At 71.1% G+C, this 57,186-nt stretch carries 50 protein-coding genes and 5 tRNA genes; 35 read left to right on the top strand and 20 right to left on the bottom strand.

All coding sequences use genetic code 11. The features are described from left to right. The first annotated feature begins 158 nt into the window (after positions 1–158). Together cimA and ACZ6TU_RS22980 are read left to right on the top strand one after the other, a co-directional pair. Positions 159–1,763 (top strand): citramalate synthase, encoded by a 1,605-nt coding sequence (gene cimA / locus ACZ6TU_RS22985; RefSeq protein ID WP_467676887.1) that lies wholly within the window; start codon positions 159–161, stop codon positions 1,761–1,763. Between the two features lie 144 nt (positions 1,764–1,907). Next, a complete protein-coding gene (locus ACZ6TU_RS22980) occupies positions 1,908–3,248 on the top strand; it encodes a hypothetical protein (RefSeq protein ID WP_467676889.1) in 1,341 nt (446 codons plus the stop codon). Between the two features lie 297 nt (positions 3,249–3,545). Here the strand turns inward: ACZ6TU_RS22980 and ACZ6TU_RS22975 are convergent, their stop codons facing one another. Beyond that, a complete protein-coding gene (locus ACZ6TU_RS22975; RefSeq protein WP_467676891.1) occupies positions 3,546–4,718 on the bottom strand; it encodes a Cmx/CmrA family chloramphenicol efflux MFS transporter in 1,173 nt (390 codons plus the stop codon). Positions 4,719–4,874: 156 nt separating this feature from the next. Further along, a complete protein-coding gene (locus tag ACZ6TU_RS22970; protein WP_467677197.1) occupies positions 4,875–5,813 on the bottom strand; it encodes a DMT family transporter in 939 nt (312 codons plus the stop codon). 73 nt (positions 5,814–5,886) lie between these two features. On the opposite strand from ACZ6TU_RS22970, the gene ACZ6TU_RS22965 reads away from it, so the two are divergent. Next, entirely contained in the window at positions 5,887–6,471 is a 585-nt protein-coding gene (locus tag ACZ6TU_RS22965) for a TetR/AcrR family transcriptional regulator (RefSeq protein ID WP_469550649.1), read from the top strand. A gap of 39 nt (positions 6,472–6,510) precedes the next feature. Further along, positions 6,511–7,083, top strand: a complete 573-nt coding sequence (locus ACZ6TU_RS22960; RefSeq protein ID WP_469550646.1) for a YdeI/OmpD-associated family protein — start codon at positions 6,511–6,513, stop codon at positions 7,081–7,083. A gap of 55 nt (positions 7,084–7,138) precedes the next feature. Here ACZ6TU_RS22960 and ACZ6TU_RS22955 read toward each other — a convergent pair whose 3' ends face one another. Continuing rightward, positions 7,139–7,924 (bottom strand): S1 family peptidase, encoded by a 786-nt coding sequence (locus tag ACZ6TU_RS22955; protein ID WP_467676897.1) that lies wholly within the window; start codon positions 7,922–7,924, stop codon positions 7,139–7,141. 236 nt (positions 7,925–8,160) lie between these two features. Next, positions 8,161–8,760, bottom strand: coding sequence for a YceI family protein (locus tag ACZ6TU_RS22950; RefSeq protein WP_467676899.1), 600 nt, complete (start codon positions 8,758–8,760; stop codon positions 8,161–8,163). Between the two features lie 512 nt (positions 8,761–9,272). On the opposite strand from ACZ6TU_RS22950, the gene ACZ6TU_RS22945 reads away from it, so the two are divergent. The 4 genes from ACZ6TU_RS22945 (at position 9,273) to ACZ6TU_RS22930 (ending at position 14,621) form a co-directional block, all read left to right on the top strand. Further along, complete coding sequence (locus ACZ6TU_RS22945; RefSeq protein ID WP_467676901.1) at positions 9,273–10,124, top strand: SDR family NAD(P)-dependent oxidoreductase; 852 nt, start codon at positions 9,273–9,275, stop codon at positions 10,122–10,124. 135 nt (positions 10,125–10,259) lie between these two features. Further along, the gene (locus tag ACZ6TU_RS22940; protein ID WP_469550642.1) at positions 10,260–12,653 is read left to right on the top strand and encodes a polysaccharide lyase 8 family protein; all 2,394 of its coding nucleotides are present in this window, start codon (positions 10,260–10,262) and stop codon (positions 12,651–12,653) included. A gap of 154 nt (positions 12,654–12,807) precedes the next feature. Next, positions 12,808–14,391, top strand: coding sequence for an acyl-CoA carboxylase subunit beta (locus ACZ6TU_RS22935; protein ID WP_467676905.1), 1,584 nt, complete (start codon positions 12,808–12,810; stop codon positions 14,389–14,391). A 35-nt stretch (positions 14,392–14,426) separates the two neighbouring features. After that, complete coding sequence (locus ACZ6TU_RS22930; RefSeq protein ID WP_020271460.1) at positions 14,427–14,621, top strand: acyl-CoA carboxylase subunit epsilon; 195 nt, start codon at positions 14,427–14,429, stop codon at positions 14,619–14,621. 185 nt (positions 14,622–14,806) lie between these two features. Here ACZ6TU_RS22930 and ACZ6TU_RS22925 read toward each other — a convergent pair whose 3' ends face one another. From ACZ6TU_RS22925 to ACZ6TU_RS22890, 8 genes are all read right to left on the bottom strand, one after another. After that, positions 14,807–15,388 carry a GTP-binding protein gene (locus ACZ6TU_RS22925; protein WP_014675207.1) on the bottom strand — a complete coding sequence of 194 codons (582 nt, stop codon included), beginning with the start codon at positions 15,386–15,388 and terminating at the stop codon, positions 14,807–14,809. Then, positions 15,369–15,953 carry a DUF742 domain-containing protein gene (locus ACZ6TU_RS22920; protein WP_467676907.1) on the bottom strand — a complete coding sequence of 195 codons (585 nt, stop codon included), beginning with the start codon at positions 15,951–15,953 and terminating at the stop codon, positions 15,369–15,371. The genes ACZ6TU_RS22925 and ACZ6TU_RS22920 overlap by 20 nt, the downstream gene beginning before the upstream one ends. 94 nt (positions 15,954–16,047) lie before the next feature. Next, positions 16,048–16,461: a roadblock/LC7 domain-containing protein gene (locus tag ACZ6TU_RS22915; RefSeq protein ID WP_055421938.1), complete on the bottom strand. Its 414-nt coding sequence runs from the start codon at positions 16,459–16,461 to the stop codon at positions 16,048–16,050. Between the two features lie 10 nt (positions 16,462–16,471). Next, on the bottom strand, positions 16,472–19,795 hold the full coding sequence (locus tag ACZ6TU_RS22910; RefSeq protein WP_469550637.1) for a nitrate- and nitrite sensing domain-containing protein: 3,324 nt from the start codon (positions 19,793–19,795) through the stop codon (positions 16,472–16,474). A 377-nt stretch (positions 19,796–20,172) separates the two neighbouring features. Then, positions 20,173–20,748, bottom strand: a complete 576-nt coding sequence (locus ACZ6TU_RS22905; RefSeq protein ID WP_020271455.1) for a GTP-binding protein — start codon at positions 20,746–20,748, stop codon at positions 20,173–20,175. Next, positions 20,729–21,124, bottom strand: coding sequence for a DUF742 domain-containing protein (locus tag ACZ6TU_RS22900; protein WP_053668780.1), 396 nt, complete (start codon positions 21,122–21,124; stop codon positions 20,729–20,731). Before ACZ6TU_RS22900 ends, ACZ6TU_RS22905 begins: the two co-directional genes overlap by 20 nt. A 111-nt stretch (positions 21,125–21,235) precedes the next feature. Further along, a complete protein-coding gene (locus ACZ6TU_RS22895; protein ID WP_020271453.1) occupies positions 21,236–21,649 on the bottom strand; it encodes a roadblock/LC7 domain-containing protein in 414 nt (137 codons plus the stop codon). Between the two features lie 9 nt (positions 21,650–21,658). Then, on the bottom strand, positions 21,659–25,483 hold the full coding sequence (locus ACZ6TU_RS22890; protein ID WP_469550632.1) for a sensor histidine kinase: 3,825 nt from the start codon (positions 25,481–25,483) through the stop codon (positions 21,659–21,661). A gap of 602 nt (positions 25,484–26,085) precedes the next feature. Between ACZ6TU_RS22890 and ACZ6TU_RS22885 the strand changes: the two genes are divergently transcribed. The 9 genes from ACZ6TU_RS22885 (at position 26,086) to ACZ6TU_RS22845 (ending at position 30,223) form a co-directional block, all read left to right on the top strand. Continuing rightward, a complete protein-coding gene (locus tag ACZ6TU_RS22885) occupies positions 26,086–26,277 on the top strand; it encodes a hypothetical protein (protein WP_020270047.1) in 192 nt (63 codons plus the stop codon). Positions 26,278–26,449: 172 nt separating this feature from the next. Continuing rightward, positions 26,450–27,226 carry a fumarylacetoacetate hydrolase family protein gene (locus ACZ6TU_RS22880; protein ID WP_467676913.1) on the top strand — a complete coding sequence of 259 codons (777 nt, stop codon included), beginning with the start codon at positions 26,450–26,452 and terminating at the stop codon, positions 27,224–27,226. Then, on the top strand, positions 27,219–28,703 hold the full coding sequence (gltX, locus tag ACZ6TU_RS22875) for a glutamate--tRNA ligase (protein WP_469550628.1): 1,485 nt from the start codon (positions 27,219–27,221) through the stop codon (positions 28,701–28,703). Before ACZ6TU_RS22880 ends, gltX begins: the two co-directional genes overlap by 8 nt. 207 nt (positions 28,704–28,910) lie before the next feature. Then, positions 28,911–29,642 (top strand): HAD family hydrolase, encoded by a 732-nt coding sequence (locus ACZ6TU_RS22870; RefSeq protein WP_467676917.1) that lies wholly within the window; start codon positions 28,911–28,913, stop codon positions 29,640–29,642. A gap of 90 nt (positions 29,643–29,732) precedes the next feature. After that, positions 29,733–29,804, top strand: a tRNA-Gln gene (locus tag ACZ6TU_RS22865). Between the two features lie 40 nt (positions 29,805–29,844). After that, positions 29,845–29,917, top strand: a tRNA-Glu gene (locus tag ACZ6TU_RS22860). A 40-nt stretch (positions 29,918–29,957) separates the two neighbouring features. Then, positions 29,958–30,030, top strand: a tRNA-Glu gene (locus tag ACZ6TU_RS22855). Between the two features lie 20 nt (positions 30,031–30,050). Continuing rightward, positions 30,051–30,122 (top strand) — tRNA-Gln (locus ACZ6TU_RS22850). Between the two features lie 28 nt (positions 30,123–30,150). Beyond that, positions 30,151–30,223: transfer RNA gene (locus ACZ6TU_RS22845), tRNA-Glu, on the top strand. 175 nt (positions 30,224–30,398) lie between these two features. Here the strand turns inward: ACZ6TU_RS22845 and ndgR are convergent. After that, positions 30,399–31,115 carry an IclR family transcriptional regulator NdgR gene (gene ndgR, locus ACZ6TU_RS22840; RefSeq protein WP_020270051.1) on the bottom strand — a complete coding sequence of 239 codons (717 nt, stop codon included), beginning with the start codon at positions 31,113–31,115 and terminating at the stop codon, positions 30,399–30,401. A 197-nt stretch (positions 31,116–31,312) separates the two neighbouring features. Here ndgR and leuC point away from each other — a divergent pair, with 197 nt between their 5' ends. The 4 genes from leuC to ACZ6TU_RS22820 all read left to right on the top strand — a co-directional run bounded on the left by leuC (position 31,313) and on the right by ACZ6TU_RS22820 (position 34,625). Then, positions 31,313–32,743 (top strand): 3-isopropylmalate dehydratase large subunit, encoded by a 1,431-nt coding sequence (gene leuC, locus ACZ6TU_RS22835; protein ID WP_467676919.1) that lies wholly within the window; start codon positions 31,313–31,315, stop codon positions 32,741–32,743. A 6-nt stretch (positions 32,744–32,749) separates the two neighbouring features. Continuing rightward, on the top strand, positions 32,750–33,343 hold the full coding sequence (gene leuD, locus ACZ6TU_RS22830) for a 3-isopropylmalate dehydratase small subunit (RefSeq protein ID WP_086560324.1): 594 nt from the start codon (positions 32,750–32,752) through the stop codon (positions 33,341–33,343). A gap of 276 nt (positions 33,344–33,619) precedes the next feature. Next, complete coding sequence (locus tag ACZ6TU_RS22825) at positions 33,620–33,850, top strand: SCO5555 family protein (protein ID WP_467676921.1); 231 nt, start codon at positions 33,620–33,622, stop codon at positions 33,848–33,850. 136 nt (positions 33,851–33,986) lie between these two features. Further along, complete coding sequence (locus ACZ6TU_RS22820; protein ID WP_020270055.1) at positions 33,987–34,625, top strand: HU family DNA-binding protein; 639 nt, start codon at positions 33,987–33,989, stop codon at positions 34,623–34,625. 71 nt (positions 34,626–34,696) lie between these two features. On the opposite strand, the gene ACZ6TU_RS22815 is transcribed toward ACZ6TU_RS22820, so the two are convergent. After that, a complete protein-coding gene (locus ACZ6TU_RS22815) occupies positions 34,697–34,900 on the bottom strand; it encodes a hypothetical protein (protein WP_467676923.1) in 204 nt (67 codons plus the stop codon). A 9-nt stretch (positions 34,901–34,909) separates the two neighbouring features. Beyond that, positions 34,910–35,548: a 2-phospho-L-lactate guanylyltransferase gene (cofC, locus tag ACZ6TU_RS22810; RefSeq protein WP_467676925.1), complete on the bottom strand. Its 639-nt coding sequence runs from the start codon at positions 35,546–35,548 to the stop codon at positions 34,910–34,912. Positions 35,549–35,708: 160 nt separating this feature from the next. Between cofC and ACZ6TU_RS22805 the strand changes: the two genes are divergently transcribed. From ACZ6TU_RS22805 to ACZ6TU_RS22795, 3 genes are read left to right on the top strand one after another with little or no spacing between them, the layout of a single operon-like run. Continuing rightward, positions 35,709–36,512 carry a lysophospholipid acyltransferase family protein gene (locus tag ACZ6TU_RS22805; protein WP_467676927.1) on the top strand — a complete coding sequence of 268 codons (804 nt, stop codon included), beginning with the start codon at positions 35,709–35,711 and terminating at the stop codon, positions 36,510–36,512. After that, on the top strand, positions 36,509–37,519 hold the full coding sequence (locus ACZ6TU_RS22800) for an NAD(P)H-dependent glycerol-3-phosphate dehydrogenase (protein ID WP_467676929.1): 1,011 nt from the start codon (positions 36,509–36,511) through the stop codon (positions 37,517–37,519). Before ACZ6TU_RS22805 ends, ACZ6TU_RS22800 begins: the two co-directional genes overlap by 4 nt. A 59-nt stretch (positions 37,520–37,578) precedes the next feature. Beyond that, positions 37,579–38,754 carry a D-alanine--D-alanine ligase family protein gene (locus ACZ6TU_RS22795; protein ID WP_467676931.1) on the top strand — a complete coding sequence of 392 codons (1,176 nt, stop codon included), beginning with the start codon at positions 37,579–37,581 and terminating at the stop codon, positions 38,752–38,754. A 27-nt stretch (positions 38,755–38,781) separates the two neighbouring features. On the opposite strand, the gene ACZ6TU_RS22790 is transcribed toward ACZ6TU_RS22795, so the two are convergent. Both ACZ6TU_RS22790 and ACZ6TU_RS22785 read right to left on the bottom strand, forming a co-directional pair. Then, on the bottom strand, positions 38,782–39,303 hold the full coding sequence (locus ACZ6TU_RS22790; protein WP_469550619.1) for a DUF3515 domain-containing protein: 522 nt from the start codon (positions 39,301–39,303) through the stop codon (positions 38,782–38,784). A 20-nt stretch (positions 39,304–39,323) separates the two neighbouring features. Further along, positions 39,324–39,557 (bottom strand): Lrp/AsnC family transcriptional regulator, encoded by a 234-nt coding sequence (locus ACZ6TU_RS22785; RefSeq protein WP_003997603.1) that lies wholly within the window; start codon positions 39,555–39,557, stop codon positions 39,324–39,326. Positions 39,558–39,763: 206 nt separating this feature from the next. Here ACZ6TU_RS22785 and ACZ6TU_RS22780 point away from each other — a divergent pair, with 206 nt between their 5' ends. Together ACZ6TU_RS22780 and thiD are read left to right on the top strand one after the other, a co-directional pair. Then, complete coding sequence (locus ACZ6TU_RS22780) at positions 39,764–40,729, top strand: thiamine-phosphate kinase (RefSeq protein WP_467676935.1); 966 nt, start codon at positions 39,764–39,766, stop codon at positions 40,727–40,729. Next, positions 40,726–41,517, top strand: coding sequence for a bifunctional hydroxymethylpyrimidine kinase/phosphomethylpyrimidine kinase (gene thiD, locus ACZ6TU_RS22775; RefSeq protein ID WP_469550616.1), 792 nt, complete (start codon positions 40,726–40,728; stop codon positions 41,515–41,517). Before ACZ6TU_RS22780 ends, thiD begins: the two co-directional genes overlap by 4 nt. 107 nt (positions 41,518–41,624) lie before the next feature. Here thiD and rpmB read toward each other — a convergent pair whose 3' ends face one another. Next, complete coding sequence (gene rpmB, locus ACZ6TU_RS22770) at positions 41,625–41,810, bottom strand: 50S ribosomal protein L28 (protein ID WP_003993230.1); 186 nt, start codon at positions 41,808–41,810, stop codon at positions 41,625–41,627. Positions 41,811–42,058: 248 nt separating this feature from the next. Between rpmB and ACZ6TU_RS22765 the strand changes: the two genes are divergently transcribed. Further along, positions 42,059–43,906, top strand: coding sequence for a DAK2 domain-containing protein (locus tag ACZ6TU_RS22765; protein WP_469550614.1), 1,848 nt, complete (start codon positions 42,059–42,061; stop codon positions 43,904–43,906). Here the strand turns inward: ACZ6TU_RS22765 and ACZ6TU_RS22760 are convergent. Both ACZ6TU_RS22760 and ACZ6TU_RS22755 read right to left on the bottom strand, forming a co-directional pair. Continuing rightward, the gene (locus ACZ6TU_RS22760; protein ID WP_469550610.1) at positions 43,890–46,931 is read right to left on the bottom strand and encodes a tetratricopeptide repeat protein; all 3,042 of its coding nucleotides are present in this window, start codon (positions 46,929–46,931) and stop codon (positions 43,890–43,892) included. The two genes, ACZ6TU_RS22765 and ACZ6TU_RS22760, sit on opposite strands and share 17 nt — an antisense overlap. After that, on the bottom strand, positions 46,928–48,769 hold the full coding sequence (locus ACZ6TU_RS22755) for an HSP90 family protein (RefSeq protein WP_469550608.1): 1,842 nt from the start codon (positions 48,767–48,769) through the stop codon (positions 46,928–46,930). Before ACZ6TU_RS22755 ends, ACZ6TU_RS22760 begins: the two co-directional genes overlap by 4 nt. A gap of 189 nt (positions 48,770–48,958) precedes the next feature. Between ACZ6TU_RS22755 and ACZ6TU_RS22750 the strand changes: the two genes are divergently transcribed. From ACZ6TU_RS22750 to ACZ6TU_RS22715, 8 genes are all read left to right on the top strand, one after another. Continuing rightward, positions 48,959–52,201 carry a helicase-related protein gene (locus ACZ6TU_RS22750; protein WP_467676945.1) on the top strand — a complete coding sequence of 1,081 codons (3,243 nt, stop codon included), beginning with the start codon at positions 48,959–48,961 and terminating at the stop codon, positions 52,199–52,201. Between the two features lie 106 nt (positions 52,202–52,307). Next, positions 52,308–52,895 (top strand): 16S rRNA (guanine(966)-N(2))-methyltransferase RsmD, encoded by a 588-nt coding sequence (gene rsmD, locus ACZ6TU_RS22745; RefSeq protein ID WP_467676947.1) that lies wholly within the window; start codon positions 52,308–52,310, stop codon positions 52,893–52,895. Between the two features lie 26 nt (positions 52,896–52,921). Next, complete coding sequence (gene coaD / locus ACZ6TU_RS22740; RefSeq protein ID WP_037666994.1) at positions 52,922–53,401, top strand: pantetheine-phosphate adenylyltransferase; 480 nt, start codon at positions 52,922–52,924, stop codon at positions 53,399–53,401. Between the two features lie 121 nt (positions 53,402–53,522). Continuing rightward, positions 53,523–54,638: an ATP synthase F0 subunit B gene (locus ACZ6TU_RS22735; protein WP_467676949.1), complete on the top strand. Its 1,116-nt coding sequence runs from the start codon at positions 53,523–53,525 to the stop codon at positions 54,636–54,638. Between the two features lie 129 nt (positions 54,639–54,767). After that, positions 54,768–55,412, top strand: a complete 645-nt coding sequence (locus tag ACZ6TU_RS22730) for a YceD family protein (RefSeq protein WP_467676951.1) — start codon at positions 54,768–54,770, stop codon at positions 55,410–55,412. Positions 55,413–55,414: 2 nt separating this feature from the next. Beyond that, on the top strand, positions 55,415–55,588 hold the full coding sequence (gene rpmF / locus ACZ6TU_RS22725) for a 50S ribosomal protein L32 (RefSeq protein ID WP_003951102.1): 174 nt from the start codon (positions 55,415–55,417) through the stop codon (positions 55,586–55,588). A 7-nt stretch (positions 55,589–55,595) separates the two neighbouring features. Continuing rightward, a complete protein-coding gene (rnc, locus tag ACZ6TU_RS22720; RefSeq protein WP_467676953.1) occupies positions 55,596–56,444 on the top strand; it encodes a ribonuclease III in 849 nt (282 codons plus the stop codon). A 111-nt stretch (positions 56,445–56,555) separates the two neighbouring features. Next, positions 56,556–56,993, top strand: coding sequence for a hypothetical protein (locus ACZ6TU_RS22715; RefSeq protein ID WP_467676955.1), 438 nt, complete (start codon positions 56,556–56,558; stop codon positions 56,991–56,993). Positions 56,994–57,186 lie beyond the last annotated feature (193 nt).

The raw sequence follows: 57,186 nt of genomic DNA, 5'->3' as shown, positions 1-57,186 counted from the left end.
CGTCCTCGACCCGCGCGCAGACCTCTCGCACCCGCGAGGGGTTTTTCGCATTTCTGGCCCACCCGCAGTCAGGAGCGAGAGCGCGAGGGACTATGTGGGGACGGTGGCGCCGGTCATTCCGGTACGACCGAGATCCAATCCTCAGGAGCCTTGACACCATGACCGCTACCAGCGAGCTCGACGATTCCTTCCACGTCTTCGACACCACCCTGCGCGACGGCGCCCAGCGGGAGGGCATCAACCTCACCGTCGCGGACAAGCTGGCCATCGCGCGGCATCTGGACGACTTCGGCGTCGGCTTCATCGAGGGCGGCTGGCCGGGCGCGAACCCCCGGGACACCGAGTTCTTCGCCCGCGCCCAGCAGGAGATCGACTTCCGGCACGCGCAGCTGGTCGCGTTCGGCTCCACTCGCCGTGCCGGCACCACCGCCGCCGAGGACCCGCAGGTCAGGGCACTCCTGGAGTCCGGTGCGCAGGTGATCACGCTGGTCGCCAAGTCGCACGACCGCCATGTCGAACTCGCCCTGCGCACGACCCTGGACGAGAACCTGGCGATGGTCCGCGACACGGTGTCGTTCCTGAAGGAGCAGGGCCGCCGGGTCTTCGTCGACTGCGAGCACTTCTTCGACGGCTACCGCGCGAACCCCGAGTACGCCAAGGCGGTCGTCCGTACGGCCTCGGAGGCCGGCGCGGACGTGGTGGTCCTCTGCGACACCAACGGCGGCATGCTCCCGGCGCAGATCCAGGCGGTCGTCGCCACGGTCCTGGCCGACACCGGCGCCCGGCTCGGCATCCACGCCCAGGACGACACGGGCTGTGCGGTGGCGAACACGCTGGCCGCCGTCGACGCGGGCGCGACGCACGTCCAGTGCACGGCCAACGGCTACGGCGAACGCGTCGGCAACGCCAACCTCTTCCCGGTCGTGGCGGCCCTGGAGCTGAAGTACGGCAAGCAGGTCCTGCCCGAGGGCCACCTGCGTGAGATGACGCGCATCTCGCACGCCATCGCCGAGGTCGTCAACCTCACGCCCTCCACACACCAGCCCTATGTCGGCCTCTCGGCCTTCGCGCACAAGGCCGGCCTGCACGCCTCGGCCATCAAGGTCGACCCTGACCTGTACCAGCACATCGACCCCGAGCGGGTCGGCAACACCATGCGGATGCTGGTCTCCGACATGGCCGGCCGCGCCTCGATCGAGCTCAAGGGCAAGGAACTCGGCATCGACCTCGGCGGCGACCGCGAGCTGGTCGGCCGGGTGGTCGAGCGGGTGAAGGAACGCGAACTCAGGGGCTACACGTACGAGGCGGCGGACGCGAGCTTCGAGATCCTGCTGCGCACCGAGGTCCAGGGCAGGCCGCTGCGCTACTTCGAGGTCGAGTCCTGGCGTGCCATCGTCGAGGACCGGCCCGACGGCTCGCACGCCAACGAGGCCACGGTCAAGCTCTGGGCCAAGGGCGAGCGGATCGTCGCCACGGCCGAGGGCAACGGCCCGGTCAACGCGCTGGACCGGGCCCTGCGGGTGGGCCTGGAGAAGATCTACCCGCAGCTCGCCAAGCTGGAACTGGTCGACTACAAGGTCCGCATCCTGGAGGGCAAGCACGGCACCAACTCGACGACCCGCGTGCTGATCTCCACGTCCGACGGCACCGGCGAGTGGTCGACGGTGGGCGTGGCCGACAACGTCATCGCCGCGAGCTGGCAGGCTCTGGAGGACGCGTACACCTACGGGCTGCTGCGGGCGGGAGTGGCCCCGGTCGAGTAGGTGGCGGTGGCGACGGCGCCTCCCGCGCCGTCGCCTCAGCCGATCCGTTCCGTCCGCGCCGTCCCGCCGTCCGCGCACCAGCGTCCCGAAATCCGTACCCCGGCCGATGTCCCTTTCTGTGCCGATTCGGGTAGCTTCGAACATATGAAGGCCGCACTGTCGCGTACCCTCGTACGCCTGCTGATCGTGCCGGTCGTCGCCGTACTGGCGGCGCTCATGGTCGGTGCGCCCGGTGCGCACGCGGCCACCGACCTCTCGAAGGTCGCCGAGGAACTGCGTGAGAACCCGGTCTACGTCGATCCGGCCGCCTCCGGCCAGCTGGCCGAGTCGGACGCCGAGGCGCTCGCCGACAAGATCAAGGACGCGGACAAGCCCGTCTTCGTGGCGGTGCTCCCGGCCGACTTCCCCGCGCAGGACCTCTTCCGGAACCTCCGCACCGAGACCGGCGTCACCGGCCTGTACGGCATCCGCCTCGGCGACGAGTTCGACGCCCGTGCCGACAGCTCGGTGATGAGCCGCCAGGCGGTGTCCAACCTGGTCACGGCCGTCGGGGAGGCGGGCGACGCCAAGGCCCAGCTGAACGACTTCGTCGACGACGCCCTGCGCAACGTGGGCGGCTCGGCGCCCAGCAGCTGGAGCGACGGCTCGGGCAGTGACGTGCCGGTCGGCGGCCTGGTCACGGTCGGCGCACTGGTCGCGGCCGGCGGCGCGGGCGCCTACGCGCTGGTCCGCCGCAACCGCCGCCGCCACGAGGAGGAGCAGCGGGCCGCGCTGGACAAGCTGCGCGTGGTGGTCGACGAGGACATCACCGCCTTCGGCGAGGAACTCGACCGCCTCGACTTCCACCCGGGCGAACCCGGCGCCGACGACGCGATGCGCGCCGACTACGAGCACGCCCTGGACGCCTACGAGCAGGCGAAGTCCCTGATGGCGGCCGCGACGAAACCGGAGGACGTGCGGGCCGTCACCCAGGCCGTGGAAGACGGCCGGTTCTCCCTGGCGCGACTCGTGGCCCGCCGCGAGGGCAGCCCGCTGCCGGAGCGCCGCCCGCCCTGCTTCTTCGACCCCCGCCACGGCCCCTCGGTCGCCGACGCGAGCTGGACTCCGCCGGGCGGCGCCACGCGCGACGTCCCCGTCTGCGCGGCCGACCGGACGCGGCTCGCCGAGGGCCGCGACCCGGTGATCCGCGAGGTCGACACCGAATACGGCCGCCGCCCGTACTGGGAGGCCGGCCCGGCGTACGGCCCCTGGGCCGGCGGTTACTTCGGCGGCGGCATCCTGCCCGGCCTCCTCATCGGCACCATGCTCGGCGGCATGATGGCCGGCCCGGCCTACGCGGCCGACTACGGCTCCGGCTACGGCGACTTCGGCGGCTACGAGGGCGGCGACGTCTCCGGAGCGGACTTCGACACCGGCGACTTCGGGGGCGGGGGCTTCGGCGGCGGCGACTTCGGTGGGGGAGGGGACTTCGGGGGCGGGTTCTGACGGAGGCGGCGATCGGACCCGCTGGGAGGCTGAGGCCCAGTGGGGCACAGTCCGCCCTCCGTGCGAGCGGGCCGAGCGCGGTCCCGGAGGCACAGCCCCGGGCGCTGCCCTCGGCCCCTGGCACCCGTGCCGGAGGTCAGGGCTTGGCCACGTGCCGGCCCGGGGCTCATGGACCTGTGCCGGAGGTCAGGGCTTGGCCGCGTCCCGGCTCAGGGCCCGCCCACCCGTACCGGAGGTCAGCGCCCGGCGACTTCCCGGCCCAAGCCCCGGCCACCGGCCCAAGCCCCCGACCAGAGGTCAGCGCCCGGCGACTCCCCGGCCCAGGACCCGTTCCCGCTGCCGCCACACGACCCCGGCCACCACGCCCGCCAGCGCGACCAGCCCGGCGCTGACCCACACCGGCGACCGGTACCCGAATCCCGCGCCGATCACCATGCCACCGGCCCAAGGGCCCAGCGCGGCACCCACGTTGAACGCTGCCGTGGCGAAACCACCGGCCAGCGTGGGCGCGCCCGGTGCCGCGTACAGCACCTGGGAAATCAGCGTGGAGCCGACGCCGAAGGACAGCGCCCCCTGGGCGAGGACGAGCCCGAGTGCCAGGACCGGGTGCCCGGCCCCGAGCGCCAGAAGGCACCAGCCCAGGCACACGGCGAAGCCCCCGCCGGCCAGGACCGGCACGGGGCGCCGGTCGGCGAACCGCCCCGCGGCGGTCACCCCCGCGAACGACCCGGCTCCGAACAGCGCGAGCACCCCGGGAACCCAGGCGCTGCCCAGCCCCGTCACCTCGGTGACCAGCGGCGCGAGATAGGTGAAGGTGCAGAAGGTCGCACCGTTCACGAGGGCGCCCAGCAGCAGCGTGACGACCAGCCGAGGGCTGCGCAGCGACCGCAGCTCACCGCCCAGCGCGGGCGGCGCACCCCCGGCCGCACCGCCCGGCACCGACCTCGCCACCGCCACCAGCGCGGGCAGCGACACCAGCGCCACGGCCCAGAACGCCGCACGCCAGCCCCACAGCCCGCCCAGCACGGCCCCGGCCGGCACCCCGGCCACGCACGCCAGCGTCACGCCGCCCAGCAGCATGGACGTGGCCCGTCCCTTCGCGTCCGACGGGACCATGCCCACGGCGGCCACCAGGGCGACGGCCAGGAACCCGGCGTTGGCGAGCGCCCCCACGAACCGGGTGGCGAGCAGTACCTCGAAACTGCCGGTGAGCGCACCGACGACATGGACGGCGAGGAACACGACGAGGAACGCCAGCAGCGCACGCCGCCGCGGCCAGCGCCGCGCGAGGCCCGCCACCAACGGCGCCCCCACCACCATCCCCACCGCGAAGGCGGAGGTCAGCGCCCCCGCCGCGGGAACGGACACCCCCAGATCCCGCGCGATGTCCGGCACAAGACCGGACAGCATGAACTCGGACGTTCCCTGCGCGAACACGGCAAGGCCCAGCAGAAGTAGAGCGAACGGCATGAAAAAGCTCCGCACCCCGAAGTCGACGTCGGACACGACAGGTCGGACGGCTTCCGGCAGCGGAGGGAGCGGGCTCAGCGGCCCGGCATCACGAGCAGCCACCGGAGAGCCGGTGGCCGCACTCTGGACGCCTCGGGGCTGGACATGGGGCAGACGTTAGGCGGGCCCTGGGGACCGGGTCCACCGGTTTTCCTCCGGCTCACCTCGGGCGGCGGTCACAGCCCTGTCCTTCCGGCCGTCACCGCGGTGGACGACGACCACGGCCGCGAGGCAGACGGCCAGGCCGAGAGCGGTCTGCACGCCGAAGGGCTCACCGAACGCGAGGGCGCCCCAGACGGCCGTGACCGGGGCCATGAGGAACATCAGCGTGTTCACCTTCGTCACCCCCGAGCGCTTCAGGATGAGCCAGTACAGCCCGTACCCGCCGAACGTGGACAGGCCCACGAGCCACGCGACGGCCACCCAGAACCCGCCCTCGGCGGGCGGCGCGGCGGCTCCGGCGCTCAGGGCCAGCGCGGAGAAGAGGACGGCGCTGGTGGCGCAGTGGACGGTCAGCGACACCGAGGGGGCGACCCGCGAGCGGGACCGGCTCTCCAGGAACGTGGCCGCGACCAGGGACATCATGCCGAGCAGCGGAATGGCGTACGCCCACCAGGCCACGTCGGTCCCGGCCGCGGCGTCGGCCAGGGTGACCACGGCGACGCCACTCAGCCCCAGACCCAGCCCGATCCACTGGCGGCCCGAGACGTACTGCCCCAGCAGCGGTCCCGCGAGGGCCCCGGCGACGAGGGGCTGGACGCCGTCGATCAGGGCCGTCGTGCCGCTGGAGACACCGAGCTGGATGGCGTAGTAGACGCTGAGCAGATAGCCGCTCTGCGACAGCACGCCGATGACGGCCTGCCGGGCCACGTCCCGGGCGGTGAGCCCTCGCCAGGCCGTGCGCGTGATGGCGGCGACGGCGAGGAGGACTACGGCCAGCGGCAGGAACCGCCACATCAGGACCGTGATCGCGGACGCGTCGCCCGCTCCGAGCTTGGCCCCGATGAACCCGGAGCTCCAGCAGAGGACGAAGGCGACGGAGAGAAGGATGTTCACGGACATCACAACCAGTAGACAGATCGGTTTACCCGTTCCCCGCCCACTATACAGATCGGTATACTCGGGTGTCATGGGTACCACCGCCGACAACCCGCGCCGGATCACGATGACGCCCGCCGCCCGTCGCGTCCTGGCGGCGGCCGCCGGGCTGTTCTACGAGCGCGGCATCCACGCCGTCGGAGTCGACCTCATCGCCGCCGAGGCCGGGGTGACGAAGAAGACCCTCTACGACCGGTTCGGCTCCAAGGAGCAGATCGTCGTGGAGTACCTCGCGGACCGCGACGAGCGCTGGCGGGCCTTCCTCGCCGAACGCCTCGACGCGGCCGGACCCGAGCCGGGGGAGCGCGTCCTGGCGGTCTTCGACGCCTCGCGCGCGTGGGCGGCGGAGCTCAGCCCCAAGGGGTGCAGCATGGTCAACGCCCACGCCGAGATCAGCGACCCCGCCCACCCGGCCCACCCGATCATCACCGGGCAGAAACAGTGGATGCTCGCCCTCTTCACCCGACTCGCCTCGGACATCGCCCCCGAGGGAGCCGACACGCTGGCCCGGGCGCTGATGCTGCTGCACGAGGGAGCGCTCGTCGCGCACGGCCTGGGCATCTTCCCGGACGCCGTCGCCCAAGCCCGCGAACAGGCGCGCGCGCTGCTCGCATAGCGGACGGAATCCGTCCTACTGGGTCCCTACGGTGGTGCCATGACCACCTCCGGAGACCCTCTCCCCTTCGCGACCGTCGCCGAACTGGACTCCTGGCTGACCGCACACCCCGCCCCGCATCCCGGCCTCTGGGTCAAGGTCGCCAAGAAGGGTTCGGGCATCCCCTCCGTCAGTGCCGCCGACGTCAACGACGTGGCGCTGTGCCACGGGTGGATCACCGGGCAGCGCAAGGGACTCGACGAGTCGTACTACCTCCAGCGGATCACCCCGCGGCGTCCCGGCAGCCTCTGGTCCATGGTCAACGTCCGGCGGGTCGAGGAGCTGACCGCCGCCGGGCGGATGCGACCCGGCGGGCTCGCGGAGGTGGCGGCCGCGCGGGCGGACGGCCGGTGGGAGGTGGCGTACGCGTCCCAGCAGGAGGCCGAGGTCCCGGAGGACCTCGCCGCGGCACTGGAACAGAACCCGCGGGCCGCCGCGGCCTTCGAGGCGCTCGGGCGTACGGACCGGTACCTGGTGATGCTCGGCGTGCTCCGCGCCCGGACCCCGCGGAGCCGGGCGGCGCAGGTGGCGGCGGCGGTCGCGAAGCTGGAGGCCGGCCGGACGGCCCGATAGGGCAGGGGAAGGGCCCGGCACCGTACGGCACCGGGCCCACGAGCTGTGCGGCGGGTCAGAGTGTCGACGCCGCCGAGGCGATGGCGGAGGCGAACGTCGAGACCTCCGTGTAGACGCCGGGTGCCTCGGGCCGGGCGCAGCCGTCACCCCAGCTGACGATGCCGACCTGGATCCAGGCACCGGCGTTGTCCTTGCGGAACATGGGGCCGCCGGAGTCGCCCTGGCAGGTGTCGACACCGCCCGCGTCGAAGCCGGCGCAGATCTCCTCGTTCGCGACGAGGCCGCTGTAGAGACCGCCGTAGGCCTTGCAGGCGGCGTCGCTGACGAACGGCACGGTCGCCTTCAGCAGGTAGCGCTGCTGGGAACCGCCCTCACGGTTCGCGCCCCAGCCGGCGACGGTGAAGTCACCGGTGTTGTACTGCGCGGTGGTGGCGATCTTCAGGGTCGGCAGGTTGATGGGCTGGGCGAGCTTGATGAGCGCCCAGTCCTTGCCGGTGCCGTTGTAGCCGGGGGCGCGGAGCACCTTGGTGGAGCGGACCTGGACCCGGCCGCTCGTGGACTGGAGGTCGGCGACCCCCGCGGTGGCGGTGATGCCGGTGTTGTTGCCGGAGCTGCCCACGCAGTGCGCGGCCGTGAGCACGATCTGCTGCGTGTAGAGCGCGCCGCCGCAGCCCATGGAGAGCCGGACCATGAACGGGAACTCGCCCTGCGCGGCCCGCGTCCCGCCGACGACGGGCGACGGGGCGGCCTGCGCGGCGGAGACGGGCTGAAGACTGGCGATCGCGAGCGCGGCGGCCCCGAGGGCCGCGCATCTCTTGAGGGCCGTGAGGAGTCTCTTCAACGTGATGCCTTCCGTGGGGGGTTGACCTGGGGAGATGTGCAACCGAAGCATCAGATTGACGAGTGCATGTCAGCAGCAAGGACAAAAAGAACGGTCCTGTGCTGGCATGGACCGGTCAAAATTGTGCTGCTGGATTATGGGAACGCGGGCCGTTCTCGCACAAGGGGCCCGATTCGGCCATGCCGTAAGGGCCGGGGCTCCTACGGCATGGCCGCCGGTGTCGGGCGTGGCCCGGGTCAGGCGTTCCTGATGGCCGAGATGTCGAAGTTGAGCTTGATCTTGTCGGAGACCAGGACACCGCCGGTCTCGAGGGCGGCGTTCCAGGTCAGGCCCCACTCTGAGCGCAGGATCTCCGCCTTGCCCTCGAAGCCGACGCGCTCGTTGCCGAAGGGGTCCTTCGCGGCGCCGTTGAACTCGAGGTCGATGGTGAGGGGGCGGGTCGTGCCGAGGATCGTCAGGTCGCCGGTGATGCGGTAGTCGTCGCCGCCGAGGGCCTCCGCCCTGGTGGAGCGGAACGTCATGGTCGGGAACTCGTCCGCCTGGAAGAAGTCCGAGCTCTTGAGGTGGCCGTCGCGGTCGGCGTTGCCCGTCTCGATGCTGTCCATCACGACGTCCAGGGAGGCCGTGGACCGCGAGGGGTCGGCGCCGTCGAGGTGGAGCGTGCCCGTGAAGTCCTGGAAGCTGCCCTTGACGTTGGTGACCATGGCGTGTCGCGCGACGAAGCCAAGCGTCGAGTGCGCGGGGTCGATCGTGTAGTCGCCGGTCAGGGCGGCCAGGTCCGGGCGCACGGCGTCGGTCGTGGCGGTCTCGGTGTCCTTGCGGCTGAAGATGCTCATGGGGTACGCCTCCTGCGGTGAATGTTGAACGTTGAACTATGTAACGCGACCCACCGTAGACCTATTCCGGTTCAACGTTCAACATTATTGACGGATGTGTCGGCCGTCCGTCCGCCGGTGCTGTTCGCGGGACGGCCGGACGCGACCGAGGGCGTGCGCGGCCGGGCCGTGCACCTCGCCGGGTGCCCCCGCGTGACCCGGCGCGGCCGGTCCGTGTACCGCCCATACCGCCGCCTGGCGGCACCGGGCGGCACGCAGGGGTGGTCCTGTCGCATCTCATGCGCAAGGGCCCGGCCGGCAGGCCGCCCACGGCCCGGCGCGCGCCGGACCGGGTGAGCCCGGCCCGCCGGAACGGCCTCAGCACTGGCGAGGGGCCCCGTGGTGGCGGTGTCCTGGAAGACGAGGTTCCGTTTCAAGGGACCGGTATGAAGACAGAAGAGGTTCCGTTCCCAGGAACCCGCACGAAGACAGCCGAGACCACGGCGGACGTAACAGCGCAGGGAGACCGACCGATGACACTCACCGGCTCCGGCTCGGCCTACGACCCACCGGCGGGCGCCGCCCCGCGCCGTCCCGCGGCCCCCTCCCCGGTGGGCGAGCACGGGCCGCCGCGGCGACTGGACCGGCGCGTGGCCCTCGTCACCGGGGCCTCCTCGGGCATCGGGGCGGCCACGGCACTGCGATTCGCCATGGACGGCTGGCAGCTGCTCCTCACCGGGCGCGACCGGCACCGCCTGCAGCAGACGGCGTCCGGCACCTCGGCCGTCGTGCTGCCCGCCGACCTCGCCGCCCCGGGCGGTCCGCGCCTGCTGGCCCAGTCCGCGCTGCATACGACCGGCCGGGTCGACGTCCTGGTGGCCGGGGCGGGCATCGGCTGGGCGGGCCCGTTCGCCGCCATGCCGCACACCGACATCGACCGGGTGCTGACCCTGGACCTCAATGCCACGCTCCACCTCGTGCGCGAGGTGCTGCCCTCCATGATCGCGGCCGGGCGGGGCCGGGTGGTGCTGATCAGCTCGATCGCGGGCTGCGTGGGCGTACCGGAGGAAGCGGTGTACTCCGCCGCCATGGCGGCTCTGGCCGCCTTCTCCGAGGCGCTGCGCCAGGAACTGCGCGGCACGGGCGTGGGCGTGACCCTCGTGATGGCCGGCCCCGTCGACACGGCCTTCTTCGCCCGCCGCGGCAGGCCCTACGACCGCTCCCACCCCCGGCTGGTCTCGCCCGGCTGCGTCGCCGGTGCCGTCTGGGAGGCCGTACGCGAGGACCGCGACCAGGTCTACATCCCTGCCTGGCTGGCCCTCCCGGACCGCCTCCGCGCCCTGGCCCCGAGGGCGTTCAGGCGCCTGCTGAACCGCTTCGGCTGACCCGGCCGCACATTCGATGCCCTGCTCCACCGTTTCGACTGACCCGGACTCATCCCCGGGGCGCGTTCCGCCGTTCCGGTCACTTCGGCCGGATCCTCCGTTCAGGTGACCGCCTCCCCGTGGTAGGGCATGGGCATGACTCCCCAGCGTCGCGTCTTCTCCCGCCGTACGGTCAAGGCCGCAGCCCTGCCCGGCCCCGGCCGCCGCGCCCTGCTGCTCGCGGCCGCGGCCCTGGCGGCGACGGGCGGCGCGGCGCCCACCCCCCGTGGCGCCGACGCTCCCGACGCCGACGCTCAGGGCCCAGGCGCCGACCCGTACGACACCCTCCGCCGGCGCTGGCTCGGCATCGCCCTCGGCACCGGCTACGACCCGTCCGCGGAACCGTACGCCTCCCGCCTCGCGGAGACCGGCGCACTCGCCCGCGGCCTGCACTCCACCATGACCCCGGCCGCGTACTCCCTCTGGCCCGGCCACCCCTTCGACGCGCCGGCCGGCATCACCATGAGCTACAGCCGCCTGTGGACCATGACCCAGGCCTACGTCCAGGAGGGCACCGGCTCGACCGCCGACCCGGACCTCCTCGCCGGCATCCTGCGCGGCCTCGACCACCTCTCCGCCACCGTCTACAACCCCGCCACCACCCGCTACGGCAACTGGTGGGAATGGCAGATCGGCAGCCCGCGCCTGCTCACCGACATCACGGCCGCCCTCTACGACCAGCTGGGCGACACCCGGGTTCAGGCCACCTGCGCCGCCGTCGACCACTTCGTCCCCGACTCGGCCCTCGGCGACTACTCCGGCACGTCCACCGGCGCCAACCGCGTCGACCTGTGCCGCTCCGTCGCCCTGCGCGGCATCCTCGGCCGGGCGCCGGGCAAGATCGCCCTCGCCCGCGACGCGCTCTCCCCGGTCTTCCCGTACGTCACCCGGGGCGACGGCCTCTACGCCGACGGCTCCTTCGTCCAGCACACCTGGGTCGCCTACTCGGGCACATACGGCCAGGTCATGCTCGACGGCCTCGGCCGTCTCTTCGCCCTGCTCGCCGGATCCGACTGGGCGGTCACCGACCCCAACCGGCAGATCATCCTCGACAGCGTCGAGCACGCCTACGCACCGCTCATCCACGACGGGCTGGTCATGGACAGCGTCAACGGCCGGGCCATCAGCCGCGGTCACCTCACCGCCGACGACCGCAAGGTCATGCGCAGCGACCACTTCCACGGCCAGCAGCTCATCGCGGCCATCGCGCTCCTCGCGGCCGGCGCGAGCCCAGCGGAACGCGACCGCTGGCACGCCCTTGTCAAGGGCTGGATCGAACGGGACACGGTCACCCCGATCCTGACGGCACGCCAGTTCGGCGTGGCCGGCCTGGCCCGGCTGCACGCGATCGCAGCCTCGCCCCTCCCGGCCGCACCCGAGCCGACCGGCCACCGCCTCTTCGCCGCCATGGACCGCGCCGTCCACCGCCGCCCCGGCTTCACCGTGAACATCGCCATGGCCAGCGACCGCATCGCGCACTACGAGTGCGGCAACGGCGAGAACCCACGCGGCTGGCACACCGGCGCCGGCATGGTGAGCTGGTGGGCAGGGGCGAGCGACCAGTACACGGACTGGTTCTGGCCGACCGTGGACTGGTACCGCCTGCCCGGCACCACCGTCTCCACCAAGCGCCTCGCCGACCGGGAAGGCGGCGAGTGGGGAACGGCCCGCCCGGACGCGCGCTGGGTCGGCGGCACCACCGACGGCGAGTACGCCGTGCTCGGCCAGCACCTCAAGGGCCTCGGCTCCACCCTCCAGGCCCGCAAGTCCTGGTTCTGCGTCGCGGACGCGGTGATCTGCCTTGGCGCCGGGATCAACTGCGCCGACGGCGTCCCGGTGGAGACGATCGTCGACAACCGCAACCTCGGCGCGTCCGGCACCCAGGCCTTCGTACGGGGCCCGGACTGGGCCCACCTGGAGGACCACGGCGGCTGGGTGCTGCTCGACGGCGAGCCGAAGGCGCTGCGCGAGGACCGCACCGGCGCCTGGTCCGACATCAACACCGGCAGCACACCGGAGCGGCGCACCCGCCGCTGGCAGACCCTATGGCTCGACCACGGCACCGACCCGAAGCACGCCACCTACGCCTACGTCCTCATGCCCGGCGCGTCCCGCCGCGCGGTCGCGCGCCGCGCCGCCGACCGGCGCTGGATGTCGGTCCTCGCCAACGACGCCGGCCGACAGGCGGTCACCGTTCCCTCTCTCGGCCTCACGGCCGCGAACTTCTGGCAGGCCGGCACGGCGGGCCCGCTCGCCGCCTCCGCCGGCGCGAGCGTGCTGACCGTCCGCCGGGGTCGTACCGCGACCCTCTGCCTGAGCGAACCGCCCCGCACGGGTGAACCACTGGAAATCACTTGGAACCGCCCGGTCCGCCGGGTCGGCCACGCGGACGCGACGGTCGAAGTACTCTCCACAGGCCGCCGACTGCGCGTGCGTGTCACCCCGGGGGAGGCATGTTCCACCCACATCTGTGAGGTGACTCTCGGCTGACGGCTTTGTCCGACCCCTACAAGCCACACGCCCCCTGAGCAGTCAGAAAGGCTGCACCCCGCCATGGTTCTGTTCAGGGGTGCCAGGAAAACACGCCGGAGACTGTGAGGAGTCGACGGCTCGCAATCCTTGGTTGGCTTCGTAAGGTCACTACATGACCGTTTTGGATGAGGCGCCGGGTGAGCCGACCGACGCGCGCGGACGCGTAGCCGAACTGCACGAGATTCGTGCGCAGGCGGTGGCCGGACCGAGCGAGAAGGCGACCAAGGCGCAGCACGCCAAGGGCAAGCTGACCGCGAGGGAGCGCATCGAGCTCCTGCTCGACCCGGATTCCTTCCGCGAGGTCGAGCAGCTGCGCCGGCACCGGGCCACCGGCTTCGGCCTGGAGGCCAAGAAGCCGTACACCGACGGTGTGATCACCGGCTGGGGCACGGTGGAGGGCCGGACGGTCTTCGTCTACGCCCATGACTTCCGCGTCTTCGGCGGCGCGCTGGGCGAGGCCCACGCCACGAAGATCCACAAGATCATGGACATGGCCATCGCGGCCGGTGCCCCGCTGGTGTCGCTGAACGACGGCGCGGGCGCCCGCATCCAGGAAGGCGTCTCGGCGCTCGCGGGCTACGGCGGCATCTTCCAGCGCAACACCAAGGCGAGCGGGGTCATCCCGCAGATCTCGGTGATGCTGGGCCCGTGCGCGGGCGGCGCGGCCTACAGCCCGGCCCTGACGGACTTCGTGTTCATGGTCCGCGACACCTCGCAGATGTTCATCACCGGCCCGGACGTCGTCAAGGCGGTCACCGGCGAGGAGATCACACAGAACGGCCTGGGCGGCGCGGACGTGCACGCCGAGACGTCCGGCGTCTGCCACTTCGCCTACGACGACGAAGAGACCTGCATCGCCGAGGTCCGCTACCTCCTGTCCCTCCTGCCGCAGAACAACCGCGAGAACCCGCCGCGCGCGGAGTCCGCGGACGCGGTGGACCGCCGTTCGGACGTCCTCCTGGATTTGGTCCCGGCGGACGGCAACCGGCCGTACGACATGACCAAGGTCATCGAGGAGATCGTCGACGACGGCGACTACCTCGAGGTCCACGAGCGCTGGGCGCGGAACATCATCTGCGCGCTGGGCCGGATGGACGGACAGGTCGTCGGCATCGTCGCCAACCAGCCCCAGGTGCTCGCAGGTGTCCTGGACATCGAGGCCTCCGAGAAGGCGGCCCGCTTCGTCCAGATGTGCGACGCCTTCAACATCCCGATCGTCACCCTTCTGGACGTCCCCGGCTTCCTCCCGGGCGTCGATCAGGAGCACGGTGGCATCATCCGCCACGGCGCGAAGCTCCTCTACGCCTACTGCAACGCGACCGTGCCGAGGATCTCGCTGATCCTGCGCAAGGCCTACGGAGGTGCGTACATCGTCATGGACAGCCAGTCCATCGGTGCCGACCTCACCTACGCCTGGCCGACCAACGAGATCGCTGTCATGGGCGCTGAGGGTGCGGCCAACGTCATCTTCCGCCGCCAGATCGCCGAGGCCGAGGACCCCGAGGCCATGCGGGCCCGCATGGTCAAGGAGTACAAGTCCGAGCTGATGCACCCCTACTACGCGGCCGAGCGCGGCCTGGTCGACGACGTCATCGACCCCGCGGAAACCCGCGAGGTGCTGATCAAGTCCCTCGCGATGCTCCAGACCAAGCACGCCGATCTGCCCTCCCGCAAACACGGCAACCCTCCGCAGTAACACGGCGGACATCTCTCTCACGGAGACTGACACCCATGGACACCCCTGACATCCGCGTCGAGAAGGGCCACGCCGAGCCCGAGGAAGTCGCCGCCATCACGGCGATCCTCCTGGCCCGCGCCGCTGCCCGCCCCACGGACCCGACCCCGACGCACCGCGGCCGCGTGAAGGCCGGCTGGCGTCGCCTGGAGCGCGAGCCCGGCTTCAGGGCGCCGCACAGCTGGCGCTGAGTTCTGCAACGCGCTCACGGCCCCGTTCTCCTTCGGGAGGGCGGGGCCGTGGTGTGTGCCCTGTGCCCGGCGGATGGTGACGTTCACGCCGGGGATGCGCTCGTCGCGCCCCGCCCTCCCGGAAAACACCTGCGGCCCCCACTCCTCCCACAAGAGGAACAAGGGCCGCGAGGCGAACGTGCCGATTACCGCAGGCGTGCCATCAGCGCGTGCTCTACCAGCGTGATCAGCGCCGACTTCGCGTCCGCGCGGTGGCGGGCGTCGGTCGTGATGATCGGGGTGTCCGGCCCGATCTGGAGAGCTTCCCGCACCTCGTCCGGCGTGTAGGGCTGCTGGCCGTCGAAGCCGTTCAGGGCGATGACGAACGGCAGGCCGCTGTTCTCGAAGTAGTCGACGGCCGGGAAGCAGTCGGCGAGCCTCCGGGTGTCGACCAGCACGATCGCGCCGATGGCGCCGCGCACCAGGTCGTCCCACATGAACCAGAAGCGGTCCTGGCCCGGCGTACCGAAGAGGTACAGGATCAGGTCCTGGTCCAGGGTGATACGGCCGAAGTCCATGGCGACCGTCGTGGTCGTCTTGTCCCCGGTGTGGGTGAGGTCGTCGATGCCCGCCGAAGCGGACGTCATGACGGCCTCCGTGCGCAGCGGATTGATCTCCGAGACGGCGCCGACGAACGTGGTCTTGCCCACGCCGAAGCCGCCCGCCACCACGATCTTCGCGGACGTGGTGGAGCGGGAAGGCCCTCCGCTAGAGCTTGCGAAGTCCACTGAGCACCCTTTCGAGCAGTGTCACGTCTGGCTGGCCGCCGGCGTTCTCGTCGCCGCCGGGCTGATGAATGGCGACCAGTCCCGCCTCCGCCAAGTCGGCGACGAGGATCCTGGCCACGCCGAGAGGGATCGTGAGGAGCGCCGAGATCTCGGCGACCGACTTGATTTCCCGGCAGAGGTTGCAGATCCGCTGATGCTCGGGCAACTGGCCCTGCATCTGGTGCGGCTGCGCGGTGGTGTGTACCAGCGCCTCGATGGCGAGCTGGTAACGCGGGCGGGTCCGGCCACCGGTCATGGCGTACGGACGCACCAGCGGGTTGTGGTTGTTCGACGCCCCGCCGGGCGCCGGCTCTGGGGTGCGGCGCTGCGGCTGCACGGGCTGGATGCGCGGGGCCGGCGGCTGGTCGTACGGCGACGGGCCGGGGCCCTGCGGCGCGTACGGCTGCCGGTGGGTCGGTGCGGAGGGGAAGTTGTAACGGTTCGGGTTCTGCCCACCGTCGCCCTGGCCCTGGGCAGGGCCGTACGACCAGTTGCCCGAAGACGAACCGCCTGGGGGTGTTGCCACTTTCTCCTCCTCCGACTGTGCCTGGCACCCATCGCTGTGGAGCCGCGTCCCGAAACCTTACGGCCACGGGACGCCAAAACGCACCGTCCGTCTGTTAGTTGAGCAGGCTCCCCTGGAGCTCCGCACGAAGGTCCGGTGTCAGGACCGTACCGGCTCGGTCAACCAGCAGCGCCATCTCGTATCCGATGAGGCCGATGTCCGCCTCCGGATGTGCGAGAACCGCGAGCGACGAGCCGTCGGAGATGGACATGATGAAGAGGAATCCCCGCTCCATCTCCACAACCGTCTGATTGACGCTTCCACCCTCGAAGATCCGGGAGGCGCCTGCCGTCAGAGACGTCAGACCGGAGGCGACGGCCGCGAGCTGGTCGGCGCGGTCGCGGGGGAAGCCTTCGGACATCGCCAGAAGGAGTCCGTCGGCGGAGACCACCACCGTGTGGGACACCCCCGGGGTGTTCTCCACGAAGTTGGTGATCAACCAGTTCAGGTTCTGTGCCGCCTGGCTCATCGGGCTCACACTAACGCTCCTGGTTGTAGGTGCTGTCAGGACCGAAGCCCTGGCCGTTCGTTTCACTGCCTGCGCTGCGGCCTCGCTGGACGCCGCGGCGCAGGTTGCTCAGCCTGCCCCGGACGTCCTCCGGGGCGCGGGAGACCTGTGGGCCTCCCTGGGGAGTGCTCTCGGCGGCTCCCTCGATCAGGTTGGCCTTGGGTACCCGCCGTGGCAGGCCCGAGGAGGTGACCCCGCCCGCCTTGGGCTTCCGGAGCTGCGAGGCCTGCTGCCACCGCTCGTCGTTGGCCGAGCGCCAGTCGCTGTCGCCGTTGCTCTCCGGGGTGGAGGCCGGAGGCTCCTGGCTCGCGTGCCGGGCGCCGCCCGTGCCGTTCGCACCGTTCGCGGCGGACCCGCGGCGGGGAAGCCCGGCGTCGGTCACCGAGGGTGCGGCGGAGTGGGCCGGTCCCGGACGGTCGAAGCCTACGCGGTCCTGCTCACTCGCGTCAGCGGCCTGCGCAGATTCCGTTTCCTGGGCCTGAGAAGGGTACTGGTTCGGGTAGCCGTTCCGGTAACCGTCCTGCTGGGGCCAGTCGTCCTGGTGGCGCCGCTGCTCGAACGCGGGGAAGCCGCCGGGCGCACCCGGGCCCGAGGGCTCCTCCTGGGCCGGCTCCGCATAGGAGGAGGGCTCCGGGTAGCCGCCGTTCGGCGAGAAGGTGTCGTTCTGCGGCAGACCGCCGTTCGGCGCGTAGTACTGATCGTCGTACGCCGTCGGCCGCTGCTCCTGGTACGAAGCCTGCTGCTCCTCGTACGACGCCCGCTGCTCCTCGTACGGCGCCTGACGGTCGTACGCGGACGGCTGCTGCTCCGGGTAGCCGGTCTGGCCCGTGTCGTAGGCCTGGCCCGTGTCGTAGGCCTGGCCGGTGTCGTAGCCCTGCTGCCCGTGGAACTCCTCGCCGTATCCGGGCGTCTCGCCCTGCTCCTGGTTGTTCTGCCCGGGCAGGGCGGGCTGCTGGTGCGACTGGGCCTCCAGGGCCGCCCGGCGCTCCTCGCGCATCAGGGAGCGGCCGACGGGGTCCAGCTCGCGTATGTCGTCGGGGACGTCGGAGTAGCGGCTGTCGTCGAAGCCGAGCTCTGCCGCTGTGCGCATGGGCTGCTGGTTGAAGTTCTCGCCGCCGAAGTTCTGCTCCGGGATGATCTGCGAGACGGTGAACTCGTCGCGGTCCACGTGCTGCTCGCCGCCACCACCGTGGGTGATCGCGTCGGGCAGCATGACGAGCGAGGTCGTGCCGGCCTGCTCGCCCGAGGGACGCAGCTGGACGCGGATGCCGTGCCGGTCGGACAGCCGGCCGACCACGAAGAGGCCCATGCGCTGCGAGATCGCGGCGTCCACCGTCGGTGGGTTGGCCAGCTTGTGGTTGATGTCCGCGAAGTCCTCGGCGGTCAGGCCGATGCCCTTGTCGTGGATCTCGATCATGACGCGGCCGTCGGGGAGACGGGTCGCGGTGACGCGGACCTTGGTCTGCGGGGAGGAGAACGTCGTCGCGTTCTCCAGCAGCTCGGCGAGCAGGTGCACGAGGTCGGTCACGGCCCGGCCGTGGATCTCGGCCTCGGGGACGCCGGACAGCTCGATGCGCTCGTACTGCTCCACCTCGGAGGAGGCGGCGCGCAGCACGTCGACCAGCGGGACCGGCTGGTCCCAGCGGCGGCCGGGCTCCTCGCCGGCGAGGACGAGGAGGTTCTCGCCGTTGCGGCGCATACGGGTCGCGAGGTGGTCCAGGCGGAAGAGGTTCTCCAGCTGGTCCGGGTCGGCCTCGTTGTTCTCCAGGTCGGTGATCAGGGTCAGCTGGCCCTCGATCAGTGACTGGTTGCGGCGCGAGAGGTTGGTGAAGATCGCGTTGATGTTGCCGCGCAGCAGGGCCTGCTCGGCGGCGAGCCGGACGGCCTCGCGGTGGACCTGGTCGAAGGCGCGGGCGACCTCGCCGATCTCGTCCGTGGTGGTGATCGGGATGGCCTGTACGCGGGTGTCGACGCGTCCGGGGTCGGTGCGGGAGAGCTGGTCGACCAGCATCGGCAGGCGCTGCTCGGCGATACCGAAGGCGGCGTTGCGCAGCTGGCGCATCGAGCGGCTCATCTGACGGGCCACCGCGCCGGCCAGGATGAAGGCGAGAAGCAGGGCGACCACGACGGCGGCACCGGTGATGTAGGCGTCGCGCTGGGCGCCGTCGGCGATGTCGGAGGCTTCGCTCACGGCCTTGTCGGCCATGTCCGCCTCGATCTTCTCGTAGGCGTTGAACCTGAGCGTGTTGACCGCCCACCAGTTCTCGGCGGTGATGCCCCTGTCGGCGAGGGCGGCGCGGGCGCTCGGGTCCGTGGTCTGGAGCGTCGCGACGGCCGAGACCATCGTCGTCGGGTTGGACGGCGGCGGGACGTAGTCCGGGTTCTTGGCCTTGGCCTCCCGGGCCATCGCGGCGCCGTCGGTCTTCATCTTCGCCTCGGCCGTCTCGAGCTTGGCCGCGTCCTCCTCGGTACCGCCGCCGATGTACTCCTCGATGGCGATGCGCTCGAGGTAGGCGTACGAGGACAGGGCGATGCGCTGGCTGGCGAGGTTGCCCTCGTCCGGGCCCGGCTTGGTCAGGATGTGCATGCCGATGGAGCGCTGGAGCGACAGGGCCGCCTTGGTGAGCTCGATGGCGTACACGGTCCGGCCGTAGCTGGTGATGTTGCCGGTGCCGAGGCCCAGCTCGTTGGCGAACTCCGTCAGCGGGTGGGCGACCTCGGTGTAGCCCTCCTCGGTCTGCACGCCCTTGAGCTTGGAGGTGTACGCGACCTGACGCAGGGTGGCGAGCTTCGGCTCCGCCTCGCGGAACAGCTTCAGGCGGCGCTCCAGGCCGGGCTTGGCCGGCATGCTCTGGGCCGCGGCGTCGAAGGCGTCGGCCGCCTCGTCGGTGGCCTTGCGGACCTGGGTGACGGTCGCCTTGTCCTGGGCGGTCTGGGCGCTGCCCTTCAGCAGGGGCGCCGCGGAGGTGTCGCGCTCGTTGTAGAGGGCGTTGGCGTACAGCAGGGACGCCCGCACCAGGCGCGCGGTGTTCTCCGCGTCCTCGGCCTCCTGCCAGGTGTCGATCGAGCTCTTCACCTGGAAGCCGCCCATGACGAGGCCGACCAGCACGGGTATGAGCAGGATCGCGTTGAGTCTGGTCGCCACACGCCAGTTGCGCGGGGAGAGACGGCCGCCGCTCTGGGCGGGCGCGGCCGATGGCTCCGAACCGGGCACGGGGGCGGGCGCCGCTGTGCGCGGCGGCGGGGTGAAGTTGCCCCGGGCCGACGGCTCGGGACTGTTCTTGCTTCGCCTCACTCGACCAACAACCTCTCGGCGGTCGGCACCAACGTTGTGCCGCAGTTTCTCAGAGCCCGGTACGCCATCGACTGACGAGTACGCCATTGACTATTGGGCAGTTCAGGCATTCCAGCACGACGACCTGCGCTCTTCCAAACAGTCCGGGGTGGGGATTCCGAGGGATGTAAGCCCCAGATAAAACGGTCATAAAGAGCGAGCCCCGCCAAAAGGCGGGGCGATTGTGCGCGCAGCGAGACCGGATGTGCGCGACGCGTGGCCGTACCACCAGATTCCTCTGCCGAAACGTTATGAACACCTTGGCCGACCGTGTCAAAGGACACAGTCGGCTCCGGTATATCTACGACAACTGCCGTATGGCGCTTCTGAATTGGGTGCTACCTCAGCCGTGCCATCAGAGCGTGCTCGACCAGCGTGATCAGCGCACTCTTCGCGTCGGCCCGGTGCCGGGCGTCCGTCGTGATGATGGGGGTGTCCGGCCCGATCTGGAGAGCTTCCCGCACTTCATCGGGGGTGTAGGGCTGCTGGCCGTCGAAGCCGTTGAGGGCGATGACGAACGGCAGGCCGCTGTTCTCGAAGTAGTCGACGGCCGGGAAGCAGTCGGCGAGACGGCGGGTGTCCACCAGCACGACGGCGCCGATGGCGCCGCGCACCAGGTCGTCCCACATGAACCAGAAGCGGTCCTGGCCCGGCGTACCGAAGAGGTACAGGATCAGGTCCTGGTCCAGGGTGATACGGCCGAAGTCCATGGCCACCGTGGTGGTGGTCTTGTCCCCGGTGTGCGTGAGGTCGTCGATGCCCGCGCTGGCGGAGGTCATCACAGCCTCCGTGCGCAGCGGGTTGATCTCCGAGACGGCGCCGACGAACGTGGTCTTGCCCACGCCGAAGCCGCCCGCCACCACGATCTTCGCGGACGTGGTGGAACGACCCGCGTCAGAGCTTGCGAAGTCCACTGAGCACCCTTTCGAGCAGTGTCACGTCCGGTGCACCGGTGGCATCGTCGCCGCCCGGCTGGTGGATCGCGACGAGACCGGCCTCCGCGAGGTCCGCGACCAGGATCCGTGCCACACCCAGCGGCATGTTGAGCAGCGCCGAGACCTCGGCGACCGACTTCACCTCACGGCACAGGTGGCAGATGCGCTGGTGCTCCGGGAGCAGCCCCATGAGCGCCGCGGGATCGGCGGTCGTGCTGATCAGTGCCTCGATGGCGAGCTGGTAACGCGGCCGCGTCCGGCCGCCGGTCATGGCGTACGGCCGGACCAGCGGCTGGTCGCCCTCGTCCTCGTACGGCTCCGCGTACGGATCATGAGAGGCGGGGGGCGGGGTCATGGGTCCTCCGGGCGGGACAGCAAGTCGGTCAGTCGAGCCGTCTGACGAGGCCTGTGTGGGGTGTGTGGCAGCCGGACGGTGATGTGGTGAGACGGGTGGTGCCGGGGCCGATCAATGGAGCAGACTGCCTTGGAGCTCAGCTCGCAGGTCGGGGGTGAGGACCGCGCCCGCGCGGTCGACCAGGAGCGCCATCTCGTAGCCGACGAGGCCGATGTCGCATTCGGGGTGAGCGAGGACGGCCAGGGACGAGCCGTCCGAGACGGACATGAGGAAGACGAATCCCCGCTCCATCTCCACGACCGTCTGCGCGACGTCGCCCCCCTCGAAGATCCGGGAGGCGCCTGCCGTCAGGGACGTCAGGCCGGAGGCGACTGCCGCGAGCTGGTCCGCGCGGTCGCGTGGAAAGCCCTCCGACATCGCCAGGAGGAGACCGTCGGCGGACACGACGACGGTGTGGGACACCCCTGGGGTGTTGTCCACGAAGTTGGTGATCAACCAGTTGAGATTCTGTGCCGCCTGGCTCATCGGACTCAACTAACGCTCCTGCTGGTGAGAGGGCCGAGGGAAGCTGCCGGTCTGGGTGGACCCGGCCTGACGACCCTGTGCAATACCGCGGCGGAGATTGGTCAGCCGACCGCGTACGTCATCGGGGGCACGCGAGATCTGCGGACCGCTCTGCTGGGGCTGCTGCTGTGCCGTGCCCGGAACGAGGTTCGCCCGGGGCACCCGGCGCGGCAGGCCGGAGGTGGTGACACCGCCGGCGGCGGGCTGGCGGACGCGCTCGGCCTGGCGGACGAGGTCGTCGTTCGGTGAGCTGCGCCAGCCGGCGGGGGCGGACCGCTGCGGACCGCTGGATCCCTGCGGCTGCTGCGGGTTCGGAGCCGAGCCGTCGCTCTGCGGCTGCTGTTCCTGCTGGCCGTGGAACCAGTTGGTCTCGAGCGTGTCGTACAGCGGCGTACGCCCGTCGCCCGGACCGGACGCCGGCGGCAGGGCCTCGGGCTCCTGCCGCGCGGGCCGTGCCTGCGGGGCGGGCGGACGCGGGGCGCCGAAGTCGGCCCCGCCCCGGGCGCCGTTGACCTGCGGCTGCTCGAACTGGCCCGTGCCCGCCGGGTCGGCCGGGGCGGCCGGACCGGGGAGGGTGGGCCGGCCGGAGCCGTTGTCCTGGCGGGACGCCGGGTACTGGCCCGTGGAGCCGTTGTCGTAGGACTGCGGAGCCGGGTACTGGCCGGTCGAGCCGTTGTCGTAGGACTGCGGAGCCGGGTACTGGCCGGTCGAGCCGTTGTCGTAGGACTGCGGAGCCGGGTACTGGCCCGTCGTGGACGACGGGTCGCGGCGGCCGGCCGGGGCGCCGAAGACGTCCGGGCGGACGAACTGGCCCGAACCCTGCGAGCCGTCCGTGCCGGGAAGGCCGAATCGGTCCGAGTGCTGGGGGCCGCCCGTGCCGTAGTCGGCCGGAGAGCCGGGGCCCTGTCGGTCGTCGTCGCGCGGAACGGCCGGGATCTCCGCCGTCGAGCCCGGGCCCTGGCGGTCGTCGATCCGCGGCATCGGAGAGGTACGGGAGACGTCCGGCTCGTCGTGCCCGCGCGGGGTGTCCAGGGAGGCACGCGGCACCGGCGGCTGGGCGTTCTCGTCGCTCCAGCTCGGCTGCGAGTCACCGCCGGGCAGCTCGGCCCGCGGACCGCCGCGCGGCGGCAGCTGCGGCCGACGGCCCTGCCCCTGCTCGGCGTTGCCCGGGCGCTGCTGGCCCCGGCCCTGCGGCCCGTTCGTACCCGCGGCCTGCAAACCCTGCGGGGCACCCGGCGCCTGACCGAACCCGGCACCGGCGGACGGGGGTGCCCCCTGCTCGAACGAAGCTGAGGGCTTGGGGGACGGACGGCCCTGCGACGGCGCGGGCGGAGCGCTCTGCTCGAACAACGACGGGGACTTGTCGGGACCCTGCGGTCCGCGCCCTCCGCCAGGCCGGCCACCGTCCGCGTCCCGCCCGGGCAGCGCGGCCCGCGGACCCTGGCCGGCACCGAGCCGGCCACCACCGGACGACGCACCGCCACCGAAGCCGCCGCCACCGGACGCACCGGCTCCGAGGGCGCCACCGCCCTGGCCGGCACCGGCGGCACGCCGGGCCGCGGCCGCACCGGCTGCGGCCTGCGCGGCGGCCGGACCGCCACCGCCGACGGACGGCTGGCCGGGCTGCTTGGGCTGGGGCTTCTTGCCGCCCTGGGCGACGTCGACGGGCAGCATGACCAGCGCGGTCGTACCACCGGAGTCGGACGGGCGCAGCTGGATGCGGATGCCGTGCCGCTGGGACAGCCGACCGACCACGAACAGACCCATGCGGCGGGAGACGGAGACGTCCACCGTCGGGGGAGAGGCGAGCCGCTCGTTGATCGCGGCGAGGTCCTCGGGGGAGAGGCCGATACCGGTGTCGTGGATCTCGATCAGCACACGGCCGTCGGGCAGCGCGTGACCGGTGACCTTGACCTTGGTCTGCGGCGAGGAGAACGAGGTCGCGTTCTCCAGCAGCTCGGCGAGCAGGTGCACGAGGTCGTTGACGACCCGGCCGGCCACCTCGGTGGTCGGCACGGAGGCCAGCTCGATGCGTTCGTACTGCTCCACCTCGGACGCGGCGGCACGCAGCACGTCGACCAGCGGCACCGGGCGGGTCCACCGGCGGCCGGGCTCCTCACCCGCGAGAACCAGCAGGTTCTCACCGTTACGGCGCATACGCGTGGCGAGGTGGTCGAGCTTGAACAGCGAGGACAGCTGGTCCGGGTCGGCCTCGCGGGACTCCAGCTCGGAGATCAGCGACAGCTGGCGCTGGATCAGCCCCTGGGAGCGGCGCGAGAGGTTGGTGAACATCGCGTTGACGTTGCCCCGCAGCAGGGCCTGCTCGGCGGCGAGGCGGACCGCCTCGCGGTGCACGTCGTCGAAGGCCGCGGCCACTCGGCCGATCTCGTCCCGGGAGTGCACACCGACCGACTCCACGGACGTGTCGACGTCCTGCGGGTCGGACTCGGACAGCTGCTTGACCAGCTCGGGCAGACGGTCGGAGGCGACCTTGGTCGCGGTCTCCTCCAGGCGGCGCAGCGAGCGGATCATGGAGCGGGCCACGACGAAGGCGCCGACCAGCGACACGCCGAGCACGATCAGGATCAGCGCACCGGAGATGATCGCGTCGCGCTCGGTGGCGCTGCGCAGCTCGCGGGCCTTCTGTTCCATCTCCTCGAGCAGCGTGTGCTCGATGTTCTTCATCTGCTGGATCTTGGTGGAGCTGTCGTCCAGCCAGTCGCGGTAGGACCGCTTGTCCTGCTGCGCGAGTCCGCTCGCGGAGACCAGGGCACGACCCGCGTAGGTGTCGGTGGCCTTGATCGTGGAGTTGCCGCCGTCCTCGATGGGCTTGAGCAGCTCGGCGGCGGCGTCCTCGCCGTAGATGCTCTTGAAGCTGCGGATCTCGGACTTCTGGCTCTCCAGGGCCGACTCGGCGTAGAGCCGGTCGTTCGGCGAGAGCTTGCCGGTCGTGGTGTTGCTCGCGGGCAGTGCCGCCGCGAGGGCCGCGCGCTGGATCGAGGAGTACTCCTTGGCGGAGGAGAACGCCGCGAGCGCACGCGTGCGCTGGATCATGTCCGGGTTGCTGGTCGCCTCGGCCATGTCCTGGGAGAGGTCGATCAGGTTCTCGATCAGACGGTGGTACGCCTCGACCGTCTGCGTGGAGTTGCCCTCGGAGGCGTAGGCGCTCTTGCGGATCTGCGCCAGGTCGCCCAGCTCGCCGGCGAGCTGGATGAGGTACTCGCGGACGCCCTTGAGGTTGCCTTCCTTGCTGGCGCTGTCGATCTCCTCGGAACTGTCGAGGAAGTTCTTCATCGCCCGGTCGGTCTTCTCGCGAAGACCCTTGACCGTGAAGTCGGTCGCCTTGCCGCCGTGCGCGAGCGGGCCCGCAGACTGGTCGCGCTCCTCCTGGAGGGCGGCGGACAGCTCGGTGGCCTGCTTGGTCATGTCCGTCAGCAGCTTCATGTTGTCGAGCTGCTGGATGTCGTCCATGGACTGGTTGATACGCAGCGCGCCCAGCGAGGTGGCCGCGACCACCGGGAGGGCGAGCAGCGAGACCAGACGGGTGGAGATGCGCCAGTTGCGCAGGGCTATTCGAGGGCCGGGGCCGGACGGGCCCGCCGGCGGCTTCAGGGCCGGGCTCGCGGACCCCGTGGGGGCCGACGCGCCGGGGCGCCCGGGGCGCTCCCCGCCGTCACCGGCGGGGCCCTGGTTCTGGGCGTGCTGGGGCGAGGGGCCGCCATTCATGGGGCCAGTCCCGCCGTGCGGCTCCGGCTCCGCCGAAGCGTTGCCATCCCTCTTGAAACGTCCCTGCACTAGCGTCGCAACCTCTGGACCAGGCGCCCCATCGCGTGAACGGCGGGACACGGTGTCGGCGTTCTGGGGACGCCCTGAGTACGCCCCCGTGGTGGTCGTGAGTGACCGGCGCTGGCTCCCCCTTCTCACCGCCACTCGGCGCGTCTGTGCGCCCCCTGTGCGCCGGCTCGATCCTGCGGCGGTCCGTGGCATTCCAGCACAGCACAGGATCTCCAACAAGGCTCGTAGGCCATGCCGTGACATAGGTGACAGCACGTGAGTGGCGAATCACCGGACGTAGAAAGTGAGTTCGCCTATTCCGGACATATGCCTGCGAGTTACCGAGGCGCGACCGGTGTCCCAGTCGCCATGATCAGCAGCAGAATGAGGGCTTCAGGGGGTCAATGTCCGTTTCGTCGAGGTGGCACGCAAGCCCGGAATGACCGATTCGCCCCCTGATTCGTGAGGAAACTCACATGCTGATCATGAGCTCCCCGCGATTGCGCCGGGAATCCCATGTTTAGCCTGACGCTTTACAGAGATGGCAAAACCGACAACCCGCGCCCGTGTGAGGGTCCTACGCGCCCTCCCCGCGCCCGTCACAGAACAGGGTCAAGTAAACAGTGAAGACGACGACGATGTTCCACAAGATCGCCAACCCGCGACGCACGACGCTGGCGCACCTGGACGACGCCGACGAACTGCAGACGCCGGAACAGCCGGAGCACCGCGTCGAACTCCCCACCCAGACTGCCAACCCCAAGCGCACCATCCTCACCGAGGTCCCCGTCGCGGCCGCCGCTGCCGCGGAGTGACACCGGGTAGTACGCACACCGGCCGCCGGATGCTCACGGCGGTGGGACACCAGCATCGAAGGGGCGCTCCGGCGAAGGGGCGCCCCTTCGTAATGCGCGCGGCGCGGACCCTTCCCCGCGTTAGCCTGGAGCGTCAGACTCCAGCCGCTTCAGTCAAGGGGCCAAGCATCCCGTGCGCATCGCCAGGTTCTCCATCGACGGGAACGTCGCCTTCGGCGCCATCGAGGGCGACAAGCAGGACGAGCTCGTCCTGGACATCATCAAGGGCATCCCGTTCGCGGACTTCGAGCTCTCCGGCACGAAGGTGCCGGTCGGCAAGGTCAGGTTGCTGCCGCCGGTGCTGCCCAACAAGGTCGTCGCCTTCGGCCGCAACTACAGCGAGCACGCGCGCGAGCTGGGCAACGAGGTGCCCGACGCCCCGTTCGCCTTCTTCAAGCCGTCCACCTCGGTGATCGGCCCCGGTGACGAGATCCAGTACCCCTCCTTCTCGGAGGAGGTGCACCACGAGGCCGAGCTGGCCGTGGTCATCGGCCGGATGTGCCGCGAGGTCCCGCGCGAGCGCGTCAAGGACGTGATCTTCGGTTACACCTGCGCCAACGACATCACCGCCCGCGACGTCCAGAAGCGCGAGAAGCAGTGGGCGCGGGCCAAGGGCTTCGACACCTCCTGCCCGCTCGGCCCCTGGGTGGAGACGGACCTGGACGCGAGCGACCTGACCATCCAGCTCAGGGTCAACGGCCAGCAGCGCCAGCTGGGCCGCACCAGCGAGATGATCCACTCCGTCGAGGACCTGATCGTCAACATCTCCGAGGCCATGACGCTGCTCCCCGGCGACGTGATCCTCACGGGCACCCCGGCTGGGGTCGGCCCCCTGAACGTCGGCGACGAGGTCGCCGTCACCATCGAAGGCATCGGCACTCTCACCAACAAGGTTGTCAAGCGTGGCTAGCGCACCCGGCTCCCCCGTACGCGTCCGTTTCTGTCCGTCGCCCACCGGTAACCCGCACGTGGGCCTGGTGCGCACCGCCCTGTTCAACTGGGCGTTCGCCAAGCACCACCAGGGCACCCTGGTCTTCCGCATCGAGGACACCGACGCGGCCCGCGACTCCGAGGAGTCGTACACGCAGCTGCTCGACTCGATGCGCTGGCTGGGCTTCGACTGGGACGAGGGCCCCGAGGTCGGCGGCCCGCACGCGCCGTACCGCCAGTCGCAGCGCATGGACCTCTACAAGGACGTCGCGGCCAAGCTGCTCGACGCCGGCCACGCCTACCACTGCTACTGCTCCCAGGACGAGCTGGACACCCGCCGCGAGGCCGCCCGCGCCGCCGGCAAGCCGTCCGGCTACGACGGCCACTGCCGCGCGCTGACCGACGCCCAGGTCGAGGAGTACAAGGCCCAGGGCCGGGAGCCGATCGTCCGCTTCCGCATGCCCGACGAGACGATCACCTTCACCGACCTGGTCCGCGGCGAGCTGACCTTCTCCCCGGAGAACGTCCCGGACTACGGCATCGTCCGCGCCAACGGCGCCCCGCTCTACACGCTGGTCAACCCGGTCGACGACGCCCTGATGGAGATCACCCACGTCCTGCGCGGCGAGGACCTGCTCTCCTCCACGCCGCGCCAGATCGCCCTGTACAAGGCGCTGATCGAGCTGGGCATCGCCCGGCAGATCCCCTCCTTCGGGCACCTGCCGTACGTCATGGGCGAGGGCAACAAGAAGCTCTCCAAGCGCGACCCGCAGTCGTCGCTGAACCTCTACCGGGAGCGCGGCTTCCTCCCCGAGGGCCTGCTCAACTACCTCTCGCTGCTCGGCTGGTCCCTCTCCGCCGACCAGGACGTCTTCACGATCGACGAGATGATCGCGGCCTTCGACATCGCGGACGTCAACCCCAACCCGGCCCGCTTCGACCTGAAGAAGTGCGAGGCCATCAACGGCGACCACATCCGCCTGCTGGACGTGAAGGACTTCACGGAGCGCTGCCGCCCGTGGCTGCAGGCACCGTTCGCCCCCTGGGCCCCCGAGGCCTTCGACGAGGCGAAGTGGCAGGCCATCGCGCCGCACGCGCAGACCCGCCTCAAGGTGCTCTCCGAGATCACCGACAACGTCGACTTCCTGTTCCTGCCGGAGCCGGTGGAGGACGAGGCCAGCTGGACGAAGGCCATGAAGGAAGGCTCGGACGCCCTGCTGCGCACCGCACGCGAGAAGCTGGAGGCGGCCGACTGGACCTCAGCCGAGTCGCTGAAGGAGGCCGTCCTGGCCGCCGGCGAGGCCCACGGCCTCAAGCTCGGCAAGGCCCAGGCCCCGGTCCGTGTCGCCGTCACCGGCCGCACGGTCGGCCTGCCGCTCTTCGAGTCGCTGGAGGTCCTGGGCAAGGAGACGACCCTGGCCCGGATCGACGCGGCGCTGGCGAAGCTGGCCGCGTAACGCACACATGGCGTAGATACACACGACGAGGGCGGCGTCCGGTTCGGGCGCCGCCCTCGTCGTGTCCGCCCAGCCGTCACCCGGAGTTCCTCCTTCCGGGCAACTGCCGACAGCCGAGGTGCCGTTGGATTCACGCTGTCCGGACCTCACGCTCTCCGGCACGCTGCCCCCGGGCTGAGAGCACCCGGCAGTGGGTACGGTCCGACCATGAGGATCCACGCTGTGGTCTGGGACGTCGATGACACCCTCTTCGACTACACGACCGCCGACCGTCTCGGCATGCGCGCCCACCTGACGGCCGAGGGCCTGCTCGACGACTACGACACCGTCGAGCAGGCCATCACCCGCTGGCGGGAGATCACCGACGTGCAATGGGCGCGCTTCGCGGCCGGTGAGGCCACCTTCGAGGACCAGCGGCGCGACCGCGTACGGGTGTTCCTCGGCCAGGACCTCACCGACGCCGAGGCCGACGCGTGGTTCAGGCGGTACCGCGCCCACTACGAGGCGGTCTGGGCCCTCTTCCCGGACGTCCTGCCCGTCCTCGACGCCCTCGCCGCCAGCCACCGGCACGCCGTGCTGTCCAACTCCAGCATCCATGTCCAGGACCGCAAGCTGCGCGTCCTCGGCGTCCACGACCGCTTCGAGAGCATCCTGTGCGCGGCCGAGCTCGGCGTCTCGAAACCCGAGGCCGGGGCGTTCCTCGCGGCCTGCGCCGCCCTCGGTCTGCCGCCGGACCAGGTCGCCTATGTCGGCGACCACCCGGAGATCGACGGGCGGGGGGCCGCCGACGCCGGGCTGCTGTCGGTGTGGATCGATCGCGGGGGTGCGTACGCCACGATCGACCCGCCCGTCGGGCCGCACCGCATCGCCTCCCTCGCCGAACTGCCGTCTCTGCTCGGCGCGGATACTCGTTTTGGAGCCCCGTCCACCTTCGGGTAATGTTCTTCCTGCGCCGCGGGGAGCGGGCCGGAAGGCAGGAACCTCAGGCGCACTACTAGAACAAGATCCCCTCAGGGGCTTGCGTTCCAGTGGCCTATGGTGTAATTGGCAGCACGACTGATTCTGGTTCAGTTAGTCTTGGTTCGAGTCCAGGTAGGCCAGCTCGCAGAGCTCATCTGCGCCAGCGGATTCCGATCCGCAAGCCCCCGTTGTGTAGCGGCCTAGCACGCTGCCCTCTCAAGGCAGTAGCGCCGGTTCGAATCCGGTCGGGGGTACTGGTTCCGGAAGATCGACGATCATCTCGGGACTGCTAGGGCCCCCGTTGTGTAGCGGCCTAGCACGCCGCCCTCTCAAGGCGGTAGCGCCGGTTCGAATCCGGTCGGGGGTACTGACTGGTCTAAACCACATTGGTCTATGGTGTAATTGGCAGCACGACTGATTCTGGTTCAGTTAGTCTTGGTTCGAGTCCAGGTAGACCAGCTCGGACCTGCGGAAACGCAGAGTCCAGGCCCCCGTTGTGTAGCGGCCTAGCACGCCGCCCTCTCAAGGCGGTAGCGCCGGTTCGAATCCGGTCGGGGGTACGTACCGGGAAGGCCCTCCACTTCGGTGGGGGGCCTTTTCGTACGTCCCTCAGGGGCGCGGGGAACTGCGCGAACAACCACCGACTGCCGACGCTCGACATGAAACCCCAAGCTGCCACTGCGCCTGGTCGGGGAAAGCCTGCCGCGGCGTTGAGGCCGACTCTCCCCGTAACGATCAGCCAGTACGTCGCAACGCCTCGGAGAGGCGCCCCGCCGCATCGATCACAGCCTGCGCATGCATCCGCCCCGGATGACGCGTCAACCGCTCGATCGGCCCGGACACCGACACGGCGGCCACCACACGGTTGGAAGGGCCGCGCACCGGCGCGGAGACGGACGCGACCCCCGGCTCGCGCTCGCCGATCGACTGGGCCCACCCCCGGCGCCGTACGCCCGACAGGGCCGTCGCCGTGAAGCGCGCGCCCTGGAGGCCGCGGTGCAGCCGCTCCGGCTCCTCCCAGGCCATCAGGATCTGCGCCGAGGAGCCGGCCTTCATCGTGAGCGTCGAGCCGACCGGGACGGTGTCCCGCAGCCCCGACAGACGCTCCGCCGCGGCGACGCAGATGCGCATGTCGCCCTGGCGGCGGTAGAGCTGCGCGCTCTCGCCCGTCACGTCACGGAGGTGGGTGAGCACCGGGCCCGCGGTGGCGAGGAGACGGTCCTCACCCGCGGCCGCGGCCAGTTCTGCCAGGCGAGGGCCGAGAATGAAACGGCCCTGCATGTCGCGCGCCACCATGCGGTGGTGTTCCAGCGCCACGGCCAGGCGGTGGGCCGTGGGTCGTGCCAGTCCGGTGGCACCGACCAGGCCCGCGAGGGTGGCCGGACCGGACTCCAGAGCGCTCAGGACGAGGGCCGCCTTGTCCAGAACGCCGACGCCGCTACTGTTGTCCATGAAACGATACTCGCGTCTCACTCTGTGAAACGCAAGTTCAAATTCTCGTGGAACCCGCCACTCTGGAAGACACGAAGTCACAGCGGCCCGTGACGTACGGGCCTGGCGGCGGTTGCCCGGAAACGCAGGGGCGCGGGCCCGCCTCTTCAAGATCTCTAGTTGGGTCGGCGGATCGTCGTCGACCGGAGGGAACAGCGATGGGTAGGACACTCGCGGAGAAAGTCTGGGACGACCATGTCGTCCGGCGCGCGGAGGGCGAGCCCGACCTTCTCTTCATCGATCTGCACCTGCTGCACGAGGTGACCAGCCCGCAGGCCTTCGACGGTCTGCGCAAGAGCGGCCGCAAGGTCCGGCGCCTCGACCTCACCATCGCGACCGAGGACCACAACACCCCCACCCTCGACATCGACAAGCCGATCGCGGACCCGGTCTCCCGGATCCAGCTGGAGACGCTGCGCAAGAACGCCGCCGACTTCGGCGTGCGGCTGCACCCGCTGGGCGACGTCGAGCAGGGCGTCGTGCACGTCGTCGGCCCGCAGCTGGGTCTGACCCAGCCGGGCACCACCGTCGTCTGCGGCGACTCCCACACCTCCACGCACGGTGCCTTCGGCGCGCTGGCGTTCGGCATCGGCACCTCCCAGGTGGAGCACGTGCTGGCCACCCAGACGCTGCCGATGTCCCGCCCGAAGACCATGGCGATCACGGTCGACGGCGAACTGCCCGAGGGCGTCACCGCCAAGGACCTGATCCTGGCGATCATCGCCCGGATCGGCACCGGCGGCGGCCAGGGCTACGTCCTGGAGTACCGCGGCGAGGCCATCGAGAAGCTCTCGATGGAAGCGCGCATGACCATCTGCAACATGTCGATCGAGGCCGGCGCCCGCGCGGGCATGATCGCCCCGGACGAGACCACCTTCGCGTACCTCAAGGGCCGCCCGCACGCCCCCGAGGGCGCGGACTGGGACGCGGCCGTCGAGTACTGGAAGACGCTCAGGACGGACGAGGACGCCGAGTTCGACGCCGAGGTCGTCATCGACGCCGCCGAACTGTCGCCGTTCGTCACCTGGGGCACCAACCCCGGCCAGGGCGCACCGCTTTCGGCGTCCGTCCCCGACCCTGCTTCGTACGAAGACGCTTCGGAGCGCTACGCCGCCGAAAAGGCCCTGGAATACATGGGGTTGGAGGCCGGCCAGCCGCTGCGCTCCGTCAAGGTGGACACCGTCTTCGTAGGCTCCTGCACCAACGGCCGCATCGAAGACCTGCGCGCCGCCGCCGAGCTGCTCAAGGGCCGCAAAGTCGCCGACGGCGTACGGATGCTGGTCGTCCCGGGCTCCGCGCGGGTCGGTCTCCAGGCCGTCTCCGAGGGTCTGGACGTCGTCTTCAAGGACGCCGGCGCCGAGTGGCGGCACGCGGGCTGCTCGATGTGTCTGGGCATGAACCCCGACCAGCTGGCCCCGGGTGAGCGCTCCGCGTCCACCTCCAACCGCAACTTCGAGGGCCGGCAGGGCAAGGGCGGTCGTACGCACCTGGTGTCGCCGCAGGTCGCGGCCGCTACCGCCGTACTGGGCCACCTGGCCTCCCCGGCCGACCTGTCCGCCGCCGACACCCGTACGCCCGCTGGAGTCTGATCAGTCATGGAAGCCTTCACCACCCACACCGGCCGGGCCGTCCCGCTGCGCCGCAGCAACGTCGACACCGACCAGATCATCCCCGCCCACTGGCTCAAGAAGGTCACGCGGGACGGGTTCGAGGACGGGCTGTTCGAGGCCTGGCGCAAGGACGCGTCGTTCGTGCTCAACCAGCCCGAGCGGCAGGGTGCGACCGTCCTGGTCGCCGGCCCCGACTTCGGCACCGGCTCCTCCCGCGAGCACGCCGTCTGGGCGCTTCAGAACTTCGGCTTCAAGGCCGTGATCTCCTCCCGCTTCGCCGACATCTTCCGCGGCAACTCGCTCAAGAACGGCCTGCTCACGGTCGTTCTGGAGCAGAAGATCGTGGACGCGCTGTGGGAGCTCACCGAGAAGGACCCGCAGGCCGAGATCACCGTCGACCTGGTCGCCCGCGAGGTCCGCGCCGAGGGCATCACCGCCTCCTTCGAGCTGGACGAGAACGCCCGCTGGCGGCTGCTGAACGGCCTCGACGACATCTCGATCACCCTCCAGAACGAGGCCGACATCGCCGCGTACGAGGCGAAGCGCCCGTCGTTCAAGCCGCAGACGCTCCCGGTCTGATCCGGAGCACGATCCGCCGCCCCTGAACAAGGCGACTTTCGGCCACCGCAACCCCCCTCTGTACCCCCGATCAGCCCGATCGGGGGTACAGCCTTTTCTGCACCCGAACGGCCCTGCCCGCCGTGAGCCGGGCATGCAACTTCCCACGTTATGCCGGTGGTTGTTGGGGTACGCGAGATGTACAGCCGTGACTTCCGTCTGCGCCCGGAAGACCGTTTGAGGCGGCAGTTGTCCCCTGCGCAGGCGACAACTCGCCCCAGATGGCACAATCTGTGCATGGAACACGACGGCCAACTCGAGCTCTATACGGCAGTCGCGGGCCAACTCAAGGAAGCGCACGCAAGGGTGCGCGCACTGCAAGTCCCGGAGGGCGTACGGATGGCGCTGGCCCGGAAGCTGCTGGTCATTACGGCCGCGGCCAAGCACGATCTCGCCGACGCGGCAAGGCGGCTGGATCGGTTCACCGCGGACCTCGACGAGGGACGTCTCCCCGACGAGGAACGTTGAACCGGACGACACCGTCGAGTTCGTTGCGGCACAAGGGTGATAAGCCCGTTTCGTGTTTGATTTGCGGTATATATCTGCCTAACGTGCGAAAAAGCTTGAACACTTTCGTTCTGGCGATGTCTCCGAAGGGGAAGACGTGAACAAGGCGCAGCTCGTAGAAGCGATTGCCGACAAGATGGGCGGCCGACAGCAGGCCGCCGACGCTGTCGACCATGTACTGGACGCCATCGTCCGCGCGGTCGTCGCTGGTGAGAGGGTCTCCGTCACCGGCTTCGGTTCATTCGAGAAGGTCGACCGTCCGGCCCGCTACGCCCGTAACCCCCAGACGGGCGAGCGGGTTCGGGTCAAGAAGACCTCCGTTCCGCGCTTCCGCGCGGGCCAGGGCTTCAAGGACCTGGTCAGCGGCTCGAAGAAGCTGCCGCGTGGCGGCGAGGTCTCCGTCAAGAAGGCTCCGAAGGGCAGCCTGACCGGCGGCGCCGGCGCGACGGTCAAGAAGGCCGCCGCGAAGAAGGCGACCGCCAAGACGGCCGCCGCGAAGAAGACCACCGCCAAGAAGACGACGGCGAAGAAGGCCACCACCAAGACGGCGGCCGCGAAGAAGACCACGGCGAAGAAGGCACCGGCCAAGAAGACCACGACGGCCAAGACCACCGCCGCGAAGAAGACCACCGCCAAGAAGGCACCGGCGAAGAAGGCGACCGCCAAGAAGGCGCCCGCCAAGAAGTCGACGGCGCGCAAGACCACCGCGAAGAAGACCACCGCCCGCAAGAAGTAGGGGCGCTGGGTCACTCATGCGCCGGGCCGGACTCCGTACGGAGTCCGGCCCGCGGTGTGTTCAGGGAGTGGTCAGAGGGTCTGGAGGGTCACCAGAGTGATCCGGAGGTCCTCCTTGGAGCCCTCCACCTCGATCCGCACCCGCTGGCCCGGTCGCAGCAGCCTCAGACCGCCCGCGTCGAACGCCGCCGCGTCGAAGGGCACCGGGGTGCCGTCGTCCAGGAGCACCTGCCCGCTGCGGTTTTCGGGGTCGTACGTGTACGCGGTCGCCTGCATGGCCGCAGCCTACTGCCCGGGTATCAGCAACCGCGCGGCGGCCGCGGCCGTATGAGGGCCGACGCCCAGGGCCAGCGCGGTGCGCAGGTCGTCACCGGTGTCCACGTCCTGGCGTACGGAATCCACGGCGGCGAGCGACAGTTCCATGGCCCCGGAGGCGCGGTGCCGGGCCCGGGAATCGACACCGAAAGCCGGGAACAATTGCCGGCCCGGGGCGGCGGCCAGCAGAGTCGTACCGATTGCGGCCGCGTCCGGGAGAAAAGCGCGGGGGAATTCAGCGGCGGCGTCGAGTACCCGGGCCAATTCCGGCGGGCGCAGCGCAGGGAGGTCGGCGTTCAGTGCGGCCACGGGACTTTCGGGACGTGCGGACCGTACGGCTTCCGCCGCGTGTGCGAGGGCGGCGTTGAGGCCGCCTCCCGGCTCGTCGGGGATGATCGCCGCGCCCAGTGCGGCCAGCTCGCGGCCCGCCCGGGCGTCGTCCGTGACGACTGCCACATCCCGTACCACTGGGCAGGCCAGGGCGGCGGCCACCGTGTCCTGGGCGAAGGCGAGCGCCAGGTCCGGCCGCAGCCCGTCGTCCGCGGTGTCCGCAAGCCTGCTCTTGGCCTGGGCCAGGGGCTTCAGGGGTACGACCAAGGTCCACTGCACAGAAGTTTCCGTCCCTCTCTTGTCGCGGTCATTGTCACCCGGGGCCGACGGCGCCCGGTGTGTCGGGGCGTACGGTGTTCTCGACAGACCGGCGGCCCGGGGCGACACTTGTGCGGCCCCCCGGTGGCCCCCGCTTCAGGCCCTAGAGGAAGGTGTCCGCGTGCCCCGCCGCAGAATCGGCTTCTGGTACCGCTTGGCCGCGGTGATCTGCAAACCGCCGCTGGTGGTTCTGCTCAGGCGGGACTGGCGCGGAATGGAGAACATTCCGGCCGAGGGTGGATTTATCACCGTGGTGAACCACAATTCGCACATCGACCCCTTCGCTTATGCGCACTTTCAGTACAACACCGGGCGCGTCCCGCGATTCCTCGCGAAGAGTGGGCTTTTCAAGAAGGGATTCGTCGGCGCCGCGATGCGCGGCACCGGGCAGATCCCCGTCTACCGCGAGAGCACGGACGCGCTGAGCGCCTTCCGGGCCGCGATCGAGGCCGTCGACCGCGGGGAATGCGTAGCCTTCTATCCCGAGGGCACCCTCACCCGCGACCCGGCGGGCTGGCCCATGACCGGCAAGACCGGGGCCGCACGCGTCGCCCTCCAGACCAAGTGCCCCGTGATCCCCGTCGCCCAGTGGGGCTGCAACGAATTGCTGCCGCCGTACGCGAAGAAGCCGCACCTCCTGCCGCGCAAGACGCACCAGGTGCTCGCCGGACCGCCGGTGGACCTCACGCGGTTCTACGACCGGGAGATGACCGCGGAGCTGCTGAAGGAGGCCACCGAGGCCATCATGGCCGCCGTCACCCGCCAGCTGGAGGAGATCCGCGGCGAGAAGGCGCCCGAGGCGCCCTACGACCCGCGCCGGGAGCGGATCGAACAGCGGCGCCGCACCCAGGCGCAGACACAGCGGGGCGTGCAGCAGGCGGCGTCGCAGGTGCAGTCGGCACAGGAAGAGGGGTTGGGCAAGTGAGCAAGCCGGTCAAGGCGGCGGTCCTGAGCGCCGGTTCGTGGGGCACGGCCTTCGGCATGGTGCTCGCCGACGCCGGGTGCGAGGTCACCCTGTGGGGGCGCCGCCCGGAGGTCGTGGAGGCGATCAACTCCACCCGCACCAATCCCGACTACTTCCCGGGTGTCGAACTCCCGGAGAACGTGCGGGCCACCACGGATCCCGCGGAAGCCGCCGCGGACGCCGACTTCACGGTCCTCTCGGTCCCCTCGCAGACCCTGCGCGGCAACCTCGCCGACTGGGCTCCGCTGCTCGCCCCCGGCACGGTCCTCGTGTCGCTGATGAAGGGCGTCGAACTCGGCTCCGCGATGCGGATGAGCGAGGTCATCGACGATGTCGCCAAGGTCGGCCCGGACCGGATCGCCGTGGTCACCGGGCCCAACCTGGCCCGCGAGATCGCCGCGCGGATGCCGGCCGCCGCCGTGGTCGCCTGCACCGACGAGGCCGTCGCCCAGCGGCTCCAGGCCGCCTGCCACACGCCGTACTTCCGCCCGTACACCAACACCGACGTCGTCGGCTGTGAACTCGGCGGCGCGGTCAAGAACGTCATCGGCCTGGCCGTCGGCATCGCGGACGGCATGGGCCTCGGCGACAACGCCAAGGGCTCGCTCATCACCCGCGGTCTCGCCGAGACGACCCGGCTCGGCTTCGCGCTCGGTGCCGACCCGCTGACCTTCTCCGGACTCGCGGGCCTGGGCGACCTGGTGGCCACGTGCTCCTCGCCGCTGTCCCGGAACCACACCTTCGGCACCAACCTGGGTAAGGGCATGACCCTCCAGGAGACCATCGCGGTCACCAAGCAGACCGCCGAGGGCGTCAAGTCCTGCGAATCGGTGCTGGATCTGGCCCGCCGGCACGGCGTCGACATGCCCATCACGGAGACGGTCGTCGGCATCGTGCACGAGGGCAAGCCTCCGGTGGTGGCCCTCAAGGAGCTGATGTCGCGCAGCGCGAAGCCGGAACGACGCTGAGCGACGCGGCTCCGCGGGCGCTGTATCCCGGCCCTACCAACGGGTACTCTCAACGCGATATGAGCACCGAGAACCTCCCCCAGAGCCCCGAGCAGCCGTCTCGTAAGCCGCGTGTGGCCGTCGTGTTCGGGGGGCGCAGCTCCGAACACGGAATCTCCATGGTCACCGCCGGAGCCGTCCTCAAGGCCATCGACCGGACGAAGTACGACGTCCTGCCGATCGGCATCACCCGAGAAGGCCGCTGGGTGCTCACCGCCGACGAACCGGAACGCATGGCGATCGCCGAACGCCGCACACCCAGCGTCGAGGAACTCGCCGAGTCGACCGAGGGCGGCGTGGTGCTCCCCGTCGACCCCGCCAACCGCGAAGTCGTCTACAGCGAGCCGGGATCGGTCCCCAAGGCGCTCGGCGAGGTCGACGTGGTCTTCCCGGTGCTGCACGGCCCCTACGGCGAGGACGGCACCCTCCAAGGCCTCCTGGAGCTCTCCGGCGTCCCGTACGTGGGTTCGGGTGTGCTCGCCTCGGCCGTGGGCCAGGACAAGGAGTACATGAAGCGGGTGTTCACCTCGTTCGGGCTCCGGGTCGGCCCGTACCTGGTGATCCGCCCGCGCGAGTGGGAGCAGGGCGCCCCGAACGGGGACAAGGGTGCCGCCGCCCGCAAGAAGATCGTCGACTTCGCCGGCGAGCACGGCTGGCCGCTGTTCGTGAAGCCCGCGCGCGCCGGTTCGTCGATCGGCATCACCAAGGTCGACGACCTCTCCGGCCTCGACGAGGCGATCGCCGAGGCCCGGCGGCACGACCCGAAGATCCTCGTGGAGGCCGCGCTGCGCGGCCGCGAGATCGAGTGCGGCGTCCTGGAGTTCGAGGACGGCCCCCGGGCCTCCCTGCCCGCCGAGATCCCCTCGCCGGAGGCGCACGCGTACTACGACTTCGAGGCCAAGTACATCGACTCGACGCCGGGGATCGTGCCGGCGCCCCTGACGCCGGAGGAGACGGCGGAGGTCCAGCGCCTGGCGGTCGACGCCTTCGAGGCGGCGTCCTGCGAGGGCCTGGTCCGCGCGGACTTCTTCCTCACCGAGGACGGCGAGTTCGTGATCAACGAGATCAACACGATGCCCGGCTTCACGCCCATCTCGATGTATCCGCAGATGTGGCAGGCGAGCGGGGTGAGCTACCCGGAGCTGGTGGACCGCCTGGTGCAGGCGGCACTTCGCAGGCCGACCGGCCTGCGCTGACCCGGGGGCGCGGGGAAGGCACGGCGCTCAGGAGGCGATCCCCTCGGGGATCGCCTCCTTGACGGCGGAGGCCAGATCGATCAGCACCCCGGAGCTGTCCGGTCCCTCCGGTACGCGCACTTCCACGTACGCCTCCCGGTTGGCGGTGGTGAAGACGTACCCCCCGTCGTCCTGCTTCTCCATCAGCCAGTCGACCCCGTTCACACCCCCGGCGACCGCATCCGGATCATGCCCGTCGGCCACCTTCGGATCGACCATCTTGGGCGGCTGCGGCACACCGCAGCGAAGTATGATCGCCGGGCTGCCCCAGCCCGCCGTCAGCGCCGACGTGGGCTCGGGATCCTCGCGACGCTCTCCCTCCACCTTCGCGGGCAGTACCTTGTCCAGGTTCCGGCACAGTTCCGTGACCTTCGCGTCCGGACTGGGAACCGCCGTCGACGCGCTGTCGTCTGCTGAGGAGCAGCCCGCGGCAGTGATCAACAGCGCGAGAGCGGGCAGGCGGAAGAATACGCGGAACACAGAGTGGTGCCGGTGACGGAAAGAGTTCACCGGCACAGGGTAGACGGGGGCTACAGATGGACGACCGGGCAGGTCAGGGTGCGGGTGATGCCGTCCACTTGCTGGACCTTGGCGACCACCATGCGGCCGAGGTCGTCGACGGTGTCGGCCTGGGCCCGCACGATCACGTCGTACGGTCCTGTGACGTCCTCGGCCTGGATGACCCCAGGAATCTTGCTGATCGTCTCGGCGACGGTCGACGCCTTGCCGACCTCCGTCTGGATCAGGATGTACGCCTGTACCACGGAACCTCCAGGGCGGCCACGAGGATCATGTGGGGAAAAGGAACGCCACGGTATCGCGTCGCCGCTCGCCGCGGGGAGACCTGCGGGGACCGGGCCTTGCGCGCCGGGGTGCAGGTCCGGCAGAACTTGACGGTCACTTCGACCGTAACGAGGGCCGAGAGGCCTCGCGACCGGGCACGAACAGGGACAGAAGGGGAGAAAGGGCAATGAAGGGCACTGTTGGTGAGCTCGGTGAGTTCGGGCTCATCAGGGAGCTCACCTCCCGTCTGACCACCACCCCGGCGGTCCGGGTCGGCCCCGGCGACGACGCCGCCGTGGTGGCCGCGCCCGACCGCCGGGTCGTGGCCAGTACGGACATCCTGGTGGAGGGCCGGCACTTCCGCCGGGACTGGTCGACGGCCTACGACGTGGGCCGCAAGGCGGCGGCGCAGAACCTCGCCGACATCGCCGCCATGGGCGCCGTACCGACCGCGCTGCTGCTGGGGCTGGTCGTTCCGGCCGAGCTGCCGGTGACGTGGCCGAGCGAGCTGATGGACGGCCTGCGCGACGAATGCCAGGTGGCGGGCGCCGCCGTGGTCGGCGGTGACGTCGTACGCGGCGACTCGATCATGGTGTCGATCACCGCGCTCGGCGATCTGCGCAACCAGGAGCCGGTGACGCGGGCGGGCGCGCAGCCCGGCGACCTCGTCGCGGTGACCGGCTGGCTGGGCTGGTCGGCGGCCGGGTACGCGGTGCTGTCGCGCGGGTTCCGCTCGCCGCGCGCCTTCGTGGAGGCCCACCGGCGGCCCGAGCCGCCGTACCACGCGGGTCCGGCGGCCGCCGGGCTCGGGGCGACCGCGATGTGCGACGTGAGCGACGGGCTGATCGCCGACCTGGGGCACATCGCCGAGGCCAGCAAGGTCCGCATCGACATCCGCTCCGGGGCGATCGACATCCCTTCCCAGATGAACGACATCGGGCAGGCCGTCGGCGTCGACCCCATGCAGTGGGTGCTGACCGGGGGAGAGGATCACGCGATCGTGGCGACCTTCCCGCCGGACGTGAAGCTGCCCGCCCGCTGGAAGGTCATCGGCGAGGTCCTCAACCCGTCGGCGCTGCCCCAGGTGACGGTCGACGGGGCGCCGTGGACCGACAAGGGCGGCTGGGACCACTTCGGGGACATGGAGTCATGATTCCCAACGTCCTTACGGTGGCGGGCTCCGACTCGGGCGGCGGCGCCGGCATCCAGGCCGACCTGAAGACGATGCTCGCGCTCGGCGTGCACGGCATGAGCGTCCTCACGGCGGCGACCGCACAGAACTCCCTCGGCGTGCAGGGGGCTTGGGAGCTGCCGGTGGAGGCGGTGCGGGCCCAGTACCGCAGTGTCGTCGACGACATCGGCGTCCAGGCGGTCAAGACCGGGATGCTGGCGTCCGCCGAACTCGTGGAGGCGGTGGCCGAGTTGATCGCGGGCACGGACGCCCCGGCGGTCGTCGACCCGGTGGGCGTCTCCAAGCACGGCGACTCCCTGCTCGCCGCCTCGGCGCTGGACTCCGTCCGTACGAAGCTGCTGCCGGTGGCGACGGTCGCCACCCCGAACCTCGACGAGGTGGCCCAGCTGACGGGCGTGCGCGTCGAGTCGGAGGAGCAGCTGCGGCGGGCCGCGGCGGCCGTGCTCGGGTACGGGCCGCGGTGGGTGCTGATCAAGGGCGGTCACCTGTCCGGGGACGCCGTGGACCTGCTCACGGACGGCTCCGAGGAGCACTGGCTGCGGGCGCCTCGCCACGACAACCGGCACACCCACGGCACGGGCTGCACCCTCGCCTCCGCGATCGCGTCACAGCTCGCCAAGGGGCACGCGGTGCCGGAGGCGGTGGCGGCGGCCAAGGAGTACGTCACCGGGGCGATCGCGGCCGGGTTCTCGCTCGGCGGGGGGATCGGGCCGGTGGATCATGGCTGGCGGTTCCGGGCCGGTTCCTGAGCATCCGGACGCGACTTCCTGAGCATCCGGACACGGCAAAGAGCCGGTCCACCTGAGGTGGACCGGCTCTGTAAGCGAACCAGCAGTGGCCGCGCGCTAGCTGAGCGTCAGCGCGAGACCTTGCCGGCCTTGATGCACGAGGTGCAAGCGTTCACGCGCTTCGGCGTCCCGCCCACCACGGTACGCACACGCTGGATGTTCGGGTTCCAGCGGCGGGACGTACGGCGGTGCGAGTGCGAGATGTTGTTGCCGAAGCCCGGCCCCTTGCCGCAGACGTCGCAGTTGGCAGCCACGGGTCACTCCAAAGACTTCAGATGCACTTACGGTTGATCCCGGCATGCCGGGATCCGGATCAGAGGATCTGAGTGGCGCTGCCAGGGGAATGGCCCGATGTGGATCGGGCAACCGGAGCAGCATACAACGACTGCGCCCGTGCAATGAAACTACCATGGTCGGCCCTGGACCTGTCCCGGCCCACTTCCGGTGGACACCGCCCCGGGGTCTACGCTGCGTGCCACGTCCAGCAGCTCAGGGAGGCGCAGTGGCGCAGGTGCCGCAGACATTCTTCGATGCTCTCGCGGTGCGCACCTGGTGCGGTCTCGCACTCGAGACGCTGGGGCGGGCGCGTGAGGAGATCGACGCTATCAACGTCTATCCCGTGGCGGACGGGGACACCGGCACGAATCTGTATCTGACCGTGGAGTCCGTCGTCGCGGCGGTCGAGGCCGTGTTCGCGGGGCATGCGGCGAGGTCGGGCCCTGAGGGGCCGACGCTGGCCGACGCCGCCCGGGCGATGGCGCACGGGGCGCTCATCGGTGCCCGTGGGAACTCCGGGACGATCCTCGCCCAGCTGCTGCGCGGTATGTCCCAGGTGCTGGCCGAGGGCGAGACCGCGCAGGCCGGCGGCGAGACCGCGCACGCCGGCGGCCAGGTCCTGCGGCTGGCCCTGCGCCACGCGGCCGACTCCGCCCGGCAGGCCGTGGCCCACCCCGTCGAGGGCACCGTCCTCACGGTCGCCTCGGCCGCTGCCGACGCCGCCTGCGGCGCCGAGGGCGACTGCGGGACGGTGGCCCGGGCGGCCTATGAGGGAGCGCGTGCCGCCCTGGCCGCGACCCCGGGCCAGCTGCCCGTCCTGGAACGCGCCGGGGTGGTCGACGCCGGTGGACGGGGACTGGTGGCGGTGCTCGGGGCGCTCGTGGAGACCTTCACGGGGGAGAGGCCGCGGGAGGTGGCGGCGACCGTGACGGCGGGTGCGGTGCGGGTGGGCGCGGGGGCGGCGAGCTCGGTGGCGTCCGCGGCCGGGGTGCCCGGTCAAGCGGACGGTTCGGCATCGGGTGTGCACGCAGGACCGGCGGAGGACTCGCGGGACCTGTACGCGCGCGTGGAAGCCGCCGAAGGGCTCGCCCCGGCCGTCGGCGCCCCGCGCGGGGAGTGTGTCGACAGCGCCGCCATGGCCGACCAGGACGGCCCCGCCTTCGAGGTGATCTACCTCCTGGAGGCCGAGGACGCGGCCGTGGCGCGGTTGCGGGAGCGGCTCGACGCGCTCGGGGACTCGCTCGTCGTGGTCGGCGGCGACGGGCTGTGGAACGTCCACGTCCATGTCGACGACGCGGGCGCCGCCGTCGAGGCCGGTATCGAGGCCGGGCGGCCCTACCGGATCCGCATCACGCACTTCGGCGCCGGAGACGTGCACACCACCGGCGCCGAGCGGCCTCCCCGCGAGCGCGCCCAGCGTGCCGTCGTGGCCGTGGTGCCCGGCGAGGGCCTGGCCGGGCTGTACACCGACGCCGGTGCGACCACCGTGCTCGCACGCCCCGGGGAGCCGCCCGCGAGCGGTGAGCTCGTGCAGGCCGTACGGCGGGCCCACGCGCGCGAGGTCGTGCTGCTGCCCAACGACGCCGAGCTGCGCCACACCGCCGCCGCGGCGGCCGAGCAGGCGCGTACCGAGGGCATCCGCGTGGCCCTCATCCCGACCCGCTCGGCGGTCCAGGGCATCGCGGCGCTGGCCGTGCACGAGCCGGAGCGCCGTTTCGACGAGGACGTGGTGTCGATGACCTCGGCGGCCGGCGCGACCCGCTACGCCGAGGTCACCGTCGCCGAACGCCAGGCCTGGACGATGGCCGGCATCTGCCAGGCCGGCGACGTACTCGGCCTGATCGACGGCGACGTGGCCGTGATCGGCTCGGACGTCACGACCACCGCCGAGACCGTTCTGGACCGCATGCTGGCGGCCGGGGGCGAGATGGTCACCCTGGTGCTCGGCGACGAGGCTCCCGACACCGTCGCCGAGCACCTGGAGGGCCGGGTGCGCGAGGGGTACCTCGCCGTCGACACGGTCGTGTACCGGGGTGGGCGGCAGGGGGCCCTGCTGCTCATCGGTGTGGAGTAGGAGGAGCTGTCCGGTCCGGCTGTGTCACGAGCCGGAGCATCTGCTCCGCCTCGGCCCGCCGGGCCCGCACCGCCTCGCCGTCGCCCTCTTCGTCGTCGGCCTCCGCCCCGTCGGGTCCGTCGTACGCCGCCAGCACCGCACGCGCGCGTGCCGCCGCCTCGGCCGGGCGGCCCAGGTCGGCCTCCAGCCAGCCCGCGGCGAGCTCGGCGCCGGTGCGGCTGTGCAGGGCGGCGTCCCCGAGGGAGGCGAACACCTCGGCCGACCGCAGCACTTGGGAGACGGCCTCCTCGAACACGGCCCGGGCCGGGGCGTCGTCGGCGCCGTCGGAGCAGGACCGGGCCAGCAGGTCGCCGAACTGCCGGTGAGTGTGGCCCAGTTCGGCGACGAGCTGCTGCCGGGACTCCGCGTCGGCCGCCGTGTCCCGCGCCGCCTCGCACTCCCGGACCGCGCCCGCCATCAGGGCGCGTGCCTCCTCAAGTCCGTCCTGCGCGCGCAACGCCAGCCAGGCGCGGGCGCGCAGGGAGCGGATCAGCCCGTGGACGTTGCCGAGTTCGCGCCACAGGTCGCCCGCGCGGCGGTAGGCCCGGTCCGCCTCGTCGGCCAGCCCGGCCTGCCCGAGGGACTCCCCGGCCAGGTGGGCGAGGGTCGCGTGGTCGTGCTGCTCGGGCCAGTGCCGGGCGATCTCGGCGGCCTGTAGACGCCGTTCGGCGGCAGCGCGGTGCTCACCGAGTTCGCTCAGGCAGTCGCCGAGCCACCACTGCGTCTGCACGATCGCCCCGTCGCCGTGCGTCTGGGCGGTCAGGTCGGGCAGCGCCGACTCCAGGACCTCCGCGGCCTCGGCCCATCGCCCCTGCCGCAGCAGGAACCCGCCGAGCTGCTGCCGGGCCCAGGCGCCCAGCGTCGCGCCCTCGCCCGCCTCGTCGGCCCAGTGCGCGGCCTCCAGGGCGTGCTGGGCGGCCTCGACGGCCTCGCCCCGGCCGCCGACCAACTCGGCGAGCTGGAGGTGCAGCTGGGCCCGTCCGGTCGCCTCCAGTTGGGCCCCGCCGTGCTCCAGGGCCGCCCGCAGAGCCCGCTCCGCCCCCGCCATGTCGCCGAGGTGGTGGGCCAGGGAGGCCAGCCGGGCCTCGTACTCCACCGCGAACCACGGCAGCCCCGCCGCGACGAACGCCGCCGCGCCCCGCGCGAACAGCCCCGCGGCCGTCTCCAGGTCGCCGTCCAGTCCGGCCAGCTCGGCGAGCATCGCCTGCCCCTCGGCGGCCCGCGCGGCCAGCCGCACGTCCTCCCCGCCCCGCCCGTCGACGAGCGCCAGGACCTCCCGGACAGCGGCTTCGGCCTCGCCGAGAACCGCCTCCGGGGCGTCGCGCTCGCCGTCGGCCTCTGCGAGACCCTCCCCGGCCCCCCGGCCCCCGGCCCCCCGGCCCCCGGCCCCCCGGCCCCCGGCCTCGTGCGCCCGGCGCATCAGGATCCGGGCCCGTCCCATCAGGACGGACGCCGTCTGCCGTATCCCGGTGTCGCCGGCGGCGTACAGCGCGAGGATCTCGTCGTAGGGGCCGGACACGGCCGCGAGCGCCGCGTCCACCTCACCGGCGAGAGCACGTACGTACGCCGCACGCGCGCGTGCCGCCAGGGCCTCCCCGGGGTCGCCCGCGGACGCGTACAGCTCCGCGGCCCGTTCGAAGAGCGCGGTGCCCTCCGGGCCGAGGCCCATCGCCTCGTGGTCGGCGATCTCGGCCCGGTCGCGCGGGTCCAGCTCCACGCCCTCCGCGGCTTCGGCGACCGCCGCCCACGCCCCCACGGCGCCCGGCCGCAGGTTGTCCGACAGCCGCCGTGCCTCGGCCAGCAGGGCGGGCAGATCCGGCTGCCCGGTCGCGGCGGCCGTGACCACCGCGGGAGCGGGCGGAGGCACCGGCCGTACGGACCGCACCCCCAGCGGCAGTCGCTCCACCAGCGGGCGCTGCTCCATACGCGCGCGTGCCCGCTCGCTGACGTACGTCGTGCCGTTGCGCTCGTCGAAGCGCGCCGCCAGGGCGAGGGCCTCCGCACGCGCGTGCGTGGCCAGTTCCCCGGCGGTCCACTCGCGGCCGGCCGGACCGGGCACCTGCCGGTCACCCAGCCCCAGCCCGGTGAGGCGGTCCATGAGCAGGGCCACCACACTCATGAACCCCAGCCTGCTCTGCGGCTGCCCGTCGTCCGTGAAGTACGCCGGCCGCTCCGCGAGGAGCTCCAGACCGCGCGCCTCGTTGCCGGTCAGCGCGCAGAACTCCACGTGCTCCGCGTAGGCACCGCGCATGCTCTCCATGGCCCGCACGAGCCGGAAGCCCCGCAGATGGTTCGCACGTGCCTCGTCCGGGCGGCCCAGCCGCAGCAGCGGCACCAGGGAGGAGGCCAGGGCCGCGTGCGGCTCGTGGGCGCAGGCGTACTCGCCCTCCAACACCGGCCGCCACAGCTCCAGCGCCTCCGCGTCCCGGCCCTGCTCCGCCTGCCACCAGCCCTGCCCGTGCAGTTCGCAGGCGTGGCAGTCGGCCATGCTGTCCCGGTCGGCGGCCAGCCACGCGGCATACGCCCGCTCGGCCCGCGCCAGGTCCCCCACATGCGCGGCCACGCTGTGCTCGGCGCTGCGCACGGCCCGCTCGGAGTGTCCGGCGAGCCGGTAGCGGTGCTCCATCTCGCCGAGCCACTTCTCGATCGACGCGAGCGGGATGTGCGGCTGGTCGAGCATGCCGGACGACACCCACTTGAAGACCCAGTGCAGCGAGTGGGTCTCGTACTCGTCGAAGTCCTCGGGCCGTTCGTCCCACATGCGCAGCAGACGCGAGAAGGGGACGAACATCTTCCCCTTCTCGGAGCTGTAGTTGTAGACCTTCAGCTGGTGTCCGAGCGCCTCGATCACGGCGAGCGGGACGTTCAGCTTCTCGGCGGCGGCCAGCAGTTCCTCGGCGCGCGCGTTGCGGGCCGGACCCTCCGGCTGGTCGGCGTTCTCCGCCATCGCCCGGCGCAACGCGTCGATGTCCGTGATCTCACTCATGCCTGACCGTCCTCGCTGTGCGTGGCCCACTCCAGGAGGCCGATGAACGCGCGGTTGAGCAGCGCCGAGTCGGCGGGCCGGAGCGGTCGCTGCGCCATCAGCAGTGCCTGCCCGTACAGCGACTCCGTTGCGGTGCCGATCAGCTCCGGGTCGTGCAGCGAGCTGATCCGCCGGACGAGCGGGTTGAGGTGGTTGAGCACCAGACGCGCGCGTGGGGCGCTGCCGCGCAGGGAGCCGAGGATGCCCGCCCACAGGTCGTCGGCCTGCGCCTCGGCGTCGGCCCGGGCCTGTTCGTGCCGGGCGTCCCGGTCGTCGAGGTGCAGGGCGGGCAGGGAGAGCGGGTGGAAGGCCCTCAGCACCACATCACAGCCCAGCGGGTCGAGCCGGGCCCGCGCCGCCGCCAGGAAGCCGGACAGGGCCAGCTCCTCGGCCGGGTCGACGACGTCCAGATGCGCGGTCACCGTCTCGGCGTCCAGCTCGGCGACCACGGTCCCCGGCCGCACCGACGGCAGCGCCTCCACCAGCTCGCTGTCGTACGTGTAGCCGCCGTTGATCACGCCGATGCCCTGCGCGGACGCGATCGGCGCGACCTGCCGGTACTCCTCGACGGTCCGCGTGAAGTGCACCACCGGGTGCCGCTGCGCGAACTCCTCCAGGGACAGCTGTCCGTCGGTCGTCTCGAAGGGCAGCCACGGCAGCATCGTGCGCAGCATCTCCCGGTCGTGCCGGGCCAGGGACTTCACTCCCAGGTGGTGCACGGCGAGGAACGCGGCCAGCCGTTCCGGATCACCGGCCGCCAGTCCGGTCAGCCAGGCCCGGATCCGCTCGCCCAGCGCCTCCCGTACGGCGGCCAGCGTCTCGTCCTCGTACAGTGCCTCGCGCGACGCCGTGGGCCGCAGACTGTCCGTGTCCAGGACGCAGCGCACGAAGAAGGCCCAGTCGGGCAGCAGCTGTTCGGCCCGCTCGGTCAGCAACATGCCCTTGAGATGCACGCGGTGCCCCGAGCGCTGGGCCGGGCTGACCGCCGACGGCAGCACATACGCCACCCCGCGGATGCCGGCCAGCGGCACGGACAGGTCGATGGTGTCCAGCGGCGTGAAGCCGAACAGGTCGTGGCAGTGCCGCGCGAGGGCGACACGGCGGGCGGCCGGGCTCGGATACGACCGGTCCCAGGGCGACGGCAGGTCGGTGACCGCCTCGTCGCCGACCCGGACGTCGTACGGCAGCAGCGACCCGAAGTCCCGGGCCAGCGCCTCGACCCGCTCGGGCGTGAGCCACTCCGAGGCCCCCGCCCGGGCCACCAGGTGCACGGTGGTGCCCGGTTCGGGACGCTCGGCGTCCGGCAGGGTCCGCACGGTGTACGAACCGTCGTCGGACGCCGTCCACTCCACCGGCGGCGCCCCGGGCGTACGGGCGCTGCGGCTGACCACCCGGATCCGCTCGGCGACGACGAAACAGGCCAGCAGGCCGATGCCGAACTGCCCGAGGAAGTCGGACCTGGCCTCCTGAAGTCCCTCGGCGCGCTTGGAACTGCGCCCGATGGTGGCGAGCAGGCTGTGCACGTCCGCCTCGGTGAGGCCCACGCCGGTGTCCTCGACACGCAGGGCGCCGCCGCCCTCCGCATGCATCCGCACCCGGGCCGGAGCGTCGGGTTCCGTCGCGCGCCTGGCGGTGATGGCGTCCACGGCGTTCTGCAGCAGCTCCCGCAGATACACCTTGGGACTGGAGTAGAGGTGGTGGGAGAGCAGGTCCACCAGACCACGCAGGTCGACCTGGAACGTATGAGGTGACTGGGGTGAATGGGATGCCTGGGATGCCTGTGAGGTCTGGGAGTCCATCTTCACGGCGCCGGTGGGGGACTCGCGACGGCGCGGGGTCGGGCGGTCCCGGTGAGGAGGTGACCGCGAAGGGAGAGCCGGGAGCGCGTCATCCTAAGGCCCGAACCAGCCGCCTGACCAGGGCTTTCCGGGACGTATACGGCGACCTGCGCCACGGCCTCTACGGCATTGTCAGTGGTGTGGTGTGCAATGGATCTCGTGCCCGCACTTCACGAACCGCTGCAACAACCACTGAAGTCGGTGCTCGGCCCCGCCACCGCGAAGGTGATGGCCGAGCACCTCGGCCTGCTCACCGTCGGTGACCTCCTCCACCACTACCCGCGCAGATACGAGGAGCGCGGCCAGCTCACGCACCTCGCCGACCTCCCCATGGACGAGCACGTCACGGTGGTCGCCCAGGTCGCCGACGCCCGCCTGCACACCTTCGCCTCCGCCAGGGCCCCGCGCGGCAAGGGCCAGCGCCTGGAGGTCACGATCACGGACGGCAGCGGCCGCCTCCAACTGGTCTTCTTCGGCAACGGCGTTCACAAGCCCCACAAGGAGCTCCTGCCGGGCACGCGCGCGATGTTCGCGGGCAAGGTCTCCGTCTTCAACCGCCGCCTGCAACTGGCCCACCCGGCCTACGAGTTGCTGCGAGGCGACCCGGAGGAGTCGGTCGAGACATGGGCCGGAGCCCTGATCCCGATCTACCCGGCCACCGCCAAGCTGGAGTCCTGGAAGATCGGCAAGGCGCTCCAGACGGTCCTGCCCACCGCCCAGGAGGCCGTCGACCCGCTGCCGGACTCCCTGCGCCAGGGCCGTGGCCTGGCCCCCCTCCCCGAGGCCCTCCTGAAGATCCACCGCCCGCACACCAAGGCGGACATCGAGGACGCCCGCGCCCGCCTCAAATGGGACGAGGCCTTCGTCCTCCAGGTCGCCCTGGCCCGCCGCCGCCACGCGGACGCCCAGCTTCCGGCGGTCCCCCGCAAACCCAGCCCCGACGGCCTCCTCACGGCCTTCGACGCCCGCCTCCCGTTCACCCTCACCGACGGCCAGCAGCGGGTCTCCCGGGAGATCTTCGACGACCTGGCCACGGACCACCCGATGCACCGGCTGCTCCAGGGAGAGGTCGGATCGGGCAAGGCCCAGCCTCTCGACTCGCTGGTGCTCACACCCACGGGCTTCCGCCCCATGGGGGATCTGCGGGTGGGCGACGAGGTGGTGGTGCCGGACGGGGACATCGCGCTGATCGATGGCGTCTTTCCTCAGGGAGAGCGCGATGTGTGGCGCTTGGTCCTGTCCGACGGGAGTTCCGTCGAGTGCGACGACGAGCATCTGTGGATCGTCGGCACGAGCTGTGGTTGGCACCGTGGCCAGGATCCCAAGGTCATGACGACCCGGGAGATCCGTCTCGACACGTTCAAGGCCAACGGGTCGTCGAAGTGGTACATCCCGCCGGCAAAGCCGGTCGATCTCGGCGGCGACGCCGGGCTGCCCCTCGACCCGTACCTGATCGGACTGCTGCTGGGGGACGGTTCGTTCCGGCACGATCTCCGTCTTTCCACCATCGACGACGAGATCCGTGACGCGGTAGCGGCGGCAGTAGCGCCCGAATGCCGGCTGGTACCGGTGAAGGGATCGCACTGTGACTACACGATCCAGCTCGAGCAGCGTGTCGGAGGAGTGCGAAACCCAGTGATCCAGGTCCTGCGCGAGTTGGGCCTCTGGGGAACGACGTCCCACGACAGGTTCGTCCCTCAGGGTTTCAAGAACGCTCCGATCAAGGACCGTCTCGCCGTGTTGCAGGGACTTCTGGACACGGACGGCACTGTCCAAGCCGACGGCATGAATATCTCCCTCTGCTCGGCCTCGCGCCGACTCGCGGAGGACGTCGCATGGCTCGTACGTTCTCTGGGCGGCCGGGCGCGAGTGCTGCCGGAGAAAGCCGCGTACAACGTGCAGGTGTCCCTGCCGGACGCTTACGCCCCGTTCCGGCTCACCCGCAAAGCAGAACGCGTGCGTCCGAGGCCGAAGTACGACACGTTCCGACGCGGCATCCGGGCGGTCGAGTACGTGGGGCGGAAGCCCGTCCAGTGCATCAGCGTCGCGCACCCGAGCCATGCATACGTCACCGACAACTTCACCGTCACCCACAACACCATGGTCGCCCTGCGCGCCATGCTCGCCGTGGTCGACACCGGCGGCCAGGCCGCCATGCTCGCGCCCACCGAAGTGCTCGCCCAGCAGCACCACCGGTCGATCGTCGAGATGATGGGCGAGCTGGCCGAGGGCGGCATGCTGGGCGGGGCCGAGCAGGCCACCAAGGTGGTGCTGCTCACCGGATCCATGGGCGCGGCGGCCCGCCGCCAGGCCCTGCTCGACCTCACCACCGGCGAGGCCGGCATCGTCATCGGCACGCATGCGCTGATCGAGGACAAGGTGCAGTTCCACGACCTGGGCCTGGTCGTGGTCGACGAACAGCACCGCTTCGGCGTCGAGCAGCGCGACGCCCTGCGCGGCAAGGGCAAGCAGCCCCCACACCTCCTGGTCATGACGGCCACGCCCATCCCGCGCACGGTCGCCATGACGGTCTTCGGCGACCTGGAGACCTCCGTCCTCGACCAGCTCCCGGCAGGCCGTTCGCCGATCGCCAGCCATGTCGTCCCGGCCGCCGACAAGCCCCACTTCCTGGCCCGCGCCTGGGAACGGGTCCGCGAGGAGGTGGGCAACGGCCACCAGGCGTACGTGGTCTGCCCCCGCATCGGCGACGAGGAGGACGACCCGAAGAAGTCCGCCAGGAAGAAGTCCTCCGAGTCCCCGGAGGACGCCGCCGAGAAGCGCCCGCCCCTCGCCGTCCTCGACGTCGCCGAACAGCTCTCCAAGGGCCCCCTCCAGGGCCTCCGCGTCGAGGTGCTGCACGGCCGTATGCAGCCCGACGACAAGGACGCGGTCATGCGCCGCTTCGCCGCCGGCGAGACGGACGTCCTGGTCGCCACGACGGTCATCGAGGTCGGCGTCAACGTCCCCAACGCCACGGTGATGGTGATCATGGACGCCGACCGCTTCGGCGTCTCCCAGCTCCACCAGCTGCGCGGCCGCGTCGGCCGTGGCTCGGCCCCCGGCCTGTGCCTCCTGGTCAGCGAGATGCCCGAGGCGAGCGCGGCCCGCCAGCGCCTGAACGCCGTCGCCGCCACCCTCGACGGGTTCGAGCTCTCCCGCATCGACCTGGAACAACGCCGCGAGGGCGATGTCCTCGGCCAGGCCCAGTCGGGCGCCCGCACCAGCCTGAGGATGCTCGCGGTCATCGAGGACGAGGAGATCATCGCGGAGGCGAGGGAGGAGGCGGCGGCTGTCGTGGCCAAGGACCCGGAGCTGAACCACCTCCCGGCACTGCGGACGGCATTGGACGCCCTTCTGGACGAGGAGAGGGAGCAGTACTTGGAAAAGGGATGAGTGATGCCGAACGAGGGGCGCGGGGCTGTAGTCCATATGCGGCTACCGCCGCGCGGGCACGACCAGCCACAATGAACCTGAAGCCGCCCACACCCAAGGACCACAGATGACCCGCGTGATCGCCGGCACAGCCGGCGGACGCCGCCTGGCCGTCCCGCCAGGAACAGGAACCCGCCCCACATCGGACCGCGCCCGAGAAGGCCTCTTCTCCACCTGGCAATCCCTCCTCGGCGGCCCCCTGGAAGGCGAGCGCGTCCTCGACCTCTACGCGGGATCGGGAGCCGTGGGCCTGGAGGCCCTCTCCCGCGGCGCCGGCCACGCCCTCCTCGTCGAGGCCGACGCGCGAGCGACCCGCACGGTCCGCGAGAACGTGAAGTCCCTCGGACTCCCCGGCGCCGAGGTCAGATCAGGCAAAGCGGAACAGATCATCCGCACGACGCCCCCCGGCGACCCGTACGACCTCGTCTTCCTCGACCCGCCGTACGCCGTCACGGACGACGATCTTCGCGAGATCCTGCTCACACTCCGCTCGGAAGGCTGGCTCGCCGAAGAAGCCCTCGTCACCGTGGAGCGCAGCACCAGAGGCGGTGCATTCCGGTGGCCCGAGGGTTTCGAAGCCCTCCGGGCCCGTCGCTACGGCGAGGGAACGTTTTGGTACGGTCGCGCCGCCTCTACGTGCGAAGACGCACGATGACCGGACCGGAGAGCGAGGGATCACAAGTGCGCCGCGCCGTATGTCCCGGGTCGTTCGACCCGATCACCAACGGACACCTCGACATCATCTCCCGCGCCTCCAGGCTGTACGACGAGGTCTACGTCGCGGTGATGATCAACCAGTCGAAGAAGGGCCTGTTCGAGATCGACGAGCGGATCGACCTGATCCGCCGGGTCACCGCCGAGTACGGCAACGTCCGCGTCGAGGCCTTCCACGGCCTGCTCGTCGACTTCTGCAAGCAGCGCGACATCCCCGCCATCGTCAAGGGCCTGCGCGCGGTCAGCGACTTCGACTACGAGCTCCAGATGGCCCAGATGAACAACGGCCTCTCGGGCGTGGAGACCCTCTTCATCCCCACCAACCCCACCTACAGCTTCCTGTCGTCCTCCCTGGTCAAGGAGGTCGCGACCTGGGGCGGTGACGTCTCCCACCTGGTTCCCGCGGAGGTTCTCCAGGCCCTCACCGAGCGCCTGGGGCAGGACTGAACCCGCTCCCGGCGCCCCATCGAAGCCTGACAAGCCGTCACCCGGTGTTTTCCGGCATCCCCCTGGCCGTACAGTCGTCCCGTCCGTCTCCAACGCATCTGTAGAGAGTGGCGAGCACACGGTGGACGTGCAGAAGAAGCTCGACGAGATCGTCGCCGCGGTCTCCGGCGCCCGGTCCATGCCCATGTCGGCCTCGTGCGTGGTCAACCGCGCCGAACTGCTGTCCCTGCTGGAAGAGGTGCGCGCGGCGCTGCCCGGCTCCCTCGCCCAGGCGCAGGAGCTGATCGGCGACCGCGAGCAGATGGTCGAACAGGCCCGCCAGGAGGCCGAGCGGATCATCCAGACCGCGCACGCCGAGCGCGGCTCCCTGATCTCCGACACCGAGGTCGCCCGCCGCTCCCAGGCCGAGGCCGACCGGATCCTCGCCGAGGCCCGCCGGGAGGCCGAGGAGATCCGCGCCGAGGCCGACGACTACGTCGACTCCAAGCTCGCCAACTTCGAGGTCGTCCTCACCAAGACCCTGGGCTCGGTCGGCCGCGGCCGCGAGAAGCTCCTCGGCACCGGCCCCGGCACCGACGAGCAGGGCTACGAGGACGAGGACGCCCCCGAGCGCAGCCACGACCCGGAGACCCAGCGCCGTACCGCTGACGAGTACGTCGACATCAAGCTCGGCGCCTTCGAGGCGGTCCTCGCCAAGACCCTGGAGGCCGTCGGCCGTGGCCGGCAGAAGCTGCACGGCCGGATCGCCACCGACGACCTCGGCGCCCTCGCCGACGACACCAGCACCGTCCAGCACTCCAGCGACGCCGACTACCTCGCCGGCCTGGCCGCCATCGCGGAGGAGAAGCCCCCGGCCGAGCAGCCCGCCCAGCAGCAGGACTACGGCCGGCCGCAGCCGGCCTACTCGCCCACCTCCGGCTACGCTCCGGCGGGAGGTGCCCCCGTCCAGCAGCACCCCGACCCCTACGGCGGTTACCCGCAGCAGGCGTACGCCGCCCAGCAGGACCCGTACGGCTACCAGGCCGATCCCTACGGCTACCAGGGCTACGACCCGCAGCAGGCCGCGTACGACCCGAACCAGGCCCAGCAGGCGCAACAGGCCCAGCAGGGGCAGCAGGGGCACCAGAACCAGCATGGCCATCAGGGATACGCCCTGGACGAGACCAGCCTCTTCGACACCGGCATGATCAGCGCCGAGCAGCTCCGGGCCTACGAGCAGGGCCGCGGCAACGGCTGAGGACCGGATTGGGCCGACAGGCAAAGGTCCAGTATCCTGGCTCTTCGGTCGCGCGTACGTCCGCGATCAACGCTGCCCGGGAACACCGAAGGGCGGCGTCTCCCTCAGCTCGGCAGACCGAAAGCAGGAATGGCCCTGAACGCCCGCCTCGACCACCGCAACCCTCTCGTGTTCGATACGCACGAGCTGGGTCGGCGGCCCGGTGCGCTACAGCGCCTGACCCGCACGGTCGACGCTCCCAAGGACTTCGGTATCAAGGGAGTCATCGGAGTGCCGGAAGGCGCCCCGGTGGAGCTCGAACTCCGCCTGGAGTCGGTCATGGAAGGGGTGCTCGTCACAGGCACCGCCCGTGCCGCCGCCGAGGGGGAGTGCGTAAGGTGTCTGGAGCCGCTTCAGCTCGACGTCGAAGCGGAGTTCCAGGAGATGTTCTCGTACCCTGACGCCGACGACCGGGGCCGCGTGATCGCGGAACCGGGCGACGACGCCGAGGACGACGAGGACAGGCTCTTCCTCGAGGACGGCCTGTTCGACCTCGAGCCCGTGCTGCGTGATGCGGTGGTGCTCGCACTGCCGATGCAGCCGGTGTGCCAGGAAGACTGCCCTGGTCTGTGTGCCGAGTGCGGCGCACGGCTGGCGGACGACCCGGACCACCACCATGACGCCGTCGACATCCGTTGGGCGGCATTGCAGGGACTCGCCGACACCATGTCGGACGGCGAGAAGGACGAGATGAGCGGCGCCGAACCGGGCGTCGACGAGAAGCAGGAGAAGTAGCCGTGGCTGTTCCGAAGCGGAAGATGTCGCGCAGCAACACGCGCCACCGCCGGTCGCAGTGGAAGGCTGCGGTCCCCACCCTGGTTGCGTGCGAGCGCTGCCACGAGCCCAAGCAGCAGCACATCGCGTGCCCCTCTTGCGGCACTTACAACAAGCGCCAGGTCCTCGAGGTCTGAGCGGCTGGTGAGAGGCACTGTGTCCACGCCTAAGAACAAGTCTTCCCGTGTGAGCGGGAACGCAACGGCGGACAACCAGGCCTCGTCCCACACGCTTCTGGAAGGGCGGCTCGGCTACAAGGTCGAGTCCGCCCTTCTGGTGCGAGCACTGACCCACCGGTCGTACGCATACGAGAACGGCGGTCTGCCGACCAACGAGCGCCTGGAGTTCCTCGGGGACTCCGTGCTCGGCCTGGTCGTCACGGACACGCTGTACCGCACCCACCCCGACCTGCCCGAAGGCCAGCTGGCCAAGCTGCGGGCCGCGGTGGTGAACTCGCGTGCGCTTGCGGAGGTGGGGCGCGGGCTCGACCTGGGCTCCTTCATCCGGCTCGGCCGGGGTGAAGAGGGCACGGGCGGCCGGGACAAGGCGTCCATCCTCGCCGACACCCTCGAAGCGGTGATCGGCGCGGTCTATCTCGACCAGGGCCTGGACTCGGCGGCGGAGCTGGTGCACCGCCTGTTCGACCCCCTGATCGAGAAGTCCTCGAATCTCGGAGCCGGCCTGGACTGGAAGACCAGTCTCCAGGAGCTCACCGCGACCGAGGGGCTCGGCGTGCCCGAGTACCTGGTCACGGAGACCGGCCCCGACCACGAGAAGACCTTCACTGCTGCCGCCCGCGTCGGAGGCGTCTCGTACGGCACCGGCACCGGCCGCAGCAAGAAGGAGGCGGAGCAGCAGGCCGCCGAGTCCGCGTGGCGGTCCATCCGGGCCGCGGCGGACGAGCGCGCCAAGGCGGCCAAGGACGCCGAGGCGACGCAGACGGCGGCGGCTCAGGCCGCCCACACGGCCGTCGACGGCAGCGTCGACGGCTGACAGCCACCGCCCGGCGCCTCGGCCGGGCGGTCGGCACAGCACAGCGCAATCCGAGCGCCCGCCCCTGCAGGGCGGGCGCTCGGCCCATCCAGGGGGTGCGAGGGGGGAAGGATGTCGGGGGACGTCGTACAGGTGGTCGGGGAGATCACCCCCTACATCACCGCGGCCGCGGGCGCCTACGGCGTCGCCGTACTGGCCCGCACGCAGGACGAGGCCGCAAGCGCGACCGTCGCTCTGGGCCGACGGCTGGCGCAGCGGATCTTCGGCAGCCGCGCGGACGGCGAGGAACTTCCCGAAGCCCTCGCCGACGTGGTCGAGGAACCGGACGACCCGGATACCACCGCCGCGCTGCGCAAGGCCATCCGCAAGGCGCTCCTGGCCGACGAGGAACTGGCGGCCGACGTATGTGCGCTGCTGGTCCGAGCACCTGCCGCCATCCGTACCGGCGACGGCTCCCAGGTCGTCACCGGCAGTGTGATCGGCGGGGACAGCATCCAGATCGGCTCGGTCGGCGGCGATGTCCACTTCGGTCCCGCCGCCCGCGACTGACCTGGGAGAACGGATGGCGGCACGACCCGAGCGGAGTCGGGTGGAGCACTCGGCCGTCGGCAGGGACTTGTTCCAGTTCGGAGATGTCTCCGGTGACGTCACCCTGATCACCGGCCCCGAGGGAACCGTCCGCCTGCCTTCGGAGGAGCAGACCGGCACCGCCCCGCCTGCTCCGTCAGCCGTGGGGTGTGTC

The sequence above is a fragment of the Streptomyces sp. NPDC052064 genome, assembly GCF_055585925.1.
The sequence above is the reverse complement of the archived record's forward strand: the minus strand, read 5'-3'. Positions and strand labels throughout refer to the sequence as shown.

What these genes read in the sequence shown, in the direction of transcription:
- ACZ6TU_RS22915 (WP_055421938.1), bottom strand. Translation starts at nt 16,461, where the DNA reads ATGAGCCAGGCGGCACAGAACCTGAACTGGTTGATCACCAACTTCGTG.
- ACZ6TU_RS22870 (WP_467676917.1), top strand. Translation starts at nt 28,911, where the DNA reads ATGAGGATCCACGCTGTGGTCTGGGACGTCGATGACACCCTCTTCGAC.
- ACZ6TU_RS22750 (WP_467676945.1), top strand. Translation starts at nt 48,959, where the DNA reads ATGGATCTCGTGCCCGCACTTCACGAACCGCTGCAACAACCACTGAAG.
- ACZ6TU_RS22760 (WP_469550610.1), bottom strand. Translation starts at nt 46,931, where the DNA reads ATGAGTGAGATCACGGACATCGACGCGTTGCGCCGGGCGATGGCGGAG.
- ACZ6TU_RS22975 (WP_467676891.1), bottom strand. Translation starts at nt 4,718, where the DNA reads ATGCCGTTCGCTCTACTTCTGCTGGGCCTTGCCGTGTTCGCGCAGGGA.
- ACZ6TU_RS22930 (WP_020271460.1), top strand. Translation starts at nt 14,427, where the DNA reads ATGGACACCCCTGACATCCGCGTCGAGAAGGGCCACGCCGAGCCCGAG.
- ACZ6TU_RS22780 (WP_467676935.1), top strand. Translation starts at nt 39,764, where the DNA reads ATGAAGGGCACTGTTGGTGAGCTCGGTGAGTTCGGGCTCATCAGGGAG.
- ACZ6TU_RS22715 (WP_467676955.1), top strand. Translation starts at nt 56,556, where the DNA reads ATGTCGGGGGACGTCGTACAGGTGGTCGGGGAGATCACCCCCTACATC.
- ACZ6TU_RS22960 (WP_469550646.1), top strand. Translation starts at nt 6,511, where the DNA reads ATGACCACCTCCGGAGACCCTCTCCCCTTCGCGACCGTCGCCGAACTG.
- leuC (WP_467676919.1), top strand. Translation starts at nt 31,313, where the DNA reads ATGGGTAGGACACTCGCGGAGAAAGTCTGGGACGACCATGTCGTCCGG.
- ACZ6TU_RS22940 (WP_469550642.1), top strand. Translation starts at nt 10,260, where the DNA reads ATGACTCCCCAGCGTCGCGTCTTCTCCCGCCGTACGGTCAAGGCCGCA.
- ACZ6TU_RS22825 (WP_467676921.1), top strand. Translation starts at nt 33,620, where the DNA reads ATGGAACACGACGGCCAACTCGAGCTCTATACGGCAGTCGCGGGCCAA.
- ACZ6TU_RS22965 (WP_469550649.1), top strand. Translation starts at nt 5,887, where the DNA reads ATGGGTACCACCGCCGACAACCCGCGCCGGATCACGATGACGCCCGCC.
- leuD (WP_086560324.1), top strand. Translation starts at nt 32,750, where the DNA reads ATGGAAGCCTTCACCACCCACACCGGCCGGGCCGTCCCGCTGCGCCGC.
- ACZ6TU_RS22795 (WP_467676931.1), top strand. Translation starts at nt 37,579, where the DNA reads ATGAGCACCGAGAACCTCCCCCAGAGCCCCGAGCAGCCGTCTCGTAAG.
- ACZ6TU_RS22730 (WP_467676951.1), top strand. Translation starts at nt 54,768, where the DNA reads ATGGCCCTGAACGCCCGCCTCGACCACCGCAACCCTCTCGTGTTCGAT.
- thiD (WP_469550616.1), top strand. Translation starts at nt 40,726, where the DNA reads ATGATTCCCAACGTCCTTACGGTGGCGGGCTCCGACTCGGGCGGCGGC.
- ACZ6TU_RS22900 (WP_053668780.1), bottom strand. Translation starts at nt 21,124, where the DNA reads ATGACCCCGCCCCCCGCCTCTCATGATCCGTACGCGGAGCCGTACGAG.
- rsmD (WP_467676947.1), top strand. Translation starts at nt 52,308, where the DNA reads ATGACCCGCGTGATCGCCGGCACAGCCGGCGGACGCCGCCTGGCCGTC.
- ACZ6TU_RS22815 (WP_467676923.1), bottom strand. Translation starts at nt 34,900, where the DNA reads ATGCAGGCGACCGCGTACACGTACGACCCCGAAAACCGCAGCGGGCAG.
- ACZ6TU_RS22895 (WP_020271453.1), bottom strand. Translation starts at nt 21,649, where the DNA reads ATGAGCCAGGCGGCACAGAATCTCAACTGGTTGATCACCAACTTCGTG.
- ACZ6TU_RS22980 (WP_467676889.1), top strand. Translation starts at nt 1,908, where the DNA reads ATGAAGGCCGCACTGTCGCGTACCCTCGTACGCCTGCTGATCGTGCCG.
- ACZ6TU_RS22755 (WP_469550608.1), bottom strand. Translation starts at nt 48,769, where the DNA reads ATGGACTCCCAGACCTCACAGGCATCCCAGGCATCCCATTCACCCCAG.
- ACZ6TU_RS22950 (WP_467676899.1), bottom strand. Translation starts at nt 8,760, where the DNA reads ATGAGCATCTTCAGCCGCAAGGACACCGAGACCGCCACGACCGACGCC.
- ACZ6TU_RS22935 (WP_467676905.1), top strand. Translation starts at nt 12,808, where the DNA reads ATGACCGTTTTGGATGAGGCGCCGGGTGAGCCGACCGACGCGCGCGGA.
- ndgR (WP_020270051.1), bottom strand. Translation starts at nt 31,115, where the DNA reads ATGGACAACAGTAGCGGCGTCGGCGTTCTGGACAAGGCGGCCCTCGTC.
- ACZ6TU_RS22945 (WP_467676901.1), top strand. Translation starts at nt 9,273, where the DNA reads ATGACACTCACCGGCTCCGGCTCGGCCTACGACCCACCGGCGGGCGCC.
- cimA (WP_467676887.1), top strand. Translation starts at nt 159, where the DNA reads ATGACCGCTACCAGCGAGCTCGACGATTCCTTCCACGTCTTCGACACC.